This window comes from Mastigocladopsis repens PCC 10914 (assembly GCF_000315565.1).
In the GTDB taxonomy this organism is placed as follows: domain Bacteria; phylum Cyanobacteriota; class Cyanobacteriia; order Cyanobacteriales; family Nostocaceae; genus Mastigocladopsis; species Mastigocladopsis repens.
The window spans coordinates 2,120,882-2,178,552 of record NZ_JH992901.1 but is presented as its reverse complement, the minus strand read 5'-3'; the positions used below and the strand labels follow the sequence as shown (position 1 = coordinate 2,178,552).

General features: G+C 44.1%; 48 protein-coding genes (1 of these 48 cut by a window edge). 33 read left to right on the top strand and 15 right to left on the bottom strand.

Annotation, left to right across the window (positions count from 1 at the left end):
• Positions 1 to 451: 451 nt before the first annotated feature.
• Both MAS10914_RS32770 and MAS10914_RS0111775 read left to right on the top strand, forming a co-directional pair.
• Entirely contained in the window at positions 452 to 568 is a 117-nt protein-coding gene (locus MAS10914_RS32770) for a photosystem II reaction center protein I (RefSeq protein ID WP_071599824.1), read from the top strand.
• A gap of 215 nt (positions 569 to 783) precedes the next feature.
• On the top strand, positions 784 to 3,288 hold the full coding sequence (locus MAS10914_RS0111775; RefSeq protein WP_017316136.1) for a DUF3769 domain-containing protein: 2,505 nt from the start codon (positions 784 to 786) through the stop codon (positions 3,286 to 3,288).
• Positions 3,289 to 3,479: 191 nt separating this feature from the next.
• Here MAS10914_RS0111775 and MAS10914_RS0111770 read toward each other — a convergent pair whose 3' ends face one another.
• Entirely contained in the window at positions 3,480 to 5,084 is a 1,605-nt protein-coding gene (locus MAS10914_RS0111770) for a hypothetical protein (RefSeq protein WP_017316135.1), read from the bottom strand.
• A 103-nt stretch (positions 5,085 to 5,187) separates the two neighbouring features.
• Here MAS10914_RS0111770 and MAS10914_RS0111765 point away from each other — a divergent pair, with 103 nt between their 5' ends.
• Positions 5,188 to 8,394 carry an alpha-mannosidase gene (locus tag MAS10914_RS0111765; protein WP_017316134.1) on the top strand — a complete coding sequence of 1,069 codons (3,207 nt, stop codon included), beginning with the start codon at positions 5,188 to 5,190 and terminating at the stop codon, positions 8,392 to 8,394.
• A gap of 44 nt (positions 8,395 to 8,438) precedes the next feature.
• Here the strand turns inward: MAS10914_RS0111765 and psbN are convergent, their stop codons facing one another.
• Entirely contained in the window at positions 8,439 to 8,570 is a 132-nt protein-coding gene (psbN, locus tag MAS10914_RS32765; protein ID WP_071599823.1) for a photosystem II reaction center protein PsbN, read from the bottom strand.
• 83 nt (positions 8,571 to 8,653) lie between these two features.
• On the opposite strand from psbN, the gene psbH reads away from it, so the two are divergent.
• From psbH to pth, 3 genes are all read left to right on the top strand, one after another.
• Positions 8,654 to 8,857 (top strand): photosystem II reaction center phosphoprotein PsbH, encoded by a 204-nt coding sequence (psbH, locus tag MAS10914_RS0111760; protein ID WP_017316133.1) that lies wholly within the window; start codon positions 8,654 to 8,656, stop codon positions 8,855 to 8,857.
• Between the two features lie 180 nt (positions 8,858 to 9,037).
• Positions 9,038 to 9,310 (top strand): TatA/E family twin arginine-targeting protein translocase, encoded by a 273-nt coding sequence (locus MAS10914_RS0111755; protein ID WP_017316132.1) that lies wholly within the window; start codon positions 9,038 to 9,040, stop codon positions 9,308 to 9,310.
• A gap of 12 nt (positions 9,311 to 9,322) precedes the next feature.
• A complete protein-coding gene (pth, locus tag MAS10914_RS0111750) occupies positions 9,323 to 9,964 on the top strand; it encodes an aminoacyl-tRNA hydrolase (protein ID WP_017316131.1) in 642 nt (213 codons plus the stop codon).
• Between the two features lie 440 nt (positions 9,965 to 10,404).
• On the opposite strand, the gene rpsU is transcribed toward pth, so the two are convergent.
• Positions 10,405 to 10,584 carry a 30S ribosomal protein S21 gene (rpsU, locus tag MAS10914_RS0111745; protein ID WP_017316130.1) on the bottom strand — a complete coding sequence of 60 codons (180 nt, stop codon included), beginning with the start codon at positions 10,582 to 10,584 and terminating at the stop codon, positions 10,405 to 10,407.
• Positions 10,585 to 10,836: 252 nt separating this feature from the next.
• Positions 10,837 to 11,691 carry a 16S rRNA (cytidine(1402)-2'-O)-methyltransferase gene (gene rsmI / locus MAS10914_RS0111740; RefSeq protein WP_017316129.1) on the bottom strand — a complete coding sequence of 285 codons (855 nt, stop codon included), beginning with the start codon at positions 11,689 to 11,691 and terminating at the stop codon, positions 10,837 to 10,839.
• Between the two features lie 173 nt (positions 11,692 to 11,864).
• On the opposite strand from rsmI, the gene MAS10914_RS0111735 reads away from it, so the two are divergent.
• The 7 genes from MAS10914_RS0111735 (at position 11,865) to MAS10914_RS0111705 (ending at position 19,836) form a co-directional block, all read left to right on the top strand.
• On the top strand, positions 11,865 to 13,226 hold the full coding sequence (locus tag MAS10914_RS0111735) for a TrpB-like pyridoxal phosphate-dependent enzyme (protein ID WP_017316128.1): 1,362 nt from the start codon (positions 11,865 to 11,867) through the stop codon (positions 13,224 to 13,226).
• A 17-nt stretch (positions 13,227 to 13,243) separates the two neighbouring features.
• Positions 13,244 to 14,107 carry a sugar kinase gene (locus MAS10914_RS0111730; RefSeq protein ID WP_017316127.1) on the top strand — a complete coding sequence of 288 codons (864 nt, stop codon included), beginning with the start codon at positions 13,244 to 13,246 and terminating at the stop codon, positions 14,105 to 14,107.
• A 40-nt stretch (positions 14,108 to 14,147) separates the two neighbouring features.
• On the top strand, positions 14,148 to 15,002 hold the full coding sequence (locus MAS10914_RS0111725) for a 3'(2'),5'-bisphosphate nucleotidase CysQ family protein (protein ID WP_017316126.1): 855 nt from the start codon (positions 14,148 to 14,150) through the stop codon (positions 15,000 to 15,002).
• Positions 15,003 to 15,197: 195 nt separating this feature from the next.
• Positions 15,198 to 16,076: a substrate-binding domain-containing protein gene (locus tag MAS10914_RS0111720; protein ID WP_017316125.1), complete on the top strand. Its 879-nt coding sequence runs from the start codon at positions 15,198 to 15,200 to the stop codon at positions 16,074 to 16,076.
• A gap of 18 nt (positions 16,077 to 16,094) precedes the next feature.
• Positions 16,095 to 18,101, top strand: coding sequence for a sensor histidine kinase (locus MAS10914_RS0111715; protein WP_017316124.1), 2,007 nt, complete (start codon positions 16,095 to 16,097; stop codon positions 18,099 to 18,101).
• A 433-nt stretch (positions 18,102 to 18,534) separates the two neighbouring features.
• On the top strand, positions 18,535 to 18,729 hold the full coding sequence (locus tag MAS10914_RS0111710; protein ID WP_017316123.1) for a hypothetical protein: 195 nt from the start codon (positions 18,535 to 18,537) through the stop codon (positions 18,727 to 18,729).
• A gap of 255 nt (positions 18,730 to 18,984) precedes the next feature.
• Entirely contained in the window at positions 18,985 to 19,836 is an 852-nt protein-coding gene (locus MAS10914_RS0111705; protein WP_017316122.1) for an ABC transporter ATP-binding protein, read from the top strand.
• 2 nt (positions 19,837 to 19,838) lie between these two features.
• On the opposite strand, the gene MAS10914_RS0111700 is transcribed toward MAS10914_RS0111705, so the two are convergent.
• Positions 19,839 to 20,462, bottom strand: coding sequence for a tetratricopeptide repeat protein (locus MAS10914_RS0111700; RefSeq protein WP_017316121.1), 624 nt, complete (start codon positions 20,460 to 20,462; stop codon positions 19,839 to 19,841).
• A 317-nt stretch (positions 20,463 to 20,779) separates the two neighbouring features.
• Between MAS10914_RS0111700 and MAS10914_RS0111695 the strand changes: the two genes are divergently transcribed.
• Both MAS10914_RS0111695 and MAS10914_RS0111690 read left to right on the top strand, forming a co-directional pair.
• Positions 20,780 to 21,109: a YbjQ family protein gene (locus tag MAS10914_RS0111695; protein ID WP_017316120.1), complete on the top strand. Its 330-nt coding sequence runs from the start codon at positions 20,780 to 20,782 to the stop codon at positions 21,107 to 21,109.
• Between the two features lie 401 nt (positions 21,110 to 21,510).
• Positions 21,511 to 22,152: a hypothetical protein gene (locus MAS10914_RS0111690; protein WP_017316119.1), complete on the top strand. Its 642-nt coding sequence runs from the start codon at positions 21,511 to 21,513 to the stop codon at positions 22,150 to 22,152.
• Between the two features lie 123 nt (positions 22,153 to 22,275).
• Here the strand turns inward: MAS10914_RS0111690 and MAS10914_RS0111685 are convergent, their stop codons facing one another.
• Positions 22,276 to 22,536, bottom strand: coding sequence for a hypothetical protein (locus MAS10914_RS0111685; protein ID WP_017316118.1), 261 nt, complete (start codon positions 22,534 to 22,536; stop codon positions 22,276 to 22,278).
• Between the two features lie 161 nt (positions 22,537 to 22,697).
• On the bottom strand, positions 22,698 to 23,375 hold the full coding sequence (gene sufR / locus MAS10914_RS0111680; protein ID WP_026082500.1) for an iron-sulfur cluster biosynthesis transcriptional regulator SufR: 678 nt from the start codon (positions 23,373 to 23,375) through the stop codon (positions 22,698 to 22,700).
• A gap of 234 nt (positions 23,376 to 23,609) precedes the next feature.
• On the opposite strand from sufR, the gene sufB reads away from it, so the two are divergent.
• From sufB to MAS10914_RS0111650, 6 genes are all read left to right on the top strand, one after another.
• Positions 23,610 to 25,049 (top strand): Fe-S cluster assembly protein SufB, encoded by a 1,440-nt coding sequence (gene sufB, locus MAS10914_RS0111675; RefSeq protein WP_017316116.1) that lies wholly within the window; start codon positions 23,610 to 23,612, stop codon positions 25,047 to 25,049.
• A gap of 95 nt (positions 25,050 to 25,144) precedes the next feature.
• Positions 25,145 to 25,930, top strand: coding sequence for a Fe-S cluster assembly ATPase SufC (gene sufC, locus MAS10914_RS0111670; protein WP_017316115.1), 786 nt, complete (start codon positions 25,145 to 25,147; stop codon positions 25,928 to 25,930).
• Positions 25,927 to 27,339, top strand: a complete 1,413-nt coding sequence (gene sufD, locus MAS10914_RS0111665; protein WP_017316114.1) for a Fe-S cluster assembly protein SufD — start codon at positions 25,927 to 25,929, stop codon at positions 27,337 to 27,339. Before sufC ends, sufD begins: the two co-directional genes overlap by 4 nt.
• A 36-nt stretch (positions 27,340 to 27,375) precedes the next feature.
• On the top strand, positions 27,376 to 28,638 hold the full coding sequence (locus MAS10914_RS0111660; protein ID WP_017316113.1) for a SufS family cysteine desulfurase: 1,263 nt from the start codon (positions 27,376 to 27,378) through the stop codon (positions 28,636 to 28,638).
• 134 nt (positions 28,639 to 28,772) lie between these two features.
• Positions 28,773 to 29,405, top strand: coding sequence for a Uma2 family endonuclease (locus tag MAS10914_RS0111655; RefSeq protein WP_017316112.1), 633 nt, complete (start codon positions 28,773 to 28,775; stop codon positions 29,403 to 29,405).
• Between the two features lie 380 nt (positions 29,406 to 29,785).
• On the top strand, positions 29,786 to 31,366 hold the full coding sequence (locus MAS10914_RS0111650) for a CPBP family intramembrane glutamic endopeptidase (RefSeq protein ID WP_017316111.1): 1,581 nt from the start codon (positions 29,786 to 29,788) through the stop codon (positions 31,364 to 31,366).
• A gap of 35 nt (positions 31,367 to 31,401) precedes the next feature.
• Here the strand turns inward: MAS10914_RS0111650 and MAS10914_RS32090 are convergent, their stop codons facing one another.
• Positions 31,402 to 32,547, bottom strand: a complete 1,146-nt coding sequence (locus MAS10914_RS32090; RefSeq protein WP_017315955.1) for a transposase — start codon at positions 32,545 to 32,547, stop codon at positions 31,402 to 31,404.
• A gap of 576 nt (positions 32,548 to 33,123) precedes the next feature.
• On the opposite strand from MAS10914_RS32090, the gene MAS10914_RS0111640 reads away from it, so the two are divergent.
• From MAS10914_RS0111640 to MAS10914_RS0111630, 3 genes are all read left to right on the top strand, one after another.
• Positions 33,124 to 33,399, top strand: coding sequence for a TM2 domain-containing protein (locus tag MAS10914_RS0111640; protein ID WP_017316110.1), 276 nt, complete (start codon positions 33,124 to 33,126; stop codon positions 33,397 to 33,399).
• Positions 33,400 to 34,463: 1,064 nt separating this feature from the next.
• Positions 34,464 to 36,917: a heavy metal translocating P-type ATPase gene (locus MAS10914_RS0111635; RefSeq protein WP_017316109.1), complete on the top strand. Its 2,454-nt coding sequence runs from the start codon at positions 34,464 to 34,466 to the stop codon at positions 36,915 to 36,917.
• Between the two features lie 303 nt (positions 36,918 to 37,220).
• The gene (locus MAS10914_RS0111630) at positions 37,221 to 37,655 is read left to right on the top strand and encodes an FHA domain-containing protein (protein WP_017316108.1); all 435 of its coding nucleotides are present in this window, start codon (positions 37,221 to 37,223) and stop codon (positions 37,653 to 37,655) included.
• A 148-nt stretch (positions 37,656 to 37,803) separates the two neighbouring features.
• On the opposite strand, the gene MAS10914_RS0111625 is transcribed toward MAS10914_RS0111630, so the two are convergent.
• A complete protein-coding gene (locus MAS10914_RS0111625; protein ID WP_017316107.1) occupies positions 37,804 to 38,151 on the bottom strand; it encodes a hypothetical protein in 348 nt (115 codons plus the stop codon).
• Between the two features lie 211 nt (positions 38,152 to 38,362).
• Here MAS10914_RS0111625 and thyD point away from each other — a divergent pair, with 211 nt between their 5' ends.
• A complete protein-coding gene (gene thyD, locus MAS10914_RS0111620; protein ID WP_026082499.1) occupies positions 38,363 to 39,286 on the top strand; it encodes a thylakoid membrane protein ThyD in 924 nt (307 codons plus the stop codon).
• Between the two features lie 173 nt (positions 39,287 to 39,459).
• Here the strand turns inward: thyD and MAS10914_RS0111615 are convergent, their stop codons facing one another.
• From MAS10914_RS0111615 to MAS10914_RS0111605, 3 genes are all read right to left on the bottom strand, one after another.
• The gene (locus MAS10914_RS0111615) at positions 39,460 to 39,708 is read right to left on the bottom strand and encodes a hypothetical protein (RefSeq protein ID WP_017316105.1); all 249 of its coding nucleotides are present in this window, start codon (positions 39,706 to 39,708) and stop codon (positions 39,460 to 39,462) included.
• 77 nt (positions 39,709 to 39,785) lie between these two features.
• Complete coding sequence (locus tag MAS10914_RS0111610) at positions 39,786 to 40,211, bottom strand: tetratricopeptide repeat protein (protein WP_017316104.1); 426 nt, start codon at positions 40,209 to 40,211, stop codon at positions 39,786 to 39,788.
• Between the two features lie 72 nt (positions 40,212 to 40,283).
• Positions 40,284 to 40,640 carry a HesB/IscA family protein gene (locus tag MAS10914_RS0111605; RefSeq protein WP_017316103.1) on the bottom strand — a complete coding sequence of 119 codons (357 nt, stop codon included), beginning with the start codon at positions 40,638 to 40,640 and terminating at the stop codon, positions 40,284 to 40,286.
• 349 nt (positions 40,641 to 40,989) lie between these two features.
• On the opposite strand from MAS10914_RS0111605, the gene MAS10914_RS0111600 reads away from it, so the two are divergent.
• The 7 genes from MAS10914_RS0111600 to MAS10914_RS0111570 all read left to right on the top strand — a co-directional run bounded on the left by MAS10914_RS0111600 (position 40,990) and on the right by MAS10914_RS0111570 (position 53,612).
• On the top strand, positions 40,990 to 42,636 hold the full coding sequence (locus tag MAS10914_RS0111600; RefSeq protein ID WP_017316102.1) for a DUF6930 domain-containing protein: 1,647 nt from the start codon (positions 40,990 to 40,992) through the stop codon (positions 42,634 to 42,636).
• Positions 42,637 to 44,598: 1,962 nt separating this feature from the next.
• The gene (locus tag MAS10914_RS0111595) at positions 44,599 to 44,772 is read left to right on the top strand and encodes a ribbon-helix-helix protein, CopG family (RefSeq protein ID WP_017316101.1); all 174 of its coding nucleotides are present in this window, start codon (positions 44,599 to 44,601) and stop codon (positions 44,770 to 44,772) included.
• Positions 44,773 to 44,933: 161 nt separating this feature from the next.
• Positions 44,934 to 46,367: a 9,9'-di-cis-zeta-carotene desaturase gene (gene zds / locus MAS10914_RS0111590; protein ID WP_017316100.1), complete on the top strand. Its 1,434-nt coding sequence runs from the start codon at positions 44,934 to 44,936 to the stop codon at positions 46,365 to 46,367.
• 37 nt (positions 46,368 to 46,404) lie between these two features.
• A complete protein-coding gene (locus MAS10914_RS0111585) occupies positions 46,405 to 46,857 on the top strand; it encodes an SRPBCC family protein (protein WP_017316099.1) in 453 nt (150 codons plus the stop codon).
• 362 nt (positions 46,858 to 47,219) lie between these two features.
• Complete coding sequence (locus tag MAS10914_RS0111580; protein ID WP_017316098.1) at positions 47,220 to 47,873, top strand: sigma factor; 654 nt, start codon at positions 47,220 to 47,222, stop codon at positions 47,871 to 47,873.
• 13 nt (positions 47,874 to 47,886) lie between these two features.
• Positions 47,887 to 48,834: a DUF1822 family protein gene (locus MAS10914_RS0111575; RefSeq protein ID WP_017316097.1), complete on the top strand. Its 948-nt coding sequence runs from the start codon at positions 47,887 to 47,889 to the stop codon at positions 48,832 to 48,834.
• Between the two features lie 62 nt (positions 48,835 to 48,896).
• Complete coding sequence (locus MAS10914_RS0111570) at positions 48,897 to 53,612, top strand: nSTAND1 domain-containing NTPase (RefSeq protein ID WP_017316096.1); 4,716 nt, start codon at positions 48,897 to 48,899, stop codon at positions 53,610 to 53,612.
• Here the strand turns inward: MAS10914_RS0111570 and MAS10914_RS0111565 are convergent.
• The 3 genes from MAS10914_RS0111565 to MAS10914_RS0111555 form a co-directional block, all read right to left on the bottom strand.
• Positions 53,593 to 53,832, bottom strand: a complete 240-nt coding sequence (locus MAS10914_RS0111565) for a 2Fe-2S iron-sulfur cluster-binding protein (protein ID WP_017316095.1) — start codon at positions 53,830 to 53,832, stop codon at positions 53,593 to 53,595. The two genes, MAS10914_RS0111570 and MAS10914_RS0111565, sit on opposite strands and share 20 nt — an antisense overlap.
• 11 nt (positions 53,833 to 53,843) lie before the next feature.
• The gene (gene cobQ, locus MAS10914_RS0111560; RefSeq protein ID WP_017316094.1) at positions 53,844 to 55,322 is read right to left on the bottom strand and encodes a cobyric acid synthase CobQ; all 1,479 of its coding nucleotides are present in this window, start codon (positions 55,320 to 55,322) and stop codon (positions 53,844 to 53,846) included.
• A 238-nt stretch (positions 55,323 to 55,560) separates the two neighbouring features.
• Complete coding sequence (locus MAS10914_RS0111555) at positions 55,561 to 55,965, bottom strand: Npun_F0494 family protein (RefSeq protein WP_017316093.1); 405 nt, start codon at positions 55,963 to 55,965, stop codon at positions 55,561 to 55,563.
• 307 nt (positions 55,966 to 56,272) lie between these two features.
• Between MAS10914_RS0111555 and MAS10914_RS0111550 the strand changes: the two genes are divergently transcribed.
• Positions 56,273 to 57,671 carry the 5' portion of a DUF3352 domain-containing protein gene (locus tag MAS10914_RS0111550; RefSeq protein WP_017316092.1) on the top strand. The gene runs 407 nt beyond the window's last position, so 1,399 of the gene's 1,806 nt are visible here — the first part of the coding sequence; its start codon is at positions 56,273 to 56,275; its stop codon lies beyond the right edge, outside the window.

Sequence of the window (57,671 nt, the reverse complement as noted above, 5' to 3'; positions counted from 1 at the left end):
TAATTTGTAGTAAGTGCTTTAGCACTCTTCGTGCTGACTACGAACGATATACATCATCTTCATTTCGTTACCAACTTTTGCAATCCTGTACTAAGTCTATTTTTGAAGGTGGAGTTATATCTAAAGAACAGGCTTGGTGTCTGAAGTGGGAAACATCTGCCATAAGTCAACGTCTGACATAAACAGAGATATTAACTAGTGAACAACTTATTATTAAGGAGTGTTTAACAGTCAGACAACTCACAACACAAACACAAAGTTACGGTAAGATTCTTTTTCAAGTTGACCTACAAACAAACAAGACTCTGAACCCACTGCGTGGTCAGCTGCTTTGCGTGGGTCTACTATCAGTGTTCTCCAATAAAGAGAACAAGTTTTGGGTAAGATAAAAGAGCTATCTTTTCTGCGTCGCAGACACTGAAAGCTTCTCATACCCAAAGGAGATTTCTCAATGCTGACTTTAAAAATCGTTGTTTATATAGTTGTTGCCTTCTTCGTCGGTCTCTTTTTCTTTGGATTTTTGTCAAATGACCCAGCTCGTAACCCCGGTCGTCGGGATCTCGAGTAAAAGCGCGACAAATTATCCGTGACAGCCGGAAGGCGAAAGACACTATAAGCCTACGGACACTAGGACACTAGCCTGGAAACCACTTAAGCCAGTGTCCTCCTTCGGGACGGCTTGCCTAAATTTTATCTAGGCAGAAGGCAAAAGTCGGAAGGCAAAATGTGTGATTTCCTTCCGGCTATTTATTGGCTATTGGTTAGCTTGATTCGTGCTAGAGTATGCTTCATCCAGTTCTGCCGCCCGAACCGCCTCCCATTCTCCAACCTCTACAATCTGCCAATCCCACCCCAGTCGTAAAAACTGACAATAAAACACTGGGGAACAAAGAGAAGTCTGAGGCACAACGGGAAACGCCTCCTCTCCAAACGCCTGGAGAAAAGCTAACTGATAGTAAGTTATTAGTCGCTAAGATTGTCTCTGCACCCAGTGAGCCGGAAATGTTCCCACCGGAATTTTCTCCCCTCACCGCTTCTAAAAGTGCAGCTTCACTGGGTCAGCAGCTTTCAGTTGGTTATCCGCTACAGCAGCTTAAAACCTCTCATCCCGATGATGGTGACAGTACTGCGTCCGCAGAAACATTTGTCACAAAAAAGCAAATTGCTCAAGCAGTTACCAAAATCAAGAACTTATCTCAACAGACGCAACCCGTAGTTGAGACCCAAACACCAAATCAGGGCAACGCCTCAACTGAAAAATCAGGGAGTGATGGTCCAGTACAAATAGAATTCAAGACTCGTAGCCAGACAACTCAACAGCCAACTCCCGCACCTGATGCCCAAAATCAGTCAGCACCTGCGACACCCAGCAACAGCACAATAAAGCAACAAAGTCAACCATCCGGCACAACTGCACCTTCTAACACGCCGCCAGCCACAGAAAGAATTGTGGAAGTCACTTCCGATAGGCAGCAGTATGACGAGCAACGGCAAATTGTCACTGCTGAAGGTAATGTGGTTGTGCGATTTGATGGGGCAGTCGTGGATGCCGATCGCCTGCAAGTCAGTTTGGATAACTTGATTGCAGTGGGAGAAGGAAATGTGGCATTGACACGGGGCGACCAAATCCTACGTGGTCAGCGCTTTACTTATAACCTTGTCCAAGATAGCGGAGAGTTATTTGATGGCAGCGGCGAGATTTTTATACCAACAGCCGGACAGGATTTCTCTTTATTACCCACCGATGTGACAGCTGGAGGAGTCCCTGCGCGTCCTCTAAGCGAGCGGATTACAGAGAATCAACCCTTACAAGCTAGCAGCCCTGGCGGACTGAATATTAACGTAGGTAGTACAGGGGGTGCGAGGAACCTATCTGTGCCAAAACAAGGGGGTCAAATTAGACGGATACGCTTTGAAGCCGGACGAATTGATTTTTATCCCCGAGGCTTGCAAGCTCAGAATGTCCGCCTAACCAACGACCCTTTTTCACCTCCAGAGTTAGAGGTACGGGCAGATAAAGTCACTGTCACGCGAGAGACACCATTGCGCGATCGCATCAAAACAGAGCGACAGCGTTTAGTTTTTGACCAAGGGTTTTCTGTACCTATTCCCAAGGATGAGCAGGTCATTGACCGCAGCGAGCGTCAAGTCACTCCTGGATTATTCACTATCGGTTATGATGGAGATCAGCGAGGCGGCGTGTATCTTGAGCGTAGCTTCAAACCCATTAATACACCAGGGCTATCCTTAAGTGTCACACCTCAGTTTTTTGCTCAAAAAGCAGTACAAGGCGGCACTGGTAATCTCGCATCGGTGTTTGGTGTAAAGTCAAGACTGAATGCGACTTTAAGTCCACGAACCGTACTTGAGGGTTCTGGATTGTTAACAAGTCTAGACTTTGCCGACATAGAAGACAATCTGCGGGCGAGTGTGCGGTTGCGCCAGTTATTAGGTGAGCAAAATCCTCACACGCTGGCACTAGAATATAGCTATCGCGATCGCCTTTACAACGGTACTCTTGGCTTTCAAACCGTCCAAAGTAGTCTTGGCGGTATTGTGACCTCTCCCGTCATTCCTTTAGGCAGCGGCATCAATCTCAGCTATCAGGCTGGTGCTCAGTATATCAATGCCAGAACTGACCGCCAAGACTTGCTGGAAGCAGATCGGGATCATGACCGCATCTCACTCAGCCGTCTACAAGCGAGTGCTGCTCTCAATGGAGGCGTTTTCCTGTGGCAGGGCAAAGGATTACCAGCTACAGCCACAGAGGGATTGCGGTATACAGCAAACCCAGTTGTCCCCTTTGTAAGACTTTTTGGTGGATTGACTGGTACGACCAGCTACTACAGCAGCGGTGATAGCCAAAACATCTTGACTGGTACCATTGGTCTAGAAGGGCAGTTTGGTCATTTCTCTCGATCCGTTTTCGACTATACCGGCTTTAGAATCAGCTACTCTCAAGGTCTAAACAGCGGCTTATCGCCATTCTTATTTGACCGTTATGTAGATAACCGAGTGCTGAGTGCTGAAATTTCACAGCAAATTTATGGCCCATTCCGCTTCGGCTTTCAAACGACAATCAACTTAGACACAGGGGAACGCAGCAGTACAGACTACATTCTGGAATATAGCCGCCGTAGTTATGGAATCGTCTTGCGTTACAATCCCGTGCAGGAATTAGGTGGGATCAGCTTCCGAATTAGTGATTTTAACTGGACTGGCGGCACCGATCCATTTTCCGACCCCTCTGAACTTAAGCCAGTTGTAGGAGGCGTGCGGCAGGAATAGAGAGTAGGGCAAGTCAGAGAAGAAAACTCCCCCTACTTATAGCGGTTTTCAATTGGGTGGAATACATTTAAGAATTAAGGAACCACAGATGGACGAGCCAGCGCCTTGCGGGGGTTCCCCCCGTTGTGGCGACTGGCGTACAGATGCACACAGATAAAGCTGTACTTCATCCGGACGAGAACTGCTATATCTTATTTCTCTCGCAACAGCGCCCATAAAAATTGCACAATGTTCACAAATATCTCTTCTAACCAAAGCATGATACGGTCTAGCCATTCGAGCATTTGCTCTAGAGGATGCTTCTCATAACCTATTGTTTGAGCTTGTGTTTCAATCCAATCTGGCTTTGCCTCAACTTGAGTGCTTTTCCGGTGCTGCGGGTGAAGAGTTTTTCCTTCACTCTCACTTTCAGGCTTAGAAGTCGGGGAGTGGGGAGATGAGGAAAGATGCCAAAATTTGAATTTTGTAAGCGCAAACCGCAAACTCCGCCAAGGCGTAGCGTACCCGTTGGGCAGATTTTGAAGTTTGAATTTTGAATTGATTTGTCTGCTGGTTCTTGCAGAAGAACTGGCGGGGATAGCAGATTTTGTGGGGGATGATGTCACTAACAATTCTTGTTCGTTAACCACCTCTATAACCTGCTGCACTTCACCAAACAAATCGTTCATTGTCAACCAAGAGTCTGCTATGTTCTCGCTTTGCAAATGAGAGCTTTTCGGCAAAGTTGAAGAAGGAGAACGCTGTAGTATTCTGGCAGCTTGTGATTTCCTATTTGAGCCTATATTTGTTGGAGTTGTTTGCTCTAATTTCTTGGTATTGCGCTCTCCAAAAAAGTAATTAATTGCCCCCCAAATTAAAGCCTGAATATTCAATATTTGATTCCTATCAGCAGCTAATGCTTCTTGTTGAGTGGTCAGTTGCTGCTGTTTACCATAGAGAAATATGTTTAGCTGAGTTTGAACAACTTGGAGCAATTGTCCACTCGCGCGAGATATGGGTACTACAGTATGAGATTCTATCTGGGCAACAGCTGCATCCAGTAATGCTAGACCCTGGAAAGGAAAAGGTAAATATTTATACTCAATTTCATTTTCTGTTTTCGAGTCCTGCGGTAAAGCAGGTAGCTTGTTTCCACGACCCGAAGTTAGCTTGTTCAGCAGGCGGTCAATTTCAGGTAATAGTTTTGTGTCGTCTTCTACTTGAGTCAACCGCCAGGAACGCCAGTATTTAGCAACTTCGTCAATAATTCGATTTCGCAATTTTTCTTGCTGCTGGGGTGTCAAAATATCCAGAATTTCATTTTCAGCAGTGACGAGTACCAAATTGCGATTTACCAAAAGTGAAGCAATTCCCTGCACGATAACAGGAGTGGAGGAGTGGGGGAGGGGGGGAGTGCCCGAGTGGAGGATAAAGGGATGGGGAGATGGAAAGATTCTTTTCCCCTTGTCTGCTTGTCTGCTTATCCGCTTGTCCTCCACTTGCAGAGTCACCACTACTTCTAGAATTCGCTCAATGGGACTGTCAGCAGATGGAGGAGTTTCGAGTTGGGAACCAGCCTCGTTTCCTTGTAAATGGAGCCTGCGTTGTTGCTCGCCCGTATGCAGTTGTCTGCCAGCTGAGTTGGTTGCTTTTTGAATCAGCAGATACACTGGGTAAAGTAGAGCCTCTAATGACCAACTGGCGGCGACTTGTAAATGCCGTCTGGTACGATCAAATTGCTCGCCCCAGCGCCGAGATTGCTGGTGGAAAAAATTAAAGAGTCTACTTTGATAACGACCAGGGGTAGCAGAAGGCATGGTAGTGAATTTTTGTTGAGAGCGTTGTTAGCTGTCGGACTCTCACCAAACAATAAATCGAAAGACTGTTGATGATTGTGAGTTTCCTCATCTTAGCGAAATTATGACTCCAGTATCTCAACCCAATACTAAATTCATTTCGGAAGCAATTGAGAAGTTGCGCTCCTATTGTCAAGTCAATATTTCGTCTACTTGGCAATACAGGGAAGCTGACTTGCCTGTTGTTGATGTTAGCACCTGTGAGTTTTCTGATTGGAGCCTTGCCCAATTAAATGCCAAAGGACACATTGCTTGGTCTGGAGGGCAAAAAGTCCTATGGTTGGTGCAAAAATTAGTCATTCCCCAAGATTTACAGGGTTATGCGCTACAGGGTTTGTCTTTGCGACTGGCGCTGGTTTGGTGGGCAGATTCTGCCCAAGTTTATGTAAATGGGAAATTGGCGCTTGAGGGAGATTTGTTTGATTCTTCACCTAGGGTGCTTCTTAGTCCTGCGGTAACACCAGGAGAGGAATTTATCATAGCTTTGCGTTTGGTAAGTCCGGGTCATTGTGATGGTGCTTTGGTAAAGTCACTCCTCATTTATGAGTCTACTGATGAGAACCGACCTGATCCCGGTTTTGTAGCTGATGAGTTGGCTGTTGTGCAGCGCTATTTGGAATCTTTTGAGTCCCAGAAGTTGGATAATTTGGCAGCGGTGGTGGCGGACATTGATTGGGAAACGAACCGCACAGACGCAGAGAAAGCAGAGGAACACAAGGGAGAGTTTGAGAATTTGCTCTTTACTCTTCGCGAAAATCTCCTCGAAATCAATAATTATCTGCGTACATCCGCGTCCATCTGCGGTTCAAAATCTAAAATTTCCCTATTAGGTCATGCTCACCTAGATTTAGCATGGCTGTGGCGTGTAAGTGAAACTTGGCGGGCTGCACAAAGTACTTTTGAATCGGTTCTGAAGCTTCAGCAAGAGTTTCCTGAATTGATTTTCTGTCATTCTTCTCCAGTGCTTTATGCTTGGATTGAACAAAATCGCCCAGATTTATTTGATGCGATTCAACAAGCTGTCAAAACTGGGCGTTGGGAAGTTGTCGGCGGTTTGTGGGTTGAACCAGAACTGAATTTGATTGCGGGTGAATCAATTGTCCGTCAGCTGCTGTACGGTCAGCGCTATGTGTTGGAGAAATTTGGCAAGCTTTCTACTGTGGTATGGGTACCAGATAGTTTCGGTTTTTGTGCAACTTTGCCGCAGTTTTTTGCTAATGCTGGTATTGAGTATTTCGTGACTCAGAAGTTGCGCTGGAATGATACAACTAAGTTTGATTATGGTGCTTTTTGGTGGCGATCGCCTGACGGTAGTGAAGTTTTTAGCCTCATGTCTGCACCCGTTGGTGAAGGGATCGATCCAATCAAAATGGCATCCTTTGCCTGCGAATGGCAAACGCAAACAGGTCTTTGGGACGCCCTCTGGCTCCCTGGTGTAGGCGACCACGGCGGCGGGCCCACCCGTGATATGTTAGAAACCGCCCAACGCTTTTCAAAGTCGCCCTTCTTCCCTCAACTAGAATTCTCGACCGCTGAAAACTATCTACAGCAAATCAAGGCTTCAAGCCATAACCAAGAAGATTCTCCCCCCACTTCCCCCACTTCCTCCTTCCCTATCTGGGAGGACGAACTTTATTTAGAATTTCATCGCGGTTGCTACACGACTCACGGCGACCAAAAACGTTGGAATCGTCGTAGTGAAGGGCTATTGTATCAAGCAGAACTGTTTGCGGCTTTGGCAACGATTAGCTGTCAGGTGACATATCCCAAAGCTGAACTAGAAGCAGCATGGAAAAAGGTTTTATTTAACCAGTTTCACGATATTTTGCCTGGTTCTTCGATTACTCAAGTTTATGTGGATGCGCTTCCAACTTGGCAGGAGGTGGAAAAGGTTGGCAATGAGATATTGCAGCAGTCTTTGAGTTATCTTGCATTCCAAATAAACTTACCAGATCCACCACAACCTAACAGTTTACCTGTTGTCGTTTTCAATTCTCTCAATTGGCAGCGCTCTGAGGTAGTCACTGTCAGTTTACCCTCACCAGCACCTGCTCACCAAGAATGGCAGATTTACGACGTTTCTGGACAAAAGCAGCCTTCCCAGTTGAGTGAAGCATCAACTCTACTATTTTCAGCAAAAGATATTCCACCCGTTGGCTACCGCGTTTTTTGGCTTACTCCCCCCACTTCCCCCACTTCCCCTACTCCCTCTACTTCCGTTGACTGGGTTCTTGAAAATGAATTTCTGCGAGTTGTCGTCAATTCTGAAACTGGAGACTTATCCAGCGTCTTTGACAAAACCCATCAGCGAGAAGTTCTCAGTGGCGCGGGGAATCAACTGCAAGCTTTTAAAGACAGTGGTCAATACTGGGATGCATGGAATATTGACCCTAATTATGCCCAGCATCCCTTACCACCAATGCAGCTTAAATCTCTTGAGTGGCTGGAAACTGGACCAGTACAAAGTCGGGTGCGCGTGGTGCGCCAACTGGGTGAATCTGAGTTTTGCCAAGATTACATCTTGCAAATGCACTCACCAGTTCTCAAAATTGCCACAACTGTTGATTGGCGAGAACGTCAGGTTTTGGTGAAAGCGGCTTTTCCCCTTAACGTAGAAGCTGATTTTGCTACCTATGAAATTCCCTGTGGGGCGATTCGCCGTTCCACTAAACCCAAAACTCCAGCTCAAAAGGCGAAATGGGAAGTCCCGGCTTTGCGTTGGGCAGATTTGACTGACACCGAAAATCAGTACGGGGTCAGCCTCCTAAATGATAGTAAATATGGCTACGACAGCCAACCCAATCAACTACGCTTGACCCTGCTACGCAGTCCTAATTGGCCCGATGCAGAAGCAGACCGAGGATTTCACGAATTTACATATGCCTTGTATCCCCATGCTGGTAGCTGGGAATCAGCCCGTACGGTAAGACACGGCTATGAATTGAATTTACCAATGCAAGTTATACTATTGACTTCCCAACACGAGAAAAGCGATAAGTCTTTACCTCCTGTGGGGAGTTTACTCGATTTATCTGCTGATAATTTGATATTAATGGCGTTTAAGCAAGCGGAAGATGACCCAGCGCAATGGATTCTTCGATGCTACGAATGTCATGGCAAGACAGCCGATTTGCGCGTCCAAAGTGATTTGGGGTTAACTCTGGGAGAGTCGGTAGACTTGTTAGAGCGTTTGCCTACTCCGGAATTCTCATCTAAGCAACAAAACTTTACAATAGAGGCTTGGAAAATCGCCAATTTTAAAGTTTTCTAAAGAGTTCGCAGTTGCGCTTAAGCGCAACTGCCAGCCCCAGTCGTTTAATCTTCGTGGTCTTCAAACGGGTCGCTCAATTCCTTGCTAGGAGGACCAAAAGACGTGTAGATAGACATCGCCGTGATTGCAATGACAATGGCGCAGACAGAAATGCTAAGAACTATTGCGGGTTCCATAAGAAGTATAGATTATGAGTACTCTTCCTATAGAATATTACAGAAGATTAAAAAATGCTTTGGCAACTCATCTTAGGTGAACTATGGCACAAAGGACGCGGTTGGGAGATATTCTCAGACCTTTGAATTCTGAGTATGGTAAAGTAGCTCCGGGTTGGGGTACAACCCCCCTCATGGCTGTTTTTATACTGCTATTCTTCGTGTTTCTGCTGATTATTCTGCAACTCTACAACAGGTCTCTCTTAATTCAAGATGTTTCTGTTGACTGGCGGAGCTTGGGCGGCTAACTAATATTTAAAGTTGAAAAGCTTGCATAACAAGCTACCCCACACCCGGCTCGTTCCGGGTTTTTTTGTCAGTTGTTAGTTGTTGATTATTCAACTACCCACTCCGCACTAACCACTCACTATTGATTAAACTAATATGTGGGTTTCTGAGGCAATTTTTGAGTTTATAGGAGAAGTTCTGTGAATGTATTTGGTATCGGGTTGCCAGAAATGGCTTTAATCTTTGTGGTGGCGTTGTTAATCTTTGGTCCCAAAAAGCTCCCAGAAGTTGGTCGCAGTTTGGGAAAAGCAATTCGCAGTTTTCAACAAGCTTCTAGCGAGTTTCAAAGCGAGTTTCAAAAAGAAGCAGTTCAGTTGAAAGAAGCTGTGAAAACAACTGCTGAATTAGAAACCAAGCAAATAGAAGCAGCTAAGTTGGAGCAAGACACTGCTAGTTCTTCCCAAAAAAGCTAGACTGAAGGCAAAATGACGGAAGCTATTGCCAAAAAAACTCTGGTGATTCCCCAGCTAATTGTCGGGTTGGGGAACCCAGAACCCAAGTACGACCAAACACGCCACAATATCGGTTTTGCTGCTGTAGATGCGCTATCCCGTTCTTGGAAGATTCCCCTAGCAGAAAATCGCAAGTTTCAGGGGGAGTACGGGGAGGGAATCGCACCAACTGGAGATAAAATCCGCTTGCTGAAGCCTTTAACTTATATGAATCGTTCAGGACAGGCAATGCAAGCAGTGACAAGTTGGTATAAGTTGCAACCAGACTTGGTTTTGGTTATTTATGATGATATGGATTTGCCTATAGGAAAAACTCGCCTGCGCTTGTCTGGTTCTGCTGGAGGACACAACGGCATGAAAAGTGCGATCGCACACCTTGGAACGCAAAACTTTCCTCGTTTGCGTATCGGTATTGGTAAACCAAAAGGTGCAGCCAATAGCACTGAATCAGATACCGTGTCTCATGTCCTGGGACGATTTTCTGCTCCTGAAAATCAGCAGATTTCTCTTGTACTCCAGTTTGTGGTTGAATGTGCAGAACTTAGCCTCAAACAAGGAGTAGAAAAGGCTATGAACATTTGTAATAGCCGCTCTTTTGATAGTTCTGAACCTTAGGAGCAGTTAATATCATTACTAAAATTTGGTGCTTACTTTACTTGGAATTTTTTACAATTTCGGGATTTTAAACTTTAAAGTCCAGAATGTCGATTGAACAATCAGAAAATATCTTAAACCTACCGAATGTAAGGATTGTGGTTTACAGTTTAGCGTATTCCTGGCAAATTGAGATACACCCAGATGACATTCTTTTTGTATCCTAGCTAGCAAAAAGCAAAAAGCAAAAAGCAATGTAGCAATGGTAGTAGAGATTCAGCCTGTAACTCTACGAGCCTTTTTGTAAATTGAGTGTGACGTATCCACGCATCCACAACTCTACTTGCTCGTACCCCTTATTGGGGTACGATTCATTTTACTTAAGTAATGTATCAAGGCTGCCGAATGCGTTAAGGCTTTTTTTACAAAATTTTGTCAAGCAACGTTAGCACCAAATCGGTTTATTTCATACGTCGCTTGCGTCTAGCAGCTACTGCCTTGCGTTTACGCTTTTCTAATGGTGTTTCAAAGTGCCTGTGATACTTTACATCAGCTAAGATTCCAGCTTTTGAAACTTGGCGTTTAAACCGACGCAGAGCTGAATCAATTCCTTCATTTTCTCCTAAAACCACTTGGGTCATTCTTGTTCCTCATGTTCCTCATAATCAATATCTCCCATTGTAGTGCTGCCTTAACCTTGGCGAAACTCCCCCACCAGAAAAGTGGGGGGAGTAGGGGAGGCAGCGCTCTTGGTAGGGTTTTCCAACCCAGCCGACTGCCGTGGAGTAGGGGGAGTAGAGGAGTGGGGGAATGAGGGACCAGGGAGCACAGGGAGCAGGGGAGAATAATTTTTGACTTTTGACTTTTGACTCTTGACTCTTGAGTCTTGACTATTAACTTTGTTGGTCTGTTTTGATTGCAAGAGCGAGTTGATAGAGTTGACGACGCGTCAGGGAAGTCGCTTTTGCTAACTGACGGCTAGCTTGCGATCGCGATATTCCCTGACTCATGATCTTTTCTAACTCTGCTTTGAGTTCTTCTTCTGAAAGCTGCGCTTGAGTGGGTGGGGTTCCCGCCACGACTAAGGTATATTCGCCTTGGGGTTCGCGTTGGCTGTAGTGAGCGATCGCCTCCTCAATTGTTCCTCGCCAAAATTCCTCATACAGTTTGGTTATCTCTCGCGCTATGACGATTTGGCGATGAGTTCCGAAAATTTCTTCTAAGTCTTGTAAAGTTCCGCGTAAGCGGTGGGGAGACTCGTAGAAAATTAATGTGCGGGGTTCTGTTTCCAGAGATTCTAAGTGCGATCGCCTTTGTTGACCTTTGGCTGGCAAAAATCCTTCAAAAACAAATCTATCCGTTGGGAGTCCGGCTGCACTCAACGCCGTAATTGCTGCATTAGCACCAGGAATTGGCACAACTGGTATCCCGGCTTCAACACAAACTTTCACAAGCTCATATCCAGGGTCGGATATTCCTGGTATACCTGCATCAGTAACGAGAGCAATTGCTTTACCGTCACTGAGTTGCTCTAATAACTCTGGGATGCGGCTGCTACGGTTGTGCTCATGGTAACTCACCTGCGGCGTTTTTACTTGAAAACGTTGTAGCAGTCTTCCTGTATGGCGCGTGTCTTCCGCAGCAATGAGATCCACTGTTTGCAAAGTTTGTACTGCCCGGAAGGTCATATCTTCCAGATTGCCAATTGGTGTGCCAACAACGTAAAGTGTTCCTGGTTTTATATCCATGAGTAAATATTATCTTGTGGGTTGAGTGAAGGTGATAGCAATTTTCAATGAGGTGTAATACAGATTATTTGTCAGGGCACGGCATAGAACAGCCCCTACCGTATGGGTGTATTCTATCCAGGTAAAAATCCCTATAAACTAAAAGCGTACGATAGAAATAAAACTTTTCACCAATGGACACTATCAAGTACACGCTTAGCGAAAACAAAATGCCACAGTCCTGGTATAATATCCAGGCTGATTTACCCAGGCCGATGGCACCAGTGCTACACCCTGCTACATATCAGCCAATTACAGCAAAAGACTTAGAACCCCTTTTTGCACCAGCGCTCATTGAGCAGGAGGTTAGCACTGAACGCTGGATTGAAATACCTGAGGAAGTACAATCAATTTACCGTCAGTGGCGACCAACTCCACTTTATCGCGCCCGACGCCTGGAGCAAGCTCTTGATACCCCTGCTAAGATTTACTACAAGTACGAAGGTGTAAGTCCAGCCGGTAGCCATAAACCCAATACAGCTATTCCACAGGCTTATTACAACAAGCAAGCAGGGGTAAAGCGCCTGACAACAGAAACTGGTGCAGGGCAATGGGGTTCTGCGCTGGCAGTTGCTGGTGCTTTTTTTGGCTTAGAAGTCGTGGTTTATATGGTGAAAGTCAGCTATCAGCAAAAGCCATATCGTCGGGCTTTTATGGAATCTTTTGGTGCGCGTGTCATAGCTAGCCCCAGTGACGAAACTGAAGCAGGGCGAAAGATTCTCCAAGAAAATCCTGATAGCACAGGCAGTTTGGGCATCGCCATTAGTGAAGCGGTACAAGTGGCGGTTCAAGATGACCAGACAAAATATGCATTAGGTAGCGTGTTGAATCATGTGCTACATCATCAAACTGTCATCGGTCAAGAAGCACTGGCACAACTAGAACAAGCAGGTGACTATCCTGATATTATCGTGGGCTGTACGGGTGGCGGTAGTAACTTTGCAGGCATTGCCTTTCCGTTCATGGGTGCAAAGCTGCGGGGTGAGCAGAGTGATATCAAATTTGTGGCAGTTGAACCGGCTGCTTGCCCAACATTAACCAAGGGCAAATATACATATGACTTTGGCGATACAGCACATATCACCCCTCTTGTCAAGATGCATACTTTAGGCAGTTCCTTTGTTCCCCAAGGCATCCATGCAGGCGGGTTACGGTATCATGGCATGGCACCCCTACTCAGTCACGTTGTAGATTTGGGTTTAATTGAAACAAGAGCTTTCACACAAGTTGACTGTTTTACGGCTGGTCTGACTTTTGCCCGTACTGAAGGAATATTACCTGCTCCTGAAGCCAATCATGCAGTCAAAGGTGCGATTGATGAAGCACTACGCTGCAAGGAGGAAGGAGTGAGTAAGACCATCCTATTCAATCTGTGCGGTCATGGTCACTTCGATATGCAAGCGTACATGGATTATCAAGCAGGATTGTTACGCGATACTGAGTACAGTGCTGAAGAAATAGCGATGGCGCTCTCAGGCTTGCCTGTGATTAGTTGAACTATTAGTTGAACTATATGGAAAAATATGGGCTATTTGTCGGTTTAGTCACCTTGGATTTGATTTATCTTGCCCAGTCTCCCCCTCAGAATAATCAGAAGATAGTCGCTTCTGACTATACTCTTGCTGCAGGTGGTCCAGCAACTAACGCTGCTGTCAGTTTCAGCCATTTGGGCAATCAAGCCACAGTGTTGGGTATAGTTGGTTCTCACCCAATGACGCAGCTGATTCAAGGAGATTTGGCAAATTACAAAGTCGGAATCATTGACCTTGATACCACTACGCAAAACGCACCGCCTGTTTCTTCTATTATTGTTACTCAAGCCACTGGTGAACGAGCAGTTATTTCCATCAACGCTGTCAAAACTCAAGCAACCAGCGAATCAATTCCACCAGAAATTTTGCAAAATGTTGATATCGTGCTGATAGATGGGCATCAAATGGCAATTGGGAGTGAAATTGCCCAAATGGCTAAAGCTAAGAATATCCCAGTTGTCATTGATGGCGGTAGTTGGAAACACGGGTTTGATAAAGTCTTACCCTTTGTAGATTACGCTATTTGTTCTGCTAATTTTTCTCCTCCTAGCTGCCACACTGAAGATGAGGTTTTTACCTATCTTAGTGAAATTGGTATTCCCCACATTGCCATCACCCACGGAGAAAAACCCATTCGATACCTCCAAAATGGGAAAGGTGGTGTTATCGATGTGCCGAGTGTTCCATCTGTTGATACATTGGGGGCTGGAGATATTTTCCACGGTGCGTTTTGTCATTACATCTTACGGGAAAGTTTTACCACTGCATTGGAACAAGCGGCTCATATTGCTTCTTTTTCCTGTCAATTTTTTGGTACACGCCGCTGGATAGATTCTCCTCAGTAAATGTCTCCCTTTAGAATAGACAGGAGGAATAAAGAAATAAATGAAAAATTTAGAAAAAATCCTAGAATTAACTTGTTCCGTGGGTTGGGGAGCAACAGATATACTGAGGTCTTACTACCATCAGGCTAGCAACTACAACCTAGAAGTGCAGTATAAACAGAATGAGCCTGTCACCATCGCAGATGTTGCTGTCAATCATTACATTCTGGAGAACCTGCAAGTGGTTTTGGGTCATGAAGATTTTGCCTACATTAGCGAAGAGACTTACACTGCGGAACAAGCCAAGCAGGAATGGGTATGGATCATTGACCCTTTAGATGGTACGCGAGATTTTATCGAAAAAACTGGGGAGTATGCGATTCACATCGCATTGGTGCAGAAAACACGTCCAGTACTTGCCATAGTAGCAGTACCTGAAGCGCAAAAGTTGTACTATGCCATAAAAGGGGGTGGTGCGTTTGTGGAAACTCGTGATGGGGAACGTGTACCTTTGCAGGTGTCATCACGGGAACATCTGGAAGATTTAACTGTAGTTGTTAGTCGCACTCACCGAAATCAAAGATTAAATTACCTGCTGCAACACCTACCATGTCAAAATCAGAAAGCTGTTGGCAGTGTGGGCGGCAAAATTGCTGCCATTGTTGAACAACGGGCAGATATCTATATTTCTCTGTCTGGTAAGTCTGCACCTAAAGATTGGGACATAGCCGCCCCAGAACTCATTCTGACAGAAGCTGGTGGCAAGTTTACCCATTTTGACGGTACGCCATTGCAGTATAACACGGGTGATGTGAATCAGTGGGGCGGGTTGCTTGCCAGCAACGGTCAGTATCACGAGGTGCTGTGTCAGGAAGCCGAAAGGATTTTGCAAGCGTGGGAAGAGGTGAAAAGTTGATTGCCTATGCCAGTTCTAAAACTCATGCTATTTGTGCATTGATCATTCTTCATTGACTGACAAGACACCTAAAAGAATTTTCAATCTCAGAATATACATAAATTTATTAATACTTTCCGGAATTTAACAGAAAATTATAACTTGAGCAGGATTTGAGGCAACTTTAGAAACGTCACCAGATAAAGAGCAAATGGAATGAAGCTGAATATCTTAGAGGTATTAGCAACACTGGGCATGAGCATCGCTTTAGGGGGATTATCTGGCTGTACAACCAACACTAGCAGCAACGCTAGTACTAACACTCCAGCAGACACCCAAGCGCAGCCAGAAATTAAGATTGGTGGTTCAGGTAGTACTTACCCGGCTATGAAAATACTAGCTAATGCCTACATAGCCAAAGTTCAAAACACTAAATTTACTTTTCTTCCACCGAATCAATCAGAAAGTGCTATTGCTGGGGTCAAAGACGGAGTACTCGAAGTTGCTAGTATCAGCAAGCAATTAAAGCCAGAGGAGAATGACGGCACACTACAGTATCAAGAAACTGCCAAAGATGCCCTCTTAGTAGCCACTCATCCCAGTGTCAAAGGAGTTACCAATTTGACAACCGCAAATCTGAAGGCAATCTACAGCGGTGCAATCAAGAATTGGAAGGAGATAGGCGGTCCCGATGCCAAGATTATCGTGTTAGACCGACCAGAAGATGAGTCAGCCAAGCGTCTTTTGCGGAAACACTACCTGGGTAAAGATTTGAAAAATTCGCAGACAGCAGTCATCCTTCGCGAAGAAAATGATTTGATGACTGCGCTCCAGAATACACCTTACAGCATTGGGGCTTTTTCTTTAGCATACGCCATTTCTAACCAACTGCCAGTAAACCGCCTCAACCTCAACGGCGTAGAACCTACTTTAGAAAATGTACAGGCGGGCAAGTATCAAATGGTTCGTACTATCGGTACTATCTCGAAAAAGACGACTTCCCTTGCAGCCCAAGGATTTATCGACTTCGCCAAGAGCGAACAAGGAGCCGAGGCGCTACGTAAGTCCGGCTTTGTGCCATCCATGCAAAAGTGACAGTAGAGAGCTACGAAAGTGTCAATCCGAGCGACTTACTTAAAACTCCCTGTCGCAGCGAAGCTGCTGTTTCCCTTGCTGTCTGTGTTTCTCGGCTTATGGACGGTATGGACAGTGGGGTCGTTCAGTTTTTTTAGGGGGTATCTGCAACAAAGTCTACGACAAAAAACTGAGGACTTATCCTTGTTGGTGTTAGAGGATTTGAAGCAGAAACAAGAATTGCTGCGCTTGCAGGCAAGGTGGGTGGCAGACCGAAATGATGTTTCCCAAGCAGTCGCCTCAAGAAACAAAACGTTGCTTCTTCAAACTTTACTGCCCGTGCAAGCGACTTTGAAACTGAATCAGATTAAGGTTGTAGATACCGATGGCTCAGTACTGGTTGATTTACGACAAGGGGCAGTTAGTCAAGCTAAGTTGCAAGACGAGAAAGTCAGCCGAGCAGCAAGCATCGGTATGGAGTTCTCCGATGTGGTATCCGCACAGGGGGTGGCTCCATCAGTTCTAGTGGGGTTGATCTCGATTAAATCCCAAAAGGAGGTTTTGGGTGGAGTGATTGTAGGTTCAGAGCTTAATAACGAGCTACTCAATCAAATCCGTGGCAGTACGGATATTCATCTCGTTGCCTTTGAGGATTCTCAGATCATTGCTTCCACCTTACCCAAGGCTTTTCATGCTACCTGGCTGCCACCAACACCAGAATCACCGCCGCTGCGCTTAACTATTGCCAAAGAGGGCTATATCGCTAAAACTGTCGTGCTGACTGGGGTTAGCGGCACGACAGCTAAAGTCGTGTTGCTGACCTCAGTTGCATCTTGGGAGCGGGCAGAACAAAGACTATGGCTGAGTATCGGTGGTTTTTGTTTGCTAGGACAGGCGATCGCTCTTGGGGTCGGCATATGGGTGACACGCTTGCTCACCCGTCGTATTCAGACTTTGACCAACGCCACTCAACAGTTAGCTGACGGCGACTTCACCACCAGAATCAAGGTCGATAGCAATGACGAGATTGGTATCCTAGCTCAAGGTTTCAATTTTATGGCAGAGCAATTAACGGCTCGCGACCAACAAATCAACTTCCAGATGCAACAGCTAGAAAGTACCCTGCAAAAGCTAAAGCAGACCCAAGCTCAATTGGTACAAAGCGAAAAAATGTCCAGTCTCGGTCAGATGGTTGCTGGTATCGCCCACGAAATTAATAACCCCACGAGCTTTATTCATGGCAATCTTACTTACCTTCGTGAATACACTCAAGACTTACTGCAACTGGTGCAACTCTATCAACAGCACTATCCCAATCCTGCGCCGGAAATCCAGGAAGAAATTGCAACGATTGAGTTAAATTTCTTGCAAGAAGACTTACTCAAACTCCTCAATTCAATGGAGGTGGGAAGCGATCGCATCAGGGAGATTGTCCTGTCACTGAGAAATTTCTCTCGCCTTGATCAAGCGGAATTCAAAAAAGTTAACCTCCACGAAGGTATTGACAGTACGCTCATGATTCTCACCAACCGTTTTAAAGCTCATCCAGCGCATCCAAAAATCAAAGTCATCAAAGAATATGGGCAACTTCCCTTAGTTGAGTGCTACCCCGGTCAACTCAATCAGGTGTTTATGAATATTTTAGTGAATGCTATTGATGCTTTGGAAGAAATGGGAAGATGGGACGATAGGGCGATAAGGAGCAAGGAAAAAATCCCAATCCAAAAATTTAAAATCCAAAATCCAGAGATTCGCATTACCACCCAAGCTCTTGACAAGGACTGGATAGCGATTTACATTGCCGATAATGGTCTAGGAATGACTGAGGAAATTTGTTCCAAGCTGTTTGACCCCTTCTTTACAACGAAACCAGTAGGCAAAGGTACAGGACTGGGGTTATCTATTAGTTACCAGATTGTAGTGGAAAAACACGGTGGCAAATTAGAGTGTTATTCAGAACCAGGACAGGGCACTGTATTTGTAATTCAGATTCCTATAGGACAGGTGAAATCTGTCGATATTATTGCACTGGCTGTGCAAACGTAATCATATTCTCATCTCAGTCTAAAACATACAGCAGAAGTCAGGAGTCAGAAGTCAGGAGTCAGAAGTCAGAAGTAAAATTTGCTCTGTGTCTGGCTTTTAGACAAGAGCGTTGTACTTCACCTACTTGCAATATGCTGTAAGTTCTCGTAAACTTAGTGTAAGTTTGGCTTTATATCATCTACCCAATAGAGTATCTCAGTTATTCAAAAATATAAATTTTCTATCTATCTCAAAAAATCAATTTTTCTTAAATTTTGTTTAAAGCAAATGGTATCGCAGATGTCATTGTCAACGCACCTGGTGGTGATAAACCATGAAGTAGGGCAACGTAGCGCGATCGCTGTGGTGGATCTAAGCTGAACCTTGAATTGAGATATAATTAAAGTTTCCACTATTGTCAGTTGGGTCATCTACTATTTTAGGAGTGGAATGTATGAAACGAGAGTATCGACCAACAGTAGTCAATGATCGACTTAGGGACATCATTGCTCAAGTAGAATCAACGCCGAACACGAACCATCTCAAGTTACTTGAACCCTCTCAGCCCGTACAGCTATTGCCCAAAAGTAGCAGTTCTTGTGGTGAAGATAGTACTTCCAATGGAAAGCATATTGGCAAAAATAACTGAAGTGCATCGCGCAGAGTCCCAATTTAGTCTTCGACTAAATCACTGGTTAGTTAGTTTTGCGAGAGTGATGTCAATAAATTGATCTAATATCGGGTTCTCAAATGTTTGTTACTTGTTACCTTCCCTGCCTCACAGTATAAGGGGCAGGGTATTTGTTTTTTGTAGCAAAAAATATAGATAGATAGAAAAGCAAAGTGTTCTCTTCTGGCACAATAGTCACAACAGGCGATTAACTTCTCTCGTGCCAAGCTATCCATGACTGTTGCTGTTTACCTAGAAAAGGTCTCCAAAATTTACAATCAGGTTCCCGTGGTGAATGACCTCTCATTCACTATTAATGCGGGAGAAATGTTTGGTCTACTTGGTCCGAATGGTGCGGGTAAATCTACCACAATTCGGATGTTGACTACACTGACGAAACCAACTCAGGGACGGATAGAAGTATCTGGATATGATGTGGTACACCAATCCATATTAGCAAAGCAGTCTATCGGCGTGGTGTTGCAACAAATTAGTGTGGATAGTGATTTAACAGTATGGGAAAATATGGAGCTGCACGGAAGGTTACATCACATTGCCAACCCTCAGCGACAGCGACTGATTAATCAATGGCTAGAGTATGTTGAACTTGCAACCAGACGCGATGACTTGGTAAAAACCTTGTCTGGGGGTATGAAGCGACGGCTACAAATAGCGAGAGCTTTGTTGCATCAACCGCAAATTCTGTTTTTAGATGAACCAACAGTGGGACTAGACCCCCAAACAAGGCGACGGCTTTGGGAAATTATTCGGGATTTAAACAAGCAAGGGATGACGATGCTACTCACGACTCATTATATGGATGAAGTCGAGTATTTGTGTAATCGCATCGGCATTATGGATGGTGGTAGATTAATTTCTCTTGGTACGTTACAACAATTGCGCTCCGCTCATGGCGAAGGTTTGGTGATGAAGCAAGTCGAGGATCGTTGGGAATATCTGTTTTTCCCAAGTTTGGAAGATGCTAACTTCTACCTGAATCAACAAGAAGATAAAACAGGAATGATGGTACGTCCCTCTAACCTGGAAGATATTTTCGTTGAACTAACCGGACGTAAGCTGGACTAATCTTACACCCCCAAAGTTCGCAGTACGGCTTCTACCCTGGCTACGCTGTCCTGCTTGCCCTGCTTTTCGTACAAATCCCGAGCTTGTTGAAACACTGCAATTGCTTCTTTTGATTTGCCCTGCTTCATTAAGATATTACCCCGTAACTCATAGATTTGGGGATTTCTAGGGTCTAGGTTTGCAGCTTGTTCGTATGCCCATTTCACATTTTCGTTCTCTCCCAAACGTAACAGGACTGTCGCCAACCCTATATAAGCGTTGACGTTACTCCGGTTAACTTGTATTGCACGACGGTACGCTTCCTTTGCTCCCTTGTTGTCTCCCAAATTGCCACTGACATAACCCAAAGCATACTGATAATCGCTATTGTTAGGATTAAGGGTAACAGCACGACGGTAAGCCTGTAGTGCTGCCGGAAAATTTCCTTGTAGAGCATAGAGGTAGCCAATGCCAGAATAAATTGTGGCGTTTCTTGGTTCGAGAGCAGCTGCTCTTTGATAGACGGCGATCGCCCCATTGTAATCACCGCTATCTAACAGCCTCCGCCCTTCGTCCAAGAGTTCCTTTAACTCCTGGCTGCTTTGCTGTTGTGGTACTGCTTCTTGAGCCTGAGCAACCAAAGGCATTGTTGCTACAAAGCTTCCTAGTAGGAGAACACTTACTATAAATGATGTTGGATTGTACACAGTAAATTACCTAAAAGTTTCTGCAACTTTTTACCACAATCTCCGTGGTTGCTTGTCCATTAAAACAAATATATTTCTTTTTGCAAACTCTATTTGTTTACTTTTTCAAAAGATTTACGATGATTTTCCTTTGTTTGTGTGAAATTACAGTAAATTTACAGTTATTTTTCATCTAATCTGCTTCTCAGGTGTCTGCTTCGACGGTTAAAAATCCAAGCAGGAGTATGAGTTAATAGTTATCTTTTTGAGGGAAATGTATGATTTTAACTACAACCGATGTGATTCAAGGAGCTATCGTTCAGTCATATCTAGGGATTGTGACGGCGGAAGTTGTCTACGGCAGCAATTTCCTGCGAGATTTTTTTGCTAGTATCCGTGATGTTATTGGTGGACGCACAGGCAGCTATGAACGCCTGTTTGAAGAGGGTCAACGCAAGGCTTTAGAAGAATTAGAGCGACGGGCACTACGTTTAGGAGCAGATGCTGTAGTCGGCATTGAAGTTGATACTGGCACAATCAACGTTGACCAATCAGGTATTCTCGTACTGATTACTGCTACAGGCACTGCTGTGAAGCTGCGTCCTTGAGTTATTAGTTAACAGTTATTAGTTAGAATTTATTCACTAATAACTGTTAACTGTTAACTTTTCACTGATAACTACTTTGATATTGATTAAAAAAATAAGACATGAACTCTAATGAAAGAATTAGAGCTATACTTAAAGAAAGTTAAATTAAGCTGATTAGTCTCTTGGAAATTTGTAAATTTTCTCATCTAATTTCCTATTTTTGTAAAGGTATTACCCCTGAAGTTTTTTTAAACAAATGTAAATGTCATAAAAAGATTATTCCTTTATGACTAAAGATAGAGTTCTTAATTATTTCCACTGATAGATATCTAAAACCATGACAAGCCATTTAATTTTATTCTTATAGAGATGAATACCAAAGAAAAAAGTTTACTGAACTAGTAATGGAAGAATAGACTATGTCATACACAAATCGAGTAGGTGACGAAGTTATTACCGAACCTGTGGTGGGTCGAGTTGGTGATTACCACGACCTTGTTCGCTGGGGTCCTATTATTTCTGGTTTGTTGGTTGCCTTAGCAACTCAGTTAATTTTAAGTGCCATAGTTGGCGCGATCACAGCAGGCTCCATTGAAGGTTCAGGCGCACCCAGATCAATTGCACCTAATGCTGCTAGTAATGCGGGGATTTGGTCAACCATCGCTTTGTTAATTTCCCTATTTACTGGTGCGTGGGTTATGGCTCGTGCTTGTGGTCCCATGAACCGCAATACAGCTCTTCTCAACGGTGCAATACTGTGGGCAACAACCTTGGCAGTTAGCTCTTGGTTATTGGCAAGTGGAGTATCAGGTGCTTTTGGTATTGCTGCTTCTAATGCCGGAGAAGTCATTAACCAGGTGCAACAACAAGGTGGTGTGAATGTACCCCAAAACACACGCAACGTAAGTGCCCAAGAAGCTCGTCAGATTGCAGCAAACATACGCTCTGGATTATGGTGGTTTGTATTCGGTTCCTTGTTGGGTTTACTCGCCTCGCTAATGGGAGCCATTACTGGAGCTCGCAGTCCGCGTACTACGCGTACTACTAGTCATTACGCATAAAAATTTGTTTGAAAAAATAAATAAAATATATCTTCAGATAGCACCTTCCTTAAGGTGCTTTTTTGTTATTAGTAGTAGTTAGTTGTTAGTCGTTTTAAAATACCACTAACAATTAATTGACAACTACCACTTTAAATAAGCCGCCTCAATTCCTTGCTCTCGTCGAATCTTGCCATCTTTTTCAAACCATGCAATTACCTGCTGGGGAGTTAACTCTTCTATCTTCACGTCGTACTCTTGGGCAATTTGCTTCAAAAGCCGCAGTGATGAGATTGTTATTCTAGTTAGAAATTTCTCTGGTGAGGAAAGCAAAGCTGCATCCACTTTTACTGCTTCCTCCGGAGTTAAAAATTGTGGTGTTGATTGCTGTGATGGTAACTCCATAACTTTTCTCTAAAACTGACTCACATTTAATAGTTGTAACTGGTAATGAATAATCAGTGATTGGTAAGAGGCTTTACCAATTATCTATATTTCATGACCTAGACTTAATATGAAGTCCCGACTTGTTGGGGCGACTCATTTAATGGATTTAATCGAAAAACTTAAGGTCTGTTTTTTCGCTCTTGGACTAAATAGCCACACCGATGTTCACCGTTGATAATCCAGTGGGTACGCTCTACAGTACAATCTGGTAAAACTGCGGCAAACATTTCTAATTCATGACCGCAGATACTGGGGAAAGACTCTGCAACATTAGAAATCGCGCAATTGTGTTCAGTTAAGATAAATCGGTCACCTTTTGATGACTCACTTGATTCTACTGGGTGACACTCAGCCATGAAACCTTCGGCTTTTCTCAATTCCACTAAAGTTGCTACCCTCTGTGATAGCGAAACGTTTCCCAAGCGTTCTCGATATTCTTGTGCCTTGCGCTCCCACTGCTTTCGTAAAATTGAAATGACTTGGTCGCGTCCTACTGTTTCTGCTAATGTATCCAATAGAGAAACAGCAAATTGACCGTAGCTATCAGCCACTTCTTGCCGAAAGTACTCGCGTCCCTGACGAGTCAATTGATAGATATGCTGAGGACGCCCCATCCCCCCTTCCACTGATAAAGAAACACAAATCAATTGCTTTGCCTCTAAATCCTTAAGATGACGACGAATTGCTTGAGGGCTAATGTCAAGAGTCTGTGCAAGCTCAAAAGCTGTAGCCTGCGAGTGTTTCAGGAGATATTCTAAGATGTCTTGCTTGGTTGAGGACTGCTGGGTAGTCACCATCATCGTCCCGAAAATTCATGATTATTTGAAGAAAATATGATTTTGACAACAATGTTGTTGTTAATCTAGCTTAAAATGAAGATAAGTTAAACAACATAGTAGTTGTTTTAGTCTCTATACTTATTTTAGCAGTCGCGTAACCACTTGGTTACTTAATATGGGATTCAGCTTTTGAAAAGCGAGTTTTCCATCCTTAAAGAGATTCCGTACAGCGAACACAAGAGAAAACTACCGATGAGTGCCACTGTCAAAACCTTAGTCAACCAGCCATACAAGTACGGCTTTATCACCAATATTGAAGCCGATACCCTTCCGCGTGGACTCAATGAGGATACTATCCGCTTAATCTCCGCCAAGAAAAACGAGCCGGAGTTCATGTTGGATTTTCGCCTGAGAGCTTTTCGCCAGTGGCAAAAGATGACAGAACCAACTTGGCCCAGCGTTAAGTATCCTTCTATTGACTATCAGGATATCATTTACTACTCAGCACCGAAGCAAACAAAACAGAAGCTTAACAGCTTGGACGAAGTTGATCCAACTTTGTTAGAGACTTTTGAGAAGCTGGGTATTCCCTTGTCAGAACAAAAGCGGCTGGCGAATGTCGCCGTTGATGCAATTTTTGATAGCGTTTCCATCGGTACCACCTTTAAAGAAAAGCTCCTTAAAGATGGTGTCATTTTCTGCTCAATTTCTGAAGCATTGCAGGAATATCCAGAATTGGTGCAGAAGTACTTAGGTAGCGTTGTCCCACCAGCAGATAACTACTTTGCTGCTCTGAATGCAGCCGTATTTAGCGATGGCTCATTTGTCTATATTCCCAAAGGCGTAAAATGCCCGATGGAACTGTCTACCTACTTCCGTATTAACAACGGCGACACTGGACAATTTGAGCGGACACTGATTGTTGCTGAAGAAGGTAGCTATGTTTCCTACCTGGAAGGCTGCACCGCACCCATGTACGACAGCAACCAGCTACACGCCGCTGTGGTAGAACTCGTCGCCCTCGACAACGCCGAAATTAAATATTCCACAGTCCAGAACTGGTACGCTGGAGATGCTAACGGCAAAGGCGGTATCTATAACTTCGTCACCAAGCGTGGTTTGTGTCAAGGTGTGAATTCCAAGATTTCCTGGACACAGGTAGAAACTGGTTCTGCTATCACCTGGAAGTATCCCAGCTGCGTGCTGGTGGGTGATAACTCCGTGGGTGAATTCTACTCGGTGGCGCTGACAAATAATATGCAGCAAGCTGATACCGGTACAAAGATGATTCATGTTGGCAAGAACACTCGCAGCACGATTATTTCTAAAGGAATTTCTGCTGGTAACTCGAGTAACAGCTACCGGGGTTTGGTGAAAATCAACCCGAAAGCACAAGGGGCGCGGAACTATTCCCAATGCGACTCTATGCTGATTGGGGATAATGCCCATGCGAATACTTTCCCTTATATTCAGGTACAAAATCATACCGCCAAGGTGGAGCATGAAGCTTCCACTTCCAAAATTGGGGAAGACCAATTATTCTACTTCGCACAGCGGGGCATTTCTTCAGAAGATGCCATTTCGATGATGATTAGCGGCTTCTGTAAGGATGTGTTTAATCAGCTACCGATGGAGTTTGCGGTGGAAGCTGATAAGCTGCTGAGTCTGAAGTTAGAAGGTAGTGTTGGTTAATTGTTTGTAGTCAGCACTTTAGTGCATTGAAAGTGCTAAGAAAAAAGCGCTAAAGCGCTTACTACGAAAGAAAAGAGAGAAGAGAGAGAACAAGCATGATTGTTGAGAATAGTCAAATTGTGCTGTCAGTACGAGATTTGACAGCTGAAGTTGATGGAACGCCGATTCTTAAGGGTGTGAACCTTGAGGTACGCTTGGGTGAAATCCATGCCATTATGGGACCGAATGGTTCTGGTAAGAGTACTTTTTCTAAGGTTTTGGCTGGACATCCGGCGTATGAAGTGACAGGCGGTGAGGTGATTTTCCAAGGGCAAAACCTGCTGGAAATGGAACCGGAGGAACGCGCTAGAACTGGTATATTTTTGGCGTTTCAGTATCCGTTGGAAATTCCGGGTGTGAGCAATTTGGATTTTTTGCGGGTGGCTTACAATTCGCGCCGTAAGGCGCAGGGTTTAGAGGAATTGGATGCGTTTGATTTTGATGATTTGGTAGAGCAAAAGCTGGAAGTGGTGAAGATGAACCCCGCTTTCCTCAACCGGAGTGTGAATGAAGGTTTCTCCGGTGGTGAGAAGAAGCGTAATGAGATTCTGCAAATGGCGTTGCTGGAACCGAAGTTGGCAATTTTGGATGAAACAGATTCGGGTTTGGATATTGACGCGCTAAAGATTGTGGCGAACGGAGTGAATCAGCTGGCGAGTCCAGAAAATGCCACGATTATGATTACTCACTATCAGCGGTTGCTGAATTATATCATCCCAGATTACGTGCATGTAATGGCTCAGGGACGAATTCTCACCAGTGGCGGTAAGGAATTGGCGCTGGAGTTAGAATCGCGCGGTTATGACTGGGTGTTGGAAGCGGCTGAGGTGGGTGTGTCATGAGTGTTTTAGTTTCTCCCAGTTCGGTTCCTAATTCAAATCCAGTAGATTTGGCATCTGCTGTGTTGGATAGGGATGCTTATCTGACTGAGTTGTTAAATCAGGTTGTAGAGACGCGCCATGGCGCGTCTCTACATTGGTTGCAGGAGTTACATGAACGCGCCGCGCTTTGGGTACGTAAATCGGTTCTTCCCACCACCCGCGATGAAGAATGGCGCTTTACCGATTTGTCGTCTTTGCGACAGGTGCAATTTAATGTAGAGACGTTGCATACAACGTCTCTACAAGCGGATACGCTATTCTTACCAGAAGCTGCTAACAGTCGCTTGGTGTTTGTCAACGGGGTTTATGCGCCTGAGTTATCAGCTGTTGCAGGTTTGCCAGATGGGGTTGTAGTAAGCAATTTGGCTGATTTGCCTGTCGAGACGCCCCATGGGTCGTCTCTACAATCACGGATACAGCAGTGTTTGGCTCAAACTGAGGGAGCGCATGAAGTGTTCACAGCCCTCAATACTAGTGGGATGGCTGATGTAGCTGTGGTTTGGGTGGCGAAGAATGTGGTGGTGGAAACACCGATTCATTTGGTGTTTGTTGCTGCTGGTGAAACTCCCACGATTTCTCTGCCGCGTTGTTTGGTGGTGGCGGAAACTGGTAGTAGTGTGACGTTGGTGGAAGAGTATACGAACCGCCAAGACGCCAAGAACGCCAAGGAGGAAGAGAAGAGGGTTTACTTTACTAATACGGTGACGGAAATTTGGGTAGAGGAAAATGCTCAGGTAAGTCACACTCGGATTGAGCAAGAAAGCGCAGAGGCTTTCCATATTGGAAAGACGGCTGTTTCTCAAGCTCGTTACAGCCGCTACACTTGTCATGCGGTAACTTTGGGTGGGAAGCTGTCGCGCCACAATTTAGAGATTTTGCAAACTGGTGAGCAAACGGAAACCACCCTCAATGGGTTGACGATGATTGGGGGAAACCAGGTGGCGGATACTCACAGTGCGATCGCTCTTAATTATCCTCACGGTACAAGTCAGCAGTTGCACAAGTGTATTGTAGGCGATCGCGCTCATGGAGTGTTTAACGGCAAAATTTTTGTCCCTAAGCCTGCACAGTTAACAAATGCAGCGCAGTTAAATCGCAACTTACTATTATCGCCTAAAGCTAGGGTTGATACCAAACCCCAATTAGAAATTACCGCAGATAACGTGAAATGCGCTCACGGTGCTACCGTTAGCCAGTTAGAAGATGATCAAATCTTCTACTTGCAAAGTCGGGGTATTGATCAGAACAATGCTCAAAACTTATTAATTAACGCCTTCGCCGCTGAAATCATCAACCAAATACCTGTACCCTCTTTGCGAGAAAGACTCACGCAAACCGTCAACAGTTATCAGTCAACAACCAATGACTAATGACCAATGACCAATGAAGAATGACTAATAACTAAAATGACTTTTACCCAAGAAAGAACCCTTGCTGATCAAGTCCGTGCTGACTTCCCGATATTACACCAACAAGTCAACGGCAAACCCTTAATTTACTTCGATAACGCTGCCACGTCGCAAAAACCTTTGCTCGTACTCAATACTCTGCGAGACTACTACGAGCAGTACAATTCTAACGTGCATCGTGGCGTGCATACTCTTAGCGCTAAAGCGACAGAAGCTTATGAAGCCGCCAGAGACAAAGTTGCTGCGTTTGTAAATGCTGCATCGCGCCAGGAAATTGTCTTCAGCCGCAATGCGAGTGAAGCGATAAACTTGGTTGCTTACAGCTGGGGAATGAGCAATTTGCAACGGGGAGATGAAATTATTCTCTCAGTCATGGAACACCACAGCAATTTGGTTCCCTGGCAGTTTGTCGCGCAAAAGACAGGTGCAGTACTGAAATTTGTGGAACTGGCTGCGGAAGAAACTTTTGATTTGGAACAGTTCAAAAAGCTGATTTCCGATAAAACAAAATTGGTGTCAGTGGTGCATGTTTCTAACACTTTGGGTTGTATTAACCCTGTGAAGGAGATTTGCAAAATTGCTCACCAATATGGCGCAAAAGTATTAATTGATGCTTGCCAAAGTGTCCCTCATATGCCTATCAACGTACAGCAAATTGACTGTGACTGGTTAGTAGCTTCTGGTCACAAAATGTGTGCTACAACAGGCATTGGCTTTTTGTATGGCAAGTTAGAACTACTGCGAGAAATGCCCCCCTTCTTAGGCGGTGGTGAGATGATTGCGGATGTCTTTTTAGACCATTCTACCTACGCTGATTTACCGCATAAATTTGAAGCAGGTACGCCTTCAATTGGGGAAACAATTGCTCTTGGTGCAGCAGTTGACTACCTTAGTGGCATTGGTATGGATAAAATTTATGCTTATGAATCAGAGTTGACTGGCTATCTATTCGAGCAGCTAGGACACATTCCTCAACTTCGGATCTATGGTCCTAAACCTAAAGTAGCAGGTTTAGGTAGAGCAGCTCTTGCTGCATTCACCGCCGGAGAAATTCACGCCAACGACATATCTACATTATTAGACCAAGAAGGCATTGCTATCCGTTCTGGGCACCACTGCACGCAACCATTACACCGTTACTTAGTCATTCCGGCGACTGCACGGGCAAGTCTATCTTTCTACAATACGCGTGAAGAGATTGATATTTTCGTCAAAGCCTTGAAGGAAACGTTAGATTTCTTTGGCGGTTTCTTGAGTTAATTTGAGAAGAAGGCAGATACGCTTTCATAGGAAATCATAAGCCCAGGAGTCTACACTCAGAGCTTACCTACCCAGGTTATCATGAAAGTCCGCACCTGCGGACTTTGTTTGTATTACCATGCTTTCTAATTGCTATGATTGCTACTTCAAGTCCTGCTGAACAAAGAACAGTACTGCAAAACGTAAGCTGGGAAACCTTTGAAGCCTTGCTCAAAGAAATAGGTGAGGACAGAGGCTCTCGCTTTGCATATGACGGTAGTACTTTAGAAATTATGACTCCACTTTTGGAACATGAAAACTACAAAAGCAATTTTGGTAATTTTATCGTTGCTTTAGCTGAAGAACTAGAATTTGAAATTAAAAGTGCGGGTTCTACAACTTTGAAACGACAAATAGCAAAACGAGGAATAGAACCAGACAACTGTTACTATATCAAAAACGAACCTGTTGTTAGAGGTAAGCTAAAATTAGATTTAGAAGTAGATCCACCGCCTGACCTAGCAATTGAAATTGATATTACCAGCAGTTCAGTTAACAAATTGGGGATTTACTCTGCGCTAGGTGTAGCTGAACTTTGGAGATATAACGGGCAAGAATTGAAATTTTATCAATTGGTAGAAGGGCAATATGTTGAGCACGGCTTTAGTCTTGCCTTTCCTATAGTATCGGTAAATGAAATGAGCAGATTTATTGAGCAGAGTAAAACCGTGGGGGAAATTGCTTTGCTGAAATCATTTCGTGCTTGGGTGAGAGGGAAAATACTATAGTTTGGATCTGATTAGACTTTTCGCAAAAATATAATTATATAGATATTTAGAACCACAGATGCACACAGATGCACACTGATAATTTATCTGTGTAGCCTACGGCACGGCTTACGCCTACATCTGTGGTTTCATTTCTTGTAGCTGATTATCCACAGGAGTATCGTCTGAGTTGGGTAAATCCTCCGCAGAGGGCAAGCAGTGCAATGGGCTGTAATTTAGCATGGTAACGCTGCTCACAAATTCTTACATTTAATGATATCGACCGCTGTATTCAGACTGTACTCTGACAGCGTTTTCTTGCGATAATTCCCAAGGGGTGAGCCTCCTTAGAAGGATCTCGTGAAGCTCGCGCTCTACACTGGTTAATAAAGGGGGGATAGATGACACTTAAGCGCTTGGGTTTAATAATACTGACGCTGGTTGCAATATTGTTTGCTGGCTCGTCTTTGTTAAGTAGTTGGCAGGAACCTCAGTTCCAGAGTCGCTTGGAACTTTACCAAACAAATATAGTGCTGCAAGCTGCTTCTTGGGAACCGCGAGATCAAAACAACGCGAACTTCAAGTCATTACAGGACACACTACTCGGCGTTCAACCTCTTGAAAGCACTACAGAGCAGTATCAACAGGCGCGCAAATCTGCTCAGGCTAATTTGGAAAAAGCTAAAAAGCAACTGGCACAACTTCAATCTGAACCCCCTACGACTCCTACAACCCCTAAACCCCAACCAGAACTACCTCCTGCTACCAACACCTCTCGTCAACTACAACAGCAACAGTTGCAGCAGTCTGTCAACCAACTACAAAAATTGATTGCTGAATTAGACTTGCGGTTGGGAATTTTACAAGCGCAGCAAGGAAAGATAGAGACGGCTCAGAAAACTTGGAGTCAATTGCAGCAACGTTCAGATATTAATGCTGAATTTGGCAAAGTTGCTGCTGTGTTGGCGGGGCTTAGGAGTGATCCCCCGCGTATTTTGCCTTCTTCCGAGCAATTAATTCAAAATAATTTAGAAGGTTGGTTTCGCTATATTCCTCTGAGTCAGCTATACCAACTTCAGCAACGTCAAGATGCTTTATTCAACCTCGAAGCAGTTCAACAAGAAGCTGCTGAACAAGCATTATTGAAGTTAGCAATTATTGGTACTGTTCCAGCACTAACAGCTTTTTTGGGTGTAGGAGTGCTAATTTTTTTGGTTGGTCAGCGCCTTGTCAAAGGGAAAAAAGCCCTCTTGGCTCAAAATTCAGATGTGCGTTGGTCAACGCCTTGGGATGGCGACACAATTTTACAAGTTTTTGTCGTGGGCTTTTTCTTGATGGGACAAATCCTTGTTCCCCTGGCAATATCCCTGCTGCCCATCCCGCGTCCGGCTCCTAATGTCAGAATTCAGGCATCATATGTCTTAATTACTTACTTGTTGCTGGCATTTGGTGCGCTATCAGTACTTTATTTATCTATAAAACGCTTTTTCCCTTTACCAGAGGACTGGTTTCGCTTTCGGTTACAAGGTGCCTGGTTTTTATGGGGGTTGGGTGGCTACTGCGTGGCTTTGCCCATAGTGGTGGTTGTGTCTTTGGTTAATCAACAACTATGGCAAGGACAAGGTGGAAGTAATCCCTTGTTACAACTGGCATTAGAAAGTCAAGATACCGTGGCACTTGGCATATTTTTCTTTACCGCAGGAATCGCCGCCCCCATTTTTGAAGAAATTTTGTTTCGCGGCTTTCTGTTGCCTTCCCTCACTCGTTATCTACCTGTGTGGGGATCAATTCTCGCCAGTAGTTTTCTGTTTGCAGCTGCTCACCTCAGCTTGTCGGAAATTATACCACTGTTTACCTTGGGTATTGTGTTGGGGATCGTTTACACGCGATCGCGCAATCTCCTTGCTCCCATGCTCCTCCATAGCCTTTGGAATAGCGGCACCTTGCTCAGCTTGTTTGTCTTAGGCAGTAACAGTCAATAATATTTTTTACTCTCCCTTGAGAAAATCGTATCGGCTCAATAATTTGGGGTAGGCAGTGATTCAAGCTGCCACGACCAGCCCAATGGAATGAGAGAAGATTTCTCGCGAATAACTTGGGCAAGAGAGGGGATTGCTCGAATTTGAGAAATACGGTCACGCATATACTCAAAAAAGCTGATTTCTAACTTGCGAGTAGTAGCCACAAGAGACATAAAAGTATCCCAAGCTTGAGTTCCCTCAGTTGTCTGAGTTGCATAGCTAACATTACGTCGCTGCACCATAGTCCTAGCAGCTAATTCAGCAGGATTATTATGCAGGGGTAATTCCGGATGCTCTAAAACTAGAAGCAGTTCTGAAGCTTTGGCAACAGTTAATCGTTTTCGTTCATCCAACTGTTCGTAACCACTTTTTGTATCAAAAAGTTTCCAGAATTTAGACTTTAGTTCTCGTGCGACTTCTGCACTGGGAAAATCTCTGTAAGTGAGTAATTCTCGGTAATAATCCCAGAAATCATCCAAGAATTTATCAAGGGCTTGTTGATGATAAGCAACCAGTGGACTTAACTTCTTATAATGTCGTCCCTCATCTACCCAGCATAAAGCCAAATCATCAGTGAGTAACTTGAACTGAGGAGCATCATCACATACGAGAGCTTGCACCACTGGCCAATCTCTTTGCTGATGATAAAAGGCGATTGCGGCTGCTTCTAAAACACGAGTACGTTGGACAGAGCCTAATTTGGGTAGATATGTATCAAGTAGTGTATTAAAGTCTGTGCAGCTAAATACAGTTTCTTGAGGCAAGAGTTTTAGAGAATTCTTCCATTTAGTCGGTAGTTGGAAAGCCTCCAGGAGTGAGAAGGTGAGTTGGTTAAGAAGAAACTCTAGTTCTCGTCCGTTTTGTAATCCCTTCAGTACAGTTAATCTGTCTTTGTTGGGAGTTGTAAAGTAGACCGTATACAAAGGGTTACACACTACATTGGTGGTATAGTTGACTCCAGCAACACGGGCACCAGTCTGGTCAAACTGCTGCCAGGGACTGCTAGCTAGCCCAGCTTCATAGATTTCACTTTTCTCGCTTTCAAAACAAGGGTGGTTTTTGATCAACAGGTTGGACAAATGCCCTGCTGACATGGAGATGCCAATATCCTCTAAAAACTCTAACAGTTTGCCTTGGGTCATATTGCCTCCATAGTACAAACTAATCACCAAGGCTAAGTGTAAAAGTCTAAACCTTTCATTGATGAAATGAAAAATGCATTGGGAACTTTACTTCTCATTCATCGTCCAAAACGGTGTAACGGGGAGTACACTTAAACATCTACCTATGTATAGCAGTTAAGCGCTTGGAGATCTCTCCGTAAGTAAGCGGACATAAAAAATCCGGAAATGACACTACTTAACTTGTATAAAGTAGTGGGGCATATTTCTATTTTGCGATGATTGCAGGAATACTCAATTCAGAGCATTTTTGGGCATCAGATTGCGCGAAACTACTATGCTAGAAATTTCTCGTTAAAGTAAAGAAAGAGGAGTTATTGAGGAGAGCAGTCTCAGGCGTCTGAAAAGATGTGTGCTCTCACGCCTCAGCGTTCCCTAAAAATTAGTGGTACGCTGCTTTCGCATACTTGTTTTGGTAGAGTTTCTCCTGTTTCAGGAGAAACTATCAACACTCAAGTAAGCAAAGAGACTTATTTGTATAGAAATATAGGATTTCAATTTTATACATTAATCATAAAGTGAAGGAGCTTGACGCATATGGCTAATCTCAACCCCAGCCACGCCACTAAACAGCTTTTAGCGGGGTACTGTGGCATTATTTTTGGAGGTTTTGGTATCCATAAATTTATTCTTGGGTACGCACCAGAAGGATTTATCATGCTAGTTATTTCCCTTGTAGGTGGTTATTTCACTTACGGATTTACATTGTTGATTATGCAGCTTGTAGGTTTAATTGAAGGGATGATTTACTTGAACAAATCCCACGATGAATTTGTTGATAACTACTTCATGAAAAAGCAGGGTTGGTTTTAGAAATTCCTGTCTCAGTATTGAATTAGCATTTTAGGGTATCTATTCTAGTAGTCTGTTAAGTCAACTTTGAAGGGTTTGTAGTGAGCGCTTTAGGGCTAAAGCACCAACTACAAACTACTCTTACCCGTCATTTTTGGGTTGCCAGACTACTAGGTGTATAAAGTAAAAATTTTACAGTAGTAGGATGGGCAATGACCATTCTACAAATAAAATATGTAACAACTTGCTTACGAGAGATATTGACAGCTATGAGCAACGATTGCTTATACCTTGATCATTGGTCACAAACTGCAGAAATTTATCTCTCCTTTTATTTACCGTTCTTGGAGTAAAGCTATTTCTCTAGTAAGTGTCAATTAATTCTTCGCTGAGAATAAACTACAAGTATATTGCTTACTCTAAAGAGTATTCCTGTTTACTGATAAACATTTTATTTCTACTAATATGCTAGCGCTCAAACGCAAAAATATAACCTTGACAATACTCACAGTAGTGGGATTTGCTTATTTCTCTAGTATGTCTAATTTGGTAATAAATCCTTTCTGGAAAACCGAGATCATTCTTATACCACTACAGATGGTTGCACTTACATACATGGCTTATCTGCGTTGGAGTCGTCATTGATTCAATTGTCCTTGAGTTACAGCCGGTTGGATTTAAATAGACCACATTGCAATGAAAGTGCCTGTTACGTCTGGACAGGGATTTCAATTTTGATTATGTGGTTCTTTTACAGCAGTTTGCAACTGAGTGTAGTAGATTAAAAAATAACAAACCACAGATGGACACAGATAAACACAGATAAATCTGTACCTCATCCAGATGAAAACGGTTATATTTGAAAACCGCTGTAAAGAGTGTCAGGGTGTAGGAGAAATAAATTAGAAATTCAAAACTGAAAATAATATTCCATAACACATACACAACTACACCCCTACACAACCATAGCTTAACAAAAATTAATAAGTTTGACATTCTGTCAATGCTTTGGATTTCGCCTACGCTCAAATAAGAGACGCCTTGACAGAGGCGTTGAAGTTTCGTAGCAAATTCAAAAACTTTCCATGCAAATTGTCTCGAAAACTAACCTTTCCCCAGAACCAGCCTCGACCACAGAGAAAATCACTTTGGATGTCGGCGGTATGAAGTGCGCTGGCTGTGTGAGGGCAGTAGAACGTCAGCTCACTCAGCATCCAGGAGTCAAGAGCGCCTGTGTGAACCTGGCGACAGAGGTAGCAGTCGTAGAGTTGGAAGCTGGTGTGGTCGATTCGGATGCACTAGCAAAGCAACTGACAGGGGCTGGGTTCCCAACTCAACCCCGGAAACTTGGCGGGAAAGTAGCCCTTGAGACACAATCAATACAAGAGCCTAGCCAACGACAGCGTCAAGAAATGCAGTCTGCTAAACGGCAATTGGTCATTGCGGCAGTTCTGTTAGTATTGTCAGTCATTGGTCATTTGGGTAACATTAGTGGTTACGTGCTACCAGTTTTACACAACATCTGGTTCCACTGTGGATTGGCAACGATCGCGCTCTTCATTCCTGGTCGCTCAATTCTAGTGGATGGCTGGCTGGGTTTACGGCACAATGCACCGAACATGAACACCCTAGTGGGGCTGGGAACACTAACAGCTTACATCGCTAGCTTAGTAGCTCTAGTGTTTCCTCAACTTGGATGGGAGTGCTTCTTTGATGAGCCAGTCATGATGTTGGGCTTTATCCTGCTAGGACGGACACTGGAAAAACAAGCCAGGGGTCGCGCCGCAGCAGCATTTAAGGAATTGCTTGCCCTTCAGCCTATTGTGGCGCGATTGATTGCCAAGCCGAAGACTGCGGGATCAACTCCCTCGTCTTCTAATGGAGGAGTTGTAGAAATTCCAGCTGAATTGGTGCGCGTTGGTGAATGGTTGCAGGTTTTGCCAGGAGAGAAAATCCCGGTCGATGGTGAGGTTGTGGATGGGCAAACAACAGTAGATGAGTCCATGCTGACTGGAGAAGCGGTACCAGTGACAAAACAACCAGGAGATTTGGTAACAGCAGGGACACTCAATCAATCAGGTGTGATCGCAATTGAGGCGACTCGTACTGGAAGTGATACAACTCTGGCTCAAATTGTCGCCCTCGTAGAAGCCGCACAGACCCGTAAAGCGCCGGTACAAAAATTAGCAGATACGGTAGCTGGTTACTTCACCTACGGTGTTTTGTCAGCTGCTTTGTTAACATTTGTCTTTTGGTACTTTTTCGGCACCCACATTTGGCATCAGGCAATTATGTCGTATGCCATGCAAATCTCTCACCACTCCTTGATGGGCACAACTCACTCCCCACACTTGACAGCCTACACCCCACTCCTTGTGAGTTTAAAGCTAGCAATTGCTGTGATGGTAGTTGCTTGCCCATGTGCTTTAGGACTTGCCACGCCAACAGCAATTCTCGTGGGAACAGCCATTGGTGCAGAACGGGGTCTGTTAATCAAAGGCGGCGACGTGTTAGAAAAAGTACACCAGTTAGACACAGTAGTGTTTGATAAAACTGGTACTCTCACCACAGGGCGTCCTGTAGTTACAGATTGCCTACCTTTTACAGCAGAGGAAGAAAATCCTTCCCCTACCTCCCTTGCTCTTCTTCAACTAGCAGCAGCAGTAGAAAGCGGTACGATTCATCCTTTAGCAATAGCAATTCAGCAAGAAGCGCAACGGCAAGAGTTATCTATCCCAGAGGCTGTAGAGTTTCACACAGAACCAGGGCTTGGTGTCTCTGCTGTAGTAGAAGGTACTTTAGTGCTTTTAGGGAACTGTGACTGGTTGCATTGGCATGGAATTTCTCTGAGTGAAACTGCACAAAAACAGGCTCAGGAGCTAGCAGAAGATGGGAAAACAGTCGTTTTCGTAGCAGTTGGAGGCGCAGTAGCCGGACTGATTGCCATTCAAGATACCTTAAGACCAGATGCTCAAGCAGTAGTAGATCAGTTGCGTCAGATGGGTTTGCGGGTCATGCTGTTGAGTGGAGATACACAACAAGCAGCAAGTGCCACAGCAAAACAACTAGGACTAGATAGCGCTGATGTCATGGCTGGAGTTCTCCCTGCAAAGAAGGCTGCTGCGATACAAGAATTACAAGCATCGGGAACAAAGGGAAGCACTCAGCATTCTGTTGTTGGAATGGTAGGAGATGGTATTAATGATGCCCCTGCTTTATCTCAAGCAGATGTGGGCATTGCTGTACAATCTGGCACGGATGTTGCGATGGAAACAGCTGAAATTGTTTTGATGCGCGATCGCTTAACTGATGTTGTAGAATCCATTCAACTTAGTCGTGCAACCTTTAGCAAAATCCGTCAGAATTTATTTTGGGCTTTTGCTTATAACACTCTTGGCATTCCTCTTGCAGCTGGTATTTTATTGCCAAGTTTAGGTTTTGTCCTCAGTCCATCGGGTGCAGCTGCATTAATGGCTTTTAGCTCTGTAAGTGTCGTCACTAATTCCCTTTTATTACGACGTTTTGCTGATCACTCCTAATCTCCTTTTTTTGAGGTATTATTTGTGAGCGCAAATATTGGTTTTGTCAATCTCAGGTTAAACTAGGTCGATAGTGAGCTATTTTGAGACTCATAAAACCTGTTGATGCTGTTGTAACAGCCACAATAGTTAAAAGAGTAGAACAGGCTGTTCTACTCTTGCATATAACCAAGCAATTTAAATGCATATAAGATAATTAGCATAGACTTTTACTTAGAGAATGGCAGCAAACAAAACTAAACAAATCTTGATTAATAATTGATTAATAACAGTTCAACCGACGAATTTAGCAACGATTTGTCAATGGTAACAGAAACAAATGAAAGCCATTTACTGATAATAGAAGACGATCAAGGACGCAAAGAATTTATTCTTGATCGCCCCGTCTATTCCATAGGTAGAGACCGCGACTGCGATATCCGTTTAATCTCGCAGTTTGTCTCGCGCCGCCATGCCACACTAGTTAGGATGCCGCGCGCTGGTAAGAAGCATTGCTATTATTATCGAATAGTCGATGGTGATGCCAAAGGCAAACCTAGTTCCAACGGTCTGATGATTAATGGACGGAAGATGCCAGCCCATGACTTGAAAAATGAGGATGAAATTGTGTTTGGTCCTCAAGTACGTGCTATTTATTACCTGCTTAAAGATAGCCTGCGTTCAGGAGGACAAACCGATTCCAGTGAGTATGACATTACACTTATAAACCCTGGCATGACCGAGGACATGGAGGACTGAAGGCTTAGTGATTGTGGAATATTTCTTTTCGACTGTCAGCCTGCACATTTTTTGGTAGGGCGTTTTGCTACAAGCTAGCCTTGTGATTGAGCTAACCTTAGCAGACGCCTCTGTTTGCAAGCACTACAAGCACTAATAGCTACTAGGACTAGCCCGCGAGGCTTTCAATGAGATGCCAATGACGGGAATCTTCAATAGCCTGCTTAAGGTATTCAAACATTTGTCGGCAGTGATTATCTCGCTGAAGTGCTAGTTCCTCGTTTTTAACCACAATACTCATCCGAGTTTCTGCTTCAGTAGCTGTGCTTTTATCAATCAGTGCTTCCACGGTTACCATCTTGGAAAAGGATACATGACCAAGAATTTCACGCGCCATGATGTAATCGGATGTATAGTATTGAACATCCAAATTACAATCTTGCAGAAGTTCTACAAGTAAGGGTTGAAGCTGGTCAAGAGGAACAGAAAGAATAAATGAACAGGTATAGCGAGCCATAATAGCCCCAAGCCTTGCAACACTCCGTCCATCCTATAATATCGAACCATCTAAAAGCCAAGTCATTATAGATTCATTAAAGAATCCAAGTTTTAAGTTCAAACAAACGCAGCATAAGACATACGAACAAATTTCAAAAGTCAAAGCCAAGGTGGCGCAAGCCAAAACTTTGATAAAAAACTTTAAAATAGCGGTTTGGCGGAGGTTAATAATGAAAGTAGCAATTGCAGGAGCAACAGGATTTGTAGGTAGTCGTTTGGTTGAACGACTACATGAAGAAGGTTGGAGGGTGGTGGTGTTAACTCGTAACACCACCTATGCTCAAAAGGTTTTTCCACCTACAGCTTTTTCCAATGTGGAAATTGTTGCTTATACACCAACAGCATTAGGAGCTTGGCAAAGTGCTATATCTGGTTGTGATGGTGTCGTTAATCTAGCAGGCGAACCCATTGGCGAAGGACGTTGGACTCCCGAACGCAAACAGGAGATTTTAAACAGTCGCAAGCTCGCTACGCAAAATATTGTGGATGCAATAGTCAACGCTAACCCCAAGCCTAGTGTGCTCGTCAACGCTTCGGCTATTGGCTACTACGGTACGAGTGAAACGGCTACCTTTGATGAAACAAGCTCACCCGGTCACGATTTTCTTGCCCAAGTTTGCCAAACTTGGGAAGCAGAAGCAACAAAAGTCACAGAAGCTGGCGTAAGACTCGTCATTTTGCGATTGGGTATTGTTCTGGGTATGGGTGGTGCCTTGGGCAAAATGATTACACCATTCAAACTCTTCGCCGGTGGTCCCTTGGGAAGCGGTCAGCAATGGTTCTCATGGATTCATTTAGATGATGTCGTTAACCTGATTCTGCAAGCTTTAACGCAACCGGAAATGCAAGGAGTATACAATGCTACTGCCCCACATCCTGTCCGAATGTCTCAATTGAGCCAAACTATGGGAAAAGTCATGAATCGTCCTTCCTGGCTACCCGTTCCGGCGTTTGCTCTCGAAACCCTTTTAGGGGATGGGGCAATGGTCGTTCTGGAAGGTCAACAAGTCGTCCCCAAGCGCACGTTAGGAAGTGGATTTGAGTTCAAGTATCCCAATTTGGAACCAGCACTGGTCAAGATTCTTAAATCTTAGGGGCATGTATTGGGGACTAGTACATCACGGCGGAAATAAAGCACCCATTTAAGTAGTTGGGCAAAATTAAATTCATTCGTGGAGACAGGGAACGTAGAGACGTTGCATGCAACGTCTCTACAACCCACCAGAATTAATGAGACAGACCACTAGTCCCTACGATGCTCAATTCCTTAATTACCAGTTGTTAGGAATTTCCGAGAAACCCAATTGATAATGCCACTCATGATGGCACCAGCCATGAGGATGCCAAGAGCAGGGTTAAATACAGGTTGCCAAAGCTTGTACCACAAATCTAAGCCCATTGGGACTCCAACTGTTTTACCTACCACTGCAACCGCTAACCACCCAAAACCAAACAAAACTAGGAACACATCTGCCACTAAAACCAAGTTTAGCCAGCTTAAAAATTTATCTTTCATAACCATTTAGTTATTAATCACGAGCTATCAGTCAATAGTTTTGGACTATTGACTGTAAACTTGGAACTATTTAGCAATTATTCTTCTGGAAACAGCCAGTTTTTGACTTTTGCCAAACTTTGCCAGTCTGGTTTTCTGTTAAAACCGTCTTCCATACTGTTTTTAATTTCCTCTTGCCATTCTGGGTTAACAAACATCAACTGCTGTGCAAAGTCAACGTGTTGTCGCAAACCTTTTTGACCTGTTTCCAGCATTGCAACAGCAATATTCACCCGTGCTTGGACGTCTTGTGGATTTAGCTTTACTGCTTTTTGTGCAGCCTTGTAAGCCAAGCTAGCTTTGTCATCTAGTAGATACAACCAAGCCAAACAAGTCCAAGCAGCACTACTCTTGGGAGCGCGATCGCACAGATCCTTAAACACAGGAATCAACGAAGAAGCAGCTTCTCCGGCTTTATAACGTTCTAAACCTGTATCAAACAGAGATTCAACTGTATTAGTCATTAGTCATTAGCCATTAGTCATTAGTCATTAGCCATTAGTCATGCGACAAAAGAGTAATGACTAATGACTATATTAAACTCCAAATGATTTACCGCAACCGCAGGTTTGGGAGGCGTTGGGGTTAGTGAATTGAAAACCACCGCCAATCATAGAGTCGCTATAATCTAGCATTAAACCGTAAAGATATAATAGACTCTTGCGATCGCAGACAATTTTGAAGCCTTCATAATTGAAAACTTCATCTTGAGCGGTAATCTTGCTAGGGTCTTCAAAATCCATCATGTAAGACATTCCGGAGCAGCCACCTTGACGCACTCCAACCCGTAAGCATAGGTCTTTGCCTTGCTTATCCTGCAAGAATTTCACCTGCCGCAATCCTGCTTCGCTCAACTGAATTCCCCGTTGTGTAGACTGAGTTGCTTGTGTCATGTGCTGTTTGTACTCCTTAGCTGCTATGAGTATGGCTGTGTAGTGGCAAGCTCTCTAGTTTCAACTCCAAGCTTACCGCCTGGTGGCTCTAAAAGTTTTTGTCTCCATTCTAGCGATATTAATGTCGCTCGAATGCAAATTGTAAATACTCCGTCAAAAGCACGCAAAGATTTTTATTCTAGAATTGAGAGATTCAATGTGTTTAGAGATTCGATATTTATGAAGTTTAAACCTTGTGGTATCCACCAGCAGCGACCACTATTGATAAACAACCAGAGAGTTTTCATCTCTTGCGTGCCCTGATCCGAAAGTTTAATTCTATATTGCTTGTTTTAATTAGCTTACCTCTATGACAAGTTTTAATCGCTCTACCAGTCGTCGACTGAAGAAATTAACCCAAATTCCTTCTGTGTGGGAGGGCGATCGCCGTCCATTGTCGTCATCACAAACCCAGAACTCAGATTCAGAGGGAAAGGGTGAATGCATTCTTTGGGTGGATGGCTCACAAGGCATTGTCCGGGGTATGGATGTAGTCGCACCAGAAACAGGTCCAGAAGCAATTGTTCGTACCTTAATGCGAGCGATGGAGCATCCTCACAGTCCAGCAAAACCTGCTCGCCCTCAAAGAATTGTGGTGAAAGACCGCGAAATCCAATTTTACCTGCGCGGAGTGCTACAGGATTTGGACATTGCGATTGACTATGTACCAGAACTGCCTTTGATTGATGAACTGTTTCGCGGGTTTGCTGACATCCTCGATAGCCAAGTTCCCGATTTACCCCCACAGTATGCACAAGTGCTGCGAGAAAAAGCATTTGCAATTTGGCAAGCAGCGCCTTGGGAATTATTAGAAGAACAGCAAATTTTGTCCATAGAAATTAATAAATGGGATGTTGGTACACTCTACGCCTCAGTTATGGGGATGCTGGGGATGGAGTATGGGGTTTTGTTTTATCGTTCACAAGAGTCCTTGAAGCGGTTTCGCGCAAGCGTTTTAAGAGAAGACGAATCACAAGGGCATTTAGAAGAAGCTTTTCTAAAACAAGATTGTTTGTTTCTGACCTTTGAGAGTGGTGACGAATCCGACGAAGACGAAGATGAATTCAGTGACTTAGCGGATTTGCCATTATCAGAAATTGACCCCACCTTCGGTAATATCCATCCTTTAGAAGGACTGCGGTCTGTTTTGTATGACGAAGAAGCACTTGTGGTCTTCGTCGCACTAGAAAGTTTTTGCCGCTTTATCCGTGATTACCGCCGTCAGCTGGGTAGTGAAACCTTCCCGACCCTCAGCCGACGCTATCGCATTTCGTTACCCGAGTCGTCAAATGAACCAACAAAATCAGTGTCTGTGACTGTCTCTTCCATGCCGCAGTTAGCCACGGAGTTAGAGGAAATAGCAGGTTTTGATGCCCTGGATGATGAAACGGAGTCAGAATCGATACCAATCTTCCGGTCATTACGAGATGATTTGATACCAGAAGACTCATTCCTCAGTTTAGGAGTTGTGTCATGGGAGATGTTGGAGTACTTGCATAAGGGGGCAATATACCATCAGACTGGGGAAATTACACAAGCAGGGGATGGTTTGCCTGTGATTTTAATTCAAACTTCCCGTCCTAAGGCGAAAACTGTGATCTCGAATATCGAACAAGCTGGAGGACTCAAAGCAATTTGTTTTAATCCAGGTGCTGATCCCTTTGATGGGAAGCGTTACGACTTAGGTTTGTTACAAACCGAAAATAGCGAATTATTCCTGTTTGGTGAGTTTGAAGATGATGATCCAATACACGTAGAAGCCCGGGAAAAATGGAATCAGCGGTGTAAAAATACTAACGGATACTGTGGCTTGATTATTGCTAAAGGATTAACAGGGTCTTCTCGTGGTAATCCCCAGTTACGAGATATGATGGCTTTGTTTGAAGCGCGGTTTCTTTCTCCCAAAGATTTGGGCATTGGTACTCTTCAACTCATGCCTCAACTCCAATTTGAATAAATAGAGGGGTTTTCAATTGGGTGGAATACATCAAAGAATTAAGGAACCATAGATGCACACAGATACAGCTAAGGCTGTACTTCATCCGGATGAGAAGCGCTCTATCTATGCAAAACCCTAGAGAATGATGGTCATTCTCACTATTTATCATGGTTGGCAGATACAAATGTAGTGAAATAAAAAATTAGGAAGGAGTTTTGGTAGGATGTGGCGGTTAGGGGAAAAATAAAGCATCACTACACCCCATATCCCTGACTCAGCCTCAAGAGCCTTGCCAATGAGTAAGTTATAGTACTGCTGCTACAGGCAACCTACTGTTGTTTTACTATTAAAGTGTTTATTCCCTTTAAAAAAAGTAAACAAAATTTTTATTTCTTAGTTTTTAAACTTTGAAATCTACAAAAAATCTCAAAGAGTTCTATTTTATCAGAGCATTATTTAGCTCAAATGTGGACAAAAAGCACATATGAGTAAAGTTTTATATTTCGTCACTAAAATTTCAGTGTGTTGTAGTAAATTTATCTTTGTGGTATGCACTGCTGCAAACTAAATACGCAATACACAAATCAATGTTAACACTCTATAGCAATCCTATTTGAGTTGTGAGATTTTCCGTGTTCGCGCAGCGTCTGGAACCGGAGAAGGCTGTCCTTAGTCATTCGTCATTTGTCATTTGTGGTTTCTCACATTCGCGTAGCGTGCCCGTAGGGCTTATGATTTAGGACTGCTATAGGAGCTACCAAAAGTCATCTTCAACTTTCCTTTAACTTATTAGGATAGGATTGAGAGACTCCAGATTCTTGGAATAAGGGTAATGGGGACTAGAAGTGACATGAATAGGAGATACCAAGAATTTATTCAAAATTCTTCAAGCTGCCTGTCACCGTTTCCATATCTATCTTCTGGAACTTCTGTGCAACCATCAAGATCTGCTTATAAATGCAAATTTCATGTATGACTAGTTAGTTAGTCAGTAATAACTAACTCCTATTGAGATGACTCTATATTACCGTTTATCTAACTTATAAATCTCATAGAAGCTTCAATTATTAATCTTCATAAAGTTTTCATAAATTCATTTTATGGAAATCATTAAAAACAAAATTTCAATTTTTAAGGTGTCCTTACCATTTTTTTATAAATAGATTAAACTTTTTCTTTTTAAGAAGATTGATAAAAAGTTAGTAAAGAATAAAAAACTGGGCAATAAGAATATACAATGTGATAAGTCGATGGTTTCATTTATGCAGTATTATGGCAAGAAATTATAGTTCTTATGAAAGATTCTTTGTTGATAAGTTAGGCACCTTAGAAAACAAAAAGAATCATGATATTTTTAAGTTTGAAGGCTGCTGTGGTTTCAAAGCTCTTGACAGAAATCAAGATAGATGCTGATAAGATAGAAACGAACTACACGCTAAATTTAACTTATGCACTTTCATGACACCAGCCAAATGTTCACAAAACAGGTTTCGTCTTAAGATCATTTGCTTGTTGGTGCTAACTTTAAAGTCATTCGTAGCTACCTGTGGATGCTACTGCAACGCGCATACAAGGTAGCTGTAGCGCATGATTATGATTTTATGTCTCAAGTGTTTTGTTTACTTTGGTTGTAGAAAACGTGAAATGCTTTTGTAACCACAAACATTAGAATTCGTTATTTTGTTGACAGAAAATATCTCAAATACATTCATAAAATTCATAGTCAGGCTTTGCTCATCTTGTTGCTGAGTTTATTTTCTTAGCAACGAGTGTGCGCTATTTTTCCTGTCACAAGAGCAATGAAAAGAGTTCTCTTTTTAGACTTTATTGGAAAATGAAGCATACTTTAACAACATCGAACAAGTTTTTAGTCTCAACGAATTGACTTGTTTCCTGACAAAAACTCTGATAATCTTATCCTTTTCATCTCGTAGTTAGTTCCTTTTGAGGATGTTAACATCAAGCAGATAGCACAATAAAATGACAAATAAGAAATGGGCTGTAAAACGTATCACTGTGAATTTAGCAGCACAGGAGGCGGAAAAACTGGACAAGTATTGTCGGCAGACGGGTAGACCTGCAACGGATGTTATCCGAGAGCTGATCCGAGGACTGCCGCTCTCCTCCGAGGAGGCTCAAGAAGTAAGCAGGTGAGGATATTTAGAGTTTAGAGTCTAAAGTCAAGAATCTAAAGGTTGTTGACGACGGGCTACCAACTACTGACTACGACCTCCTCACTCATAAATTGATATGAGTGGCAAATTCCGACACCAACCCAGTTACAATTTGTAAAGAAAGTGATAAGGAAGGACGGAATGCGCGTTGCAATCGTAGGTGCGGGACTTGCTGGGCTAGCAACCGCTGTCGATTTATCTGATGCTGGGTGTGAAGTCCATATTTTTGAGTCCCGTCCATTTGTTGGTGGGAAAGTAGGCAGTTGGCTTGATGGCGATGGTAACCATATTGAAATGGGGTTGCACGTCTTCTTTGGCAACTACTACCAGCTTTTGGAATTGATGAAAAAAGTAGGGGCAGAAAACCTACGCCCAAAGGATCATATCCACACTTTCATCAATAAGGGGGGAAGAATTGGTGCTTTAGATTTTCGCTTCATGATGGGTGCGCCTTTTAATGGATTAAAAGCGTTTTTCACCGCTTCCCAACTTTCGTTATTGGATAAGTTGCAAAATGCAGTAGCATTGGGAACTAGCCCGATAGTACGCGGCTTAGTGGACTTTGACGGTGCGATGAAAAACATCCGCGACTTAGATAAAGTCAGCTTTGCCGATTGGTTCCGCAGTCACGGTGGTAATGAGGGTAGTATCAAGCGGATGTGGAACCCGATCGCCTACGCCCTCGGCTTTATCGATTGCGAACACATTTCTGCCCGTTGTATGCTGACAGTCTTTCAGTTGTTTGCAGTCAGAACCGAAGCGTCAAAGCTGCGAATGCTGGAAGGTTCCCCCTATGACTACTTGCACAAGCCTATTTTGGAATATCTAGAAGCAAGAGGCACAAAAATTTACACTCGTCGGAGAGTGCGAGAAATACAGTTTACTGAGGGAGAACAAACCCATGTCACTGGTCTGGTAGTGGCTGATGGTGATACAGAAGAAGTAATCACCGCTGATGCCTATGTCGTAGCCTGTGATGTCCCAGGAATTCAGCGTTTGTTACCTCAAGTGTGGCGCAAGTGGTCAGAGTTTGACAATATATATAAGTTGGAATGTGTGCCAGTAGCAACAGTTCAGTTGCGCTTTGACGGCTGGGTGACAGAACTACATGATGCCCAAGAGCGCAAACAGCTCAACCATGCAGCAGGAATTGATAACTTGCTTTATACTGCCGATGCTGACTTTTCTTGTTTTGCTGATTTGGCATTGACTAGCCCTGGTAATTATTACAAGGAAGGGCAAGGTTCACTATTGCAGGTGGTACTGACTCCAGGCGATCCATTTATTAAGCAAAGTAATGAGGCGATCGCCCAACACGTGCTCAACCAAGTGCATGAGTTGTTCCCCTCGTCACGGGAGCTAAATATGACTTGGTACAGTGTAGTCAAACTTGCTCAGTCTTTGTACAGAGAAGCACCAGGAGTAGATATTTATCGTCCTCAGCAAAAGACACCTATTCCTAATTTCTTCTTAGCAGGGAGTTATACCCAGCAGGATTATATCGATAGTATGGAGGGTGCAACAATTTCAGGAAGGCGTGCGGCGAAAGCTATTTTGGAGAATGTGAAGAAATGAACCGCCAAGGCGCTAAGGACGCCAAGGAATAACAGATATGGCAGATTGGTTGGAGCATAGTGTGCAGGTTGAGGTTGAGGCTCCCATAGAGTTAGTATGGAGCCTCTGGGCTGATTTGGAGCAAATGCCCCGGTGGATGAAGTGGATTGAGTCTGTTAAGATTCCGCCGGATAACCCAGAGATATCTTTATGGACACTTAACACTGGCGGATTGGAGTTTACTTGGAAATCGCGCATTCTCAAGGTTGTGCCGAACCAAATCATCCAATGGGAATCGGTGGATGGTTTGCCGAATCAGGGGGCAGTGCGTTTTTATGACCGTCATGGTAGTAGTATTGTTAAACTCTCCGTTGCCTATGCTATCCCTGGTATCTTAGGGAAAATTATGGATAATTTGTTTTTGGGAAGGGCGGTGGAATCGACCCTCAAGGGTAATATGGAAAGGTTTCGAGAATATGCCCTCAAGGTTAAATCAAATTCACCTCAGTAGGGTGGGTATTGCTCACTACCGTAGCGATATTCAAAACATAAAAAATTTAAATCCGTGCATAATTTGCCCCTTGTGCTGAGTTAAATCAATTTAGAAGACTCAAAGCACAAGGGGTTGATTTATGGGTAAATAAGCTATCACGTTTTTTACTTGCATATAGCGATTCTACATTGATGCAATACATATGTACGGACATAAGCGCAAAGTGCAGGCTCCACCAACGTGCAGCTTGCTCATTGGGCATAGGGCGGTTCGCCCCTACAATACGGTGTATTTCACACTCATGAGAACTGCTGTAATTAAGCCCTTCTACGTAGCAATTTTTTTAAGTGAAATTAACCCTTAGCAATACTAATTGCTCTATGGATCAAATAGACAGCATTCTAGAGAAACTAGCTTTAGCAGTTAAGCAGTATCCTCCGGAAACGTCAGAGACTAAGATGCGGAAATTAGCTTTAACACGGCTCGTTAGTGCGATTCAAAAATCTGGTAAGCTTTTCTGTGCAAACAAATCAGATTTCCCTCCCCAAGTATACGCTGAAGCACTTCAAGAAACTTGGTTGTATGTTTGCCGCAAAGTTCATCAATATGACCCTCAAAAGGGCAAGGTGATGACTTGGGTCAATTTCATACTCGATAAGAGATTTAAAGATGCGATTAATAAGTATCATCAGCAGCAAACACGGTCGTTAGATGAACCGATTCAAAATTCCAATTTCACTGAGGGTTCTGAGACTACCCTAGGCGAGACGATTAAGACACCTGAAACGACTTTTTCTGAATGTGAACAAGTGCGACAATTTATTGCAGAAGATGCTGATGGAGAATTTAAACGGAAGCACATACAAGCACATCCAGAGGCAAATTTTCAAGAAATCGCTTTACGTCGATTAGACAAACAATCTTGGCAAGCAATGTCAGATGAATGGGGTATTACTGTGTCTGCTTTATCGAGCTTTTATCAGAGGTCTATAAAGAGTTTTGCTGTAAAAATTAAAGAATATTTACAGAATTAGAAGAGAATTAACTATGAGTTACTTAACAGAATCGGTGACGTTTACAGTTCCCCTGACATCTGATGCGTATCAGCTTGCTAAACATTATAGCCAGGGACAGAAAGACCTTCAGAAAATTCAACAAATCCGTCTCAATACTTTGGCAGTATATGCGGTAAATTTCTACTGTAACTGTCTAGAAATAGAGACAGAATTAGACAACAGTTACAATTGGAATCCAGGTTCAAGGACGCTGATGAATGTGGCTGAGTTACAAATAAAAGATGTCGGGAAGTTAGAATGTCTTCCTGTATTACCTGATGCCAAAGTATGTTATGTACCACCAGAGGTTTGGGATGACCGGATTGGTTATGTAATGGTGCAAATTGATGAGGAAGCTTGGGAAGCAAAACTGTTAGGGTTTGTCGCAAAAGTGACAAAAGAAGAGTTCTCCCTAAGTCAGTTGGGTTCTTTGGAAGATTTAATTGATAGTCTAGAACCTTTGCCAGTAATATCTGGTCTCAAAAATGCCATTTTGGGATTAGAACAGGGGTTGGTGCGCTTAAATCAATGGTTTGACGACTTTTTTGATGGCGGATGGCAACCTGAAGAGTTGGTATTTGCTGGTGCTGTTCGTTCCGCCCGCAGTGCTGACGAATCAGAAGTTAACGCTGCTAAGGTGATTAGATTAGGGATGCAAATGCCCGAACAGACCGTTACTTTGATTGTTAGGCAGCGAAAACTCTCTGAGCAAGAAATTGATATTCGCCTGCGACTGTATCCGGGAAATGATTCTCTTTATCTGGCAGATGGGGTGAAACTGACTGTACTTAATGAATTTGGTGAACCAATTCCCACCTTGGAAGCTGAAGCAAGAGCAGATAACTGGTTGCAACTCCAGTTTACAGGTTCTCCTGGTGATAAATTCTCTATCAGAGTCACTCTGGCAGCAGATAGCATCACCGAAAACTTTGTCATCTAATTTGCCTGACCTGTGTTCCCCCCCTTGTCACGGGAAAATTATTACACCTATCCAACACCTTCATGGATAAAATTGTTGTCCTCAACTTCGTGGTTGGAGATTTTCAGCAAGGTTTTGCCGTCACCCTTCAAATAGGTCAAGAGGGTGCATTCCTATCAGCGGGAATTTCTGGCGCATTACCTCAATGCCCAGAATTGCCCCAATTTTATAAAAAATGGCAGCAGGCTCATCGCCATGAACTTTCACGGGCAATTAAACCAAAATCTGGAATCACCAACGCTTCCATCAACACAGAACAGGCGGTGGGTGCAGCCGAAGCGTTGCGAAATCAACTTAATACTTGGCTCAATCAATCCCAGGAGTTTCGCCTGATTCGGGAAAGATTGAAAGAAATATTACACCGCGATGACACCATTAGGGTACTGTTGCAAGCACAAAACCCTGAGTTACTACAACTTCCCTGGCATCTATGGGACTTCTTTGAGCGTTACCCCAAGGCTGAATTAGCTTTAAGTCATCCAACTTTTGAAGCACCCGCTACAGTACAAAATATTGCTGAGAGAGAGAAAGTCCGTATCTTAGCTATTTTCGGCAATAGCACCGGGATTGATATCAACACAGACCGCAAATTACTACAAAAAAATTTACCCAATACCGAAATCGTCTTTCTGGTTGAGCCATCTCGCCAAGAATTAAATGATCAACTGTGGGATAATACAGGATGGAGTATTCTGTTTTTTGCTGGGCATGGTGAAACTGAAGGGGACACAGGCAAAATTCATATTAACCCCTCGGAAAGTTTAACCATTCCCGAATTAAACTATGCCGTCACCGCAGCGATACAACGCGGCTTACGCTTGACAATTTTTAACTGTTGTGATGGCTTAGGATTAGCACGGCAGTTGGCGTCTTTGCAGCTTCCGCAAGTGATAGTTATGCGGGAACCAGTCGCCGATCAGGTCGCACAGGACTTTTTAAAGCACTTTCTACGTGGCTTTGCCAGTGGAAAACCTCTGTATCTAGCAGTGCGGCAAGCACGGGAACGTTTGGAGTGGTTAGAAAACCAATTTCCCTATGCCAGTTGGTTGCCTGTTATTTGCCAGAACCCCGCAGAATTACCGCCAAGGTGGATAGATTTGGGGGGTACTCCTCGTTGCCCGTACAAAGGGTTATCTGGTTTCCGAGAAGAAGATAACTCAGTGTTTTTTGGACGGGAAGCTTTCACACAGCGTCTATTAGAGGCGGTGAAAAACAAGCCGATGGTGGGGGTGATTGGACCAAGCGGTAGGGGTAAGTCTTCGGTGGTGTTTGCTGGACTCATTCCCCATCTGCTAGAGGAAAAAGACAAATGGCAAATTGCCCATTTCCGTCCTGGAAAGCGTCCCTTTGATTCCCTAGCTGCGGCACTTCTAAGTGTGCAATCAACCCAGGCAAGTGCAGGCAATGAGGGTGAACCTCAGCCAACCCAAGACGAGCGCCCTTTGGGTGGTTCCCAGATGGAGCATCGCCTCTTGCAAATTCACCAACTGGCAACTCAACTGCGCTCAAGCAAGGATGCCTTAACCCAATTCATCGCCAGGATATCATCAGCCAATCCCAAATCGATTCTGTTAGTGGCAGACCAATTTGAGGAACTCTACACCCTCTGTCCAGATTTTGAAGAACGCGAGAGTTTTCTCGATTGCTTGTTGGGAGGTGTGTACGATGCTCCTTGTTTCAAACTGGTGCTGACGCTGCGGTCTGACTTTTACGGCTATGCTCAATCCTACCGTGCTTTTAATGATGCTTTGCAGGATAATTGTCTGAACCTGGGACCGATGAATCAGCAGGAATTACGGGAAGCGATCGCACATCCTGCATACTCCTATGGTGTGACACTAGAGGCAGGATTGATAGAGCGTATTCTCAATGACGTTGGTCAAAAAATACACAGGGAAGCCCAAAACTCGCAACAAAAGTCACCACCAGACAAACTGCCTTTGCTAGAATTTACCCTGAAACAGCTTTGGACAGAAGCCATAAAAAACAGAACCCGTCAACTGACGAATCAGGCTTACAACGAAATAGGCGGTATCGAAGAAGCTCTGGGAAAATACGCAGAGGAAGTCTACGACCAGATAGTTCAAGAGTATCATCCAAAACAGATCAGGCGAGTTTTCACGCAACTGGTGCGTCCAGGGGAAACAACGGGGACGGAAGATACTCGGCGTCTAGCCACGCGCCAAGAGATAGGAGAAGAAAACTGGGAGTTGGTGACGCGCCTTAACAGTGAGGATATGCGTCTAGTGGTGATTGGTTATGACGAAGCTACAACTGAAGAAACAGTGGAGGTCGTGCATGAAGCTTTGATTCTGGGTTGGGGACGCTTGAAAGAGTGGATGAAGAGCGATCGCACCTTTCGCACTTGGCAGGAGAGGTTACGGGGGGGACTGCGTCAATGGGAGATTAGCAGTAATGATGAGGGTGCTTTGTTGCGTGGTGCATCTTTAGCGGAGGCTGAGGCTTGGCTGCACTTGCGTTTGGAAGAGATAAGTCCACCTGAACGGGTGTTTATTGAGTTGAGTTTGGAATTACGCGATCGCCTGCTGCGAGAAGAGGAAGAACGCAGACAACGAGACCTACAGCAGGAAAGGAAGGCGCGTCAAGCTGCTCAGAGGATGACTAGCGTAGCCATTGCTTCTACAATACTTGTGAGTGGAGCAGCTATTTTTGCCTTTAACCAGTGGCATGAAATCGACAAGCAGTATGCAAACGCCGAAATCTTAGCAGCCAGCACTAGTGCAAGTGGTCTTTTACAACTTGATGGGTTGATAGAAAGCTTAAAGGTCGGGAAAAAACTGCGACAGCAAAAGTCAGGCATAGTAGAACCTAAGACCCGAATGCAGGTAGTTAGCGGGTTGCTACAGGTCTTTTACGGCGTCAAAGAACAGAATCGCCTCTCAGGTCATGGCGCTCCTGTGACAAGTGTTAGTATCAGCTCGGATGGGCAGACCATCGCTTCTGCCAGTGCTGACAAAACCGTGAAACTCTGGAAGCGCGATGGCAGCTTGATCACCACTCTTAAGGCACATAGCGAACCGGTGACGAGTGTCGGTATCAGCTCGGATGGACAGACCATCGCTTCTGCCAGTGCTGACAAAACCGTGAAACTCTGGAAGCCTGATGGTAGCTTGATCACCACCCTCACTGGGCATAATGATCGAGTGATGGGCGTCAGTATCAGCTCGGATGGGCAGACCATCGCTTCTGGCAGTAGGGACAAAACGGTGAAACTCTGGAAGCGCGATGGCGGCTTGCTCACAACTCTTAAGGGACATAGCGAACCGGTGACGAGTGTCGGTATCAGCTCGGATGGGCAGACTATCGCTTCTGCCAGTGCTGACAAAACGGTGAAACTGTGGAAGCGTGATGGTAGCTTGCTCACGACTCTTAAGGGACATAGCGAGCCGATTATGAGTGTCAGCATCAGCCCAGATGGACAGACGATCGCTTCTGCAAGTTTTGACAAAACGGTGAAACTGTGGAAGCGTGATGGTAGCTTGCTCACGACTCTTAAGGGACATAGCGACCCGGTGACGAGTGTCAGTATCAGCCCAGATGGACAGACCATCGCTTCTGCCAGTGCTGACATTACCGTAAAACTCTGGCGACGCGATGGCAGTTTAATTTCCACCCTTACCGGCCATACCCTTCCAGTTATGAGTGTCAGTATCAGCCCGGATGGGCAGACTATCGCTTCTGCCAGTTGGGACAAAACCGTGAAACTCTGGAAGCGAAATGGCAGCTTGATCACCACTCTCACAAAGCATAATGAGCGGGTTACGGACGTCAGTATTAGTCCTGATGGGCAGATCATCGCTTCTGCTAGTTGGGACAAAACCGTGAAACTCTGGAAGGACGATGGCAGTTTGATCACCACCCTCATTGGTCATAGCGGTTGGGTTATGGGCGTCAGTATTAGTCCTGATGGACAGACAATCGCTTCTGCAAGTACTGATAAAACCGTGAAACTGTGGAAGCGTGATGGCAGTTTGATCACCACCCTCATTCGTCATAGTGCCCCAGTTATAAGCGTCAGTATCAGCCCGGATGGGCAGACTATCGCTTCTGCAAGTGCTGATAAAACCGTGAAACTGTGGAAGCGTGATGGTAGCTTAATCACCACCCTGGTTGGGCATAGCGATCAGGTTTCTGGCGTCAGTATCAGCCCGGATGAGCAGACAATCGCTTCTGCAAGCTGGGACAAAACGGTGAAACTGTGGAAGCGTGATGGCAGCTTAATCACCACTCTGGTTGGGCATAGTGATCGAGTTATAGATGTCAGTATTAGTTCGGATGGACAGACCATCGCTTCTGCCAGTGCTGACAAAACGGTGAAACTGTGGAAGCGTAATGGTAGCTTGATCACCACCCTGATTGGCCATAGTGATCGGGTGACAGATGCCAGTATTAGTCCGGATGGACAGACCATCGCTTCTGCCAGTGCTGACAACACCGTGAAATTGTGGAAGCATGATGGCAGCTTGATCACCACCCTTAATGGGCATAGTAGTTCAGTTTATGGCATCAGTTTCACCCCAGATGGGCAGACCATCGCTTCTGCTGGTGGTGACAGAACCGTGATTCTGTGGAATTTGAATCTTGATGATTTGTTAAGGCGCGGTTGCAGTTGGGCGCAGGACTATCTGAAAAACCCTAACAACGGTATGAGTAACGATGACTCGCGACGAGTTTGTGTTGACATAAAACCATTAGCTATTACCAAGTTGGGTCACTAAACAAATTTATTGTCAACTGTTCGCGTCCTGGTGGTACAGCCGTAATGCAAGCACGGATGGTATCTCCATCCTCAACTTCCACACTGCAAGCGTAACACGACCCCATCAAACAACCTGTGGGAATAAACACACCAGCCCGATCTGCTACATCCAGCAGTGGTTCTCCCACTTCGGCATCAACTGTAACATCATCTGGTAGAAAGCGGACGCGAACACTCATGACAACCACCCTCAAGACAAAAACGGTGTTAAGTCTAAATGGCGTTCAACTTCAGTTGCAAGAGAGTCTAAAATTTGCTCTCTTTGTTCCCGGTAATTGGAAACGCCCGTAGGCAAAGATTTTAAACCCCGCTGTTGGCGTAGGCGATTTAACCAAGCACGTCTCCAAGGACCGTTGTCAAAAATACCGTGGAGATAAGTCCCCCAAACTGATAAGCAATTATCCACTAACCCTAAGTTAGCATCGTCAAACAGAGTATGGTATTTCTGGGACTCTGTTGGGGGAATTTCTATACGCGATCGCCCTTGGTGGATTTCAAACCCTATGACAGGCAAGCCCATTTGTGGATAATTTGAGGTGACTTGGCGCTGGCGAGCGATTTTCTGTCCGGTGATCACAGTTTTTATGGGTAATAACCCCAATCCTTGATATCTGCCAGCTTGTCCCTCAATCCCCTCTGGATCGGCTATCATCTGACCTAATATTTGATAGCCACCGCAGATTCCCAAAACTGTACCCCCAGCTGCTGCATAGTGTTGAATTGCTTCTGCCATACCAGTTTTTTGCAGCAGCATCAAATCAGGAATTGTGGTCTTTGTCCCAGGGATAATGACTGCGTCAGGATGTCCTAATTCTTGCTTAGGGCTTAAGTATTTTACCGTAACTGTCGTTTCTGATTCCAGTGGATCAAAGTCGGTAAAGTTAGAAATTCTCGGTAAACGGATGACACTAATGTTGAGTTCAGGGTGTAATTTTTGGACTCTACGTTCCAACAAATCGAGGGAATCCTCAGCAGGATAAACCTGTTCCAAGTAAGGGATAACACCGACAACAGGAATACCAGTGCGTTCTTCCAACCATTTTATTCCCGGTTCTAGGAGCGATCGCTGTCCACGGAACTTGTTAATAACGACACCGCGAATTAAAGCGCGTTCTTCTGGCTCCAGTAACTCTAAGGTTCCCACGACATGGGCAAAAGCACCACCTCTGTCAATATCAACCACGAGGAGAGTTGATGCATTCAAGTATTTCGCCACCCGCATATTGGTCAAATCTCGGTGCTTGAGGTTAATCTCCGCCGGACTACCAGCACCTTCGCAAACCACTAAATCAAATTCTGTGCTCAAATGCTGTAGCGATTCTTCAATTGCCCGCCACCCTAGTTCAAAATATTGTTCGTAGTACTCTACAGCACTCACTTTACCCACAGGTCTACCCTTGATAATAACCTGGGAGGTCATATCTCCTTGGGGTTTGAGTAAAATTGGGTTCATCTCTACCCAAGGGACAACTCCTGCAGCCCAAGCTTGTACCGCCTGCGCGTAGCCAATTTCTCCACCATTGGCGGTAACATAAGCATTTAAAGCCATATTTTGACCTTTGAAGGGAGCCACTCGCCAGCCACGACGCGACAAAATGCGACAGATAGCTGCGGTTAACAGTGATTTCCCTGCGTGGGATGTCGTTCCCACTATCATAATTGCTTTCATAACCAAATATTAGTTTTCCAGCTTGGGTGTGTTAATTCAAAGGGTGAAAGGTGATTCAGTTCGTCATTAGTCAAACATTCTTACACTATGGACTGTATACCTTGACTAGAGACTAAAAAGCCAAGATTTCACCAATTAAATCGGATAGCTATAGTAAAAACTTCATAAATTTAGTTGAAGCTTCCGTATTTATTGTTCCCTTTGATTCCCCATTCTTAACTCTTCTATACCCTTAATTCTAAAAGGGTAGCCTAAACCAACGAATGAACACATTGTATAATTTATCACTTCCTGTAGGAGTACGCCAAGGTTTCCTTTGAAATTGTTCCACTATTTGACGACCAATAGGAGTGAGACGGAAACTATCTGTAATTCCCTGACCATCAACTTCGCGCCGCAAAACCCCCACTTGAATCAGCCACACGAGAGCATTGTCTGCTGCTAATTCCGAAATAGGGCGTTTGGTATAACCATGTTGGACACCAGAAACACCAGTTATTTCACTTAACGCCACCCGACCAGAGCGCATCGTTTCATACAAGCAAAGATTGAAGGGAGAACACACTAAGGCTCGCTCTGCTCGTTCTAGGGTACTGCGAGGATAGGTAAAGGTTTTCTGATTTGGGGAATTAACACTAGGCATTTCGTTGTATTGCAGATACCTTTGTTAGGATAAAGATCTAAATATCAATCTGTTAAGTTTAGCACTTTTAATATAACTTAAGTTATTTTGACCAAGTTAGTACAAGGTTGCACCAGTTTGTAACGATTTTCATCTCAAGGCAATTGCGGCTCGTAGTAAGCACTGCCATCGCGTACTACAAACTTTCATCTGAGTGACTTAATAATGCTACGAATTTGTACAATTGGGGACTTAGAGTTACAAAATTAATTACATATTCATTTCCAACAAGCCATCATGATTTCGCAAGTATGAGGTATTGGTTTCAATGGCACTACCCCTTGTGTCTAATTCGATGAGGAAAAAAAAGAAACCGTCTCTGGTACTGACGCTCTCGTCTGCTGGGTTATTGATTAGTGGAGGTATAGCGACCTACTGGCTGTTAACTCAGGGAAAGCCATCTAAAGAGTTGCTACCAGGTGCAAATATGATTCCCCAAGATGCCCTATTTGCAGTCTCCTTAACTACCAATCCAGGTCAATGGCAGAAATTACGAGAGTTTGGGACAAAAGAAACTCAAAGCTTACTGGATAAAAATTTAGTGCAGTTGCGCGATCGCTTTCTGACTAATAATGGCTATGACTTCCAGAAAGATATCAGTCCTTGGGTTGGTGAGCAAGTGACAATCGCAATTCTTGCCCCAAACGTGAGTAAACCCGCATCAAAGCCCGTTGCTACTGGTAGAGAAGCAACTATCAACGAGCAGTCGATGGTAATGATTCTGCCAGTGAAAAATCCGGAAAGAGCGAAAAGCATCTTGGCGCAACCTAAAGCAGCTAAAGGTGGTAAATGGATTGACCGCACCTACGAGAATATCCCGATCAAAGAAACTGAAGGACAAGTTGAAAAATTCTCAGCAGCCCTACTAGATGGGCGTTTCCTAGTTATTACGGATAATCCAAAAACGACAGAGCGAGCGATTGACGCCTATAAAGGAAAAGCATCCCTAGCCACAACTGCGGGTTTTGCTGAGAATTTTCCAAAAATTGCTAATTACCAACCCTTTGCTCAGTTCTACGTGAATGTACCTTACTCTGCAAAGATAGCCACTGCATCTCCAAACCGTCGTTTACCAGCTCAAGTATTGACTCAACTTCAGAATAACCAAGGTTTAGCAGGGACAATGACTTTGGAATCGCAAGGAATCCGGTTGAAGGGCGTTTCTTGGCTAAATCCCAACACTCAGCGCGTACTAGCAGTGGAAAACAAAGCAGGGAAAATGCAAAACCGCTTGCCAACAGAGACCTTACTCATGCTATCGGGTGGAAACCTACAGCAGTTGTGGGCAGACTATGTTTTAACCTCCCAAGGAAATCCACACTCACCAATGATGCCAGAACAACTGCGAAATGGTGTGAAATCTCTGACAAATCTCGATTTAGATCGGGATTTACTCAGTTGGATGCGAGGAGAGTTTTCTGTCTCAGTGATTCCCAATAGTCCCAAAGAAGGTTTACCAGAAAATTTTCGTGCAGCTTTGGTTTTCATGGTAGAGACAAGCAATCGCACCCGTGCTGAAGCAGCCTTAAAACAGCTCGATGAAGTCATGAAAAATCAATACCAGTTTCAGGTAAAATATACAACAGTTGGTAACAAACCTGTTGTCAACTGGCTGGGACCTTTCGGAACCTTGACAGCCACTCATGGCTGGTTGGATGAAGATGTGG

What these genes read in the sequence shown, in the direction of transcription:
- MAS10914_RS32770 (WP_071599824.1), top strand. Translation starts at nt 452, where the DNA reads ATGCTGACTTTAAAAATCGTTGTTTATATAGTTGTTGCCTTCTTCGTC.
- MAS10914_RS0111775 (WP_017316136.1), top strand. Translation starts at nt 784, where the DNA reads ATGCTTCATCCAGTTCTGCCGCCCGAACCGCCTCCCATTCTCCAACCT.
- MAS10914_RS0111770 (WP_017316135.1), bottom strand. Translation starts at nt 5,084, where the DNA reads ATGCCTTCTGCTACCCCTGGTCGTTATCAAAGTAGACTCTTTAATTTT.
- MAS10914_RS0111765 (WP_017316134.1), top strand. Translation starts at nt 5,188, where the DNA reads ATGACTCCAGTATCTCAACCCAATACTAAATTCATTTCGGAAGCAATT.
- psbN (WP_071599823.1), bottom strand. Translation starts at nt 8,570, where the DNA reads ATGGAACCCGCAATAGTTCTTAGCATTTCTGTCTGCGCCATTGTCATT.
- psbH (WP_017316133.1), top strand. Translation starts at nt 8,654, where the DNA reads ATGGCACAAAGGACGCGGTTGGGAGATATTCTCAGACCTTTGAATTCT.
- pth (WP_017316131.1), top strand. Translation starts at nt 9,323, where the DNA reads ATGACGGAAGCTATTGCCAAAAAAACTCTGGTGATTCCCCAGCTAATT.
- rpsU (WP_017316130.1), bottom strand. Translation starts at nt 10,584, where the DNA reads ATGACCCAAGTGGTTTTAGGAGAAAATGAAGGAATTGATTCAGCTCTG.
- rsmI (WP_017316129.1), bottom strand. Translation starts at nt 11,691, where the DNA reads ATGGATATAAAACCAGGAACACTTTACGTTGTTGGCACACCAATTGGC.
- MAS10914_RS0111735 (WP_017316128.1), top strand. Translation starts at nt 11,865, where the DNA reads ATGGACACTATCAAGTACACGCTTAGCGAAAACAAAATGCCACAGTCC.
- MAS10914_RS0111730 (WP_017316127.1), top strand. Translation starts at nt 13,244, where the DNA reads ATGGAAAAATATGGGCTATTTGTCGGTTTAGTCACCTTGGATTTGATT.
- MAS10914_RS0111725 (WP_017316126.1), top strand. Translation starts at nt 14,148, where the DNA reads ATGAAAAATTTAGAAAAAATCCTAGAATTAACTTGTTCCGTGGGTTGG.
- MAS10914_RS0111720 (WP_017316125.1), top strand. Translation starts at nt 15,198, where the DNA reads ATGAAGCTGAATATCTTAGAGGTATTAGCAACACTGGGCATGAGCATC.
- MAS10914_RS0111710 (WP_017316123.1), top strand. Translation starts at nt 18,535, where the DNA reads ATGAAACGAGAGTATCGACCAACAGTAGTCAATGATCGACTTAGGGAC.
- MAS10914_RS0111705 (WP_017316122.1), top strand. Translation starts at nt 18,985, where the DNA reads ATGACTGTTGCTGTTTACCTAGAAAAGGTCTCCAAAATTTACAATCAG.
- MAS10914_RS0111700 (WP_017316121.1), bottom strand. Translation starts at nt 20,462, where the DNA reads ATGCCTTTGGTTGCTCAGGCTCAAGAAGCAGTACCACAACAGCAAAGC.
- MAS10914_RS0111695 (WP_017316120.1), top strand. Translation starts at nt 20,780, where the DNA reads ATGATTTTAACTACAACCGATGTGATTCAAGGAGCTATCGTTCAGTCA.
- MAS10914_RS0111690 (WP_017316119.1), top strand. Translation starts at nt 21,511, where the DNA reads ATGTCATACACAAATCGAGTAGGTGACGAAGTTATTACCGAACCTGTG.
- MAS10914_RS0111685 (WP_017316118.1), bottom strand. Translation starts at nt 22,536, where the DNA reads ATGGAGTTACCATCACAGCAATCAACACCACAATTTTTAACTCCGGAG.
- sufR (WP_026082500.1), bottom strand. Translation starts at nt 23,375, where the DNA reads ATGGTGACTACCCAGCAGTCCTCAACCAAGCAAGACATCTTAGAATAT.
- sufB (WP_017316116.1), top strand. Translation starts at nt 23,610, where the DNA reads ATGAGTGCCACTGTCAAAACCTTAGTCAACCAGCCATACAAGTACGGC.
- sufC (WP_017316115.1), top strand. Translation starts at nt 25,145, where the DNA reads ATGATTGTTGAGAATAGTCAAATTGTGCTGTCAGTACGAGATTTGACA.
- sufD (WP_017316114.1), top strand. Translation starts at nt 25,927, where the DNA reads ATGAGTGTTTTAGTTTCTCCCAGTTCGGTTCCTAATTCAAATCCAGTA.
- MAS10914_RS0111660 (WP_017316113.1), top strand. Translation starts at nt 27,376, where the DNA reads ATGACTTTTACCCAAGAAAGAACCCTTGCTGATCAAGTCCGTGCTGAC.
- MAS10914_RS0111655 (WP_017316112.1), top strand. Translation starts at nt 28,773, where the DNA reads ATGATTGCTACTTCAAGTCCTGCTGAACAAAGAACAGTACTGCAAAAC.
- MAS10914_RS0111650 (WP_017316111.1), top strand. Translation starts at nt 29,786, where the DNA reads ATGACACTTAAGCGCTTGGGTTTAATAATACTGACGCTGGTTGCAATA.
- MAS10914_RS32090 (WP_017315955.1), bottom strand. Translation starts at nt 32,547, where the DNA reads ATGACCCAAGGCAAACTGTTAGAGTTTTTAGAGGATATTGGCATCTCC.
- MAS10914_RS0111640 (WP_017316110.1), top strand. Translation starts at nt 33,124, where the DNA reads ATGGCTAATCTCAACCCCAGCCACGCCACTAAACAGCTTTTAGCGGGG.
- MAS10914_RS0111635 (WP_017316109.1), top strand. Translation starts at nt 34,464, where the DNA reads ATGCAAATTGTCTCGAAAACTAACCTTTCCCCAGAACCAGCCTCGACC.
- MAS10914_RS0111630 (WP_017316108.1), top strand. Translation starts at nt 37,221, where the DNA reads ATGGTAACAGAAACAAATGAAAGCCATTTACTGATAATAGAAGACGAT.
- MAS10914_RS0111625 (WP_017316107.1), bottom strand. Translation starts at nt 38,151, where the DNA reads ATGGCTCGCTATACCTGTTCATTTATTCTTTCTGTTCCTCTTGACCAG.
- thyD (WP_026082499.1), top strand. Translation starts at nt 38,363, where the DNA reads ATGAAAGTAGCAATTGCAGGAGCAACAGGATTTGTAGGTAGTCGTTTG.
- MAS10914_RS0111615 (WP_017316105.1), bottom strand. Translation starts at nt 39,708, where the DNA reads ATGAAAGATAAATTTTTAAGCTGGCTAAACTTGGTTTTAGTGGCAGAT.
- MAS10914_RS0111610 (WP_017316104.1), bottom strand. Translation starts at nt 40,211, where the DNA reads ATGACTAATACAGTTGAATCTCTGTTTGATACAGGTTTAGAACGTTAT.
- MAS10914_RS0111605 (WP_017316103.1), bottom strand. Translation starts at nt 40,640, where the DNA reads ATGACACAAGCAACTCAGTCTACACAACGGGGAATTCAGTTGAGCGAA.
- MAS10914_RS0111600 (WP_017316102.1), top strand. Translation starts at nt 40,990, where the DNA reads ATGACAAGTTTTAATCGCTCTACCAGTCGTCGACTGAAGAAATTAACC.
- MAS10914_RS0111595 (WP_017316101.1), top strand. Translation starts at nt 44,599, where the DNA reads ATGACAAATAAGAAATGGGCTGTAAAACGTATCACTGTGAATTTAGCA.
- zds (WP_017316100.1), top strand. Translation starts at nt 44,934, where the DNA reads ATGCGCGTTGCAATCGTAGGTGCGGGACTTGCTGGGCTAGCAACCGCT.
- MAS10914_RS0111585 (WP_017316099.1), top strand. Translation starts at nt 46,405, where the DNA reads ATGGCAGATTGGTTGGAGCATAGTGTGCAGGTTGAGGTTGAGGCTCCC.
- MAS10914_RS0111580 (WP_017316098.1), top strand. Translation starts at nt 47,220, where the DNA reads ATGGATCAAATAGACAGCATTCTAGAGAAACTAGCTTTAGCAGTTAAG.
- MAS10914_RS0111575 (WP_017316097.1), top strand. Translation starts at nt 47,887, where the DNA reads ATGAGTTACTTAACAGAATCGGTGACGTTTACAGTTCCCCTGACATCT.
- MAS10914_RS0111570 (WP_017316096.1), top strand. Translation starts at nt 48,897, where the DNA reads ATGGATAAAATTGTTGTCCTCAACTTCGTGGTTGGAGATTTTCAGCAA.
- MAS10914_RS0111565 (WP_017316095.1), bottom strand. Translation starts at nt 53,832, where the DNA reads ATGAGTGTTCGCGTCCGCTTTCTACCAGATGATGTTACAGTTGATGCC.
- cobQ (WP_017316094.1), bottom strand. Translation starts at nt 55,322, where the DNA reads ATGAAAGCAATTATGATAGTGGGAACGACATCCCACGCAGGGAAATCA.
- MAS10914_RS0111555 (WP_017316093.1), bottom strand. Translation starts at nt 55,965, where the DNA reads ATGCCTAGTGTTAATTCCCCAAATCAGAAAACCTTTACCTATCCTCGC.